This is a genomic window from Roseateles aquatilis (assembly GCF_002205645.1).
Classification (GTDB): Bacteria; Pseudomonadota; Gammaproteobacteria; order Burkholderiales; family Burkholderiaceae_C; genus Roseateles; species Roseateles aquatilis.
Genome location: NZ_NIOF01000002.1, coordinates 169,184 through 225,049 on the forward strand (window position 1 = coordinate 169,184; position 55,866 = coordinate 225,049).

General features: G+C 67.8%; 52 protein-coding genes and 2 tRNA genes (2 of these 54 only partly in view). 32 read left to right on the forward strand and 22 right to left on the reverse strand.

The features are described 5' to 3' along the window. The 7 genes from uvrC to CDN99_RS06255 form a co-directional block, all read left to right on the forward strand. Positions 1–1,894, forward strand: partial view of an excinuclease ABC subunit UvrC gene (gene uvrC / locus CDN99_RS06225; protein ID WP_238139421.1) — the 3' portion only. 35 nt of this gene lie to the left of the window's left edge; 1,894 of the gene's 1,929 nt are visible here — the last part of the coding sequence; the start codon falls outside the window, past its left edge; the stop codon is at positions 1,892–1,894. Positions 1,895–2,165: 271 nt separating this feature from the next. Beyond that, entirely contained in the window at positions 2,166–2,552 is a 387-nt protein-coding gene (locus tag CDN99_RS06230) for a hypothetical protein (RefSeq protein ID WP_238139399.1), read from the forward strand. Between the two features lie 39 nt (positions 2,553–2,591). After that, positions 2,592–3,158, forward strand: a complete 567-nt coding sequence (gene pgsA, locus CDN99_RS06235) for a CDP-diacylglycerol--glycerol-3-phosphate 3-phosphatidyltransferase (protein ID WP_088383731.1) — start codon at positions 2,592–2,594, stop codon at positions 3,156–3,158. A 292-nt stretch (positions 3,159–3,450) separates the two neighbouring features. Further along, positions 3,451–3,723: an HU family DNA-binding protein gene (locus CDN99_RS06240; protein ID WP_067270581.1), complete on the forward strand. Its 273-nt coding sequence runs from the start codon at positions 3,451–3,453 to the stop codon at positions 3,721–3,723. A gap of 67 nt (positions 3,724–3,790) precedes the next feature. Beyond that, a tRNA-Val gene (locus CDN99_RS06245) sits at positions 3,791–3,866 on the forward strand. Between the two features lie 149 nt (positions 3,867–4,015). Further along, positions 4,016–5,929, forward strand: coding sequence for a peptidylprolyl isomerase (locus CDN99_RS06250; protein WP_088383733.1), 1,914 nt, complete (start codon positions 4,016–4,018; stop codon positions 5,927–5,929). Between the two features lie 105 nt (positions 5,930–6,034). Next, positions 6,035–6,110: transfer RNA gene (locus CDN99_RS06255), tRNA-His, on the forward strand. 229 nt (positions 6,111–6,339) lie between these two features. Here the strand turns inward: CDN99_RS06255 and CDN99_RS06260 are convergent. Beyond that, the gene (locus CDN99_RS06260) at positions 6,340–7,089 is read right to left on the reverse strand and encodes a LuxR C-terminal-related transcriptional regulator (RefSeq protein WP_088383735.1); all 750 of its coding nucleotides are present in this window, start codon (positions 7,087–7,089) and stop codon (positions 6,340–6,342) included. A 127-nt stretch (positions 7,090–7,216) separates the two neighbouring features. After that, positions 7,217–8,194, reverse strand: a complete 978-nt coding sequence (locus tag CDN99_RS06265; RefSeq protein ID WP_088383737.1) for an NADPH:quinone oxidoreductase family protein — start codon at positions 8,192–8,194, stop codon at positions 7,217–7,219. Between the two features lie 182 nt (positions 8,195–8,376). Between CDN99_RS06265 and surE the strand changes: the two genes are divergently transcribed. From surE to rlmD, 5 genes are read left to right on the forward strand one after another with little or no spacing between them, the layout of a single operon-like run. Further along, positions 8,377–9,132, forward strand: coding sequence for a 5'/3'-nucleotidase SurE (gene surE / locus CDN99_RS06270; RefSeq protein WP_088383739.1), 756 nt, complete (start codon positions 8,377–8,379; stop codon positions 9,130–9,132). After that, entirely contained in the window at positions 9,129–9,974 is an 846-nt protein-coding gene (locus tag CDN99_RS06275) for a protein-L-isoaspartate(D-aspartate) O-methyltransferase (RefSeq protein ID WP_088383741.1), read from the forward strand. The genes surE and CDN99_RS06275 overlap by 4 nt, the downstream gene beginning before the upstream one ends. 55 nt (positions 9,975–10,029) lie before the next feature. Next, positions 10,030–10,905 carry a peptidoglycan DD-metalloendopeptidase family protein gene (locus CDN99_RS06280; RefSeq protein ID WP_088383743.1) on the forward strand — a complete coding sequence of 292 codons (876 nt, stop codon included), beginning with the start codon at positions 10,030–10,032 and terminating at the stop codon, positions 10,903–10,905. 25 nt (positions 10,906–10,930) lie between these two features. Beyond that, positions 10,931–12,031 carry an RNA polymerase sigma factor RpoS gene (rpoS, locus tag CDN99_RS06285; RefSeq protein WP_238139400.1) on the forward strand — a complete coding sequence of 367 codons (1,101 nt, stop codon included), beginning with the start codon at positions 10,931–10,933 and terminating at the stop codon, positions 12,029–12,031. 53 nt (positions 12,032–12,084) lie between these two features. Continuing rightward, positions 12,085–13,449, forward strand: coding sequence for a 23S rRNA (uracil(1939)-C(5))-methyltransferase RlmD (rlmD, locus tag CDN99_RS06290; protein WP_088383745.1), 1,365 nt, complete (start codon positions 12,085–12,087; stop codon positions 13,447–13,449). A gap of 125 nt (positions 13,450–13,574) precedes the next feature. On the opposite strand, the gene CDN99_RS06295 is transcribed toward rlmD, so the two are convergent. Beyond that, positions 13,575–14,276: a Bax inhibitor-1/YccA family protein gene (locus CDN99_RS06295; protein WP_088384406.1), complete on the reverse strand. Its 702-nt coding sequence runs from the start codon at positions 14,274–14,276 to the stop codon at positions 13,575–13,577. A gap of 107 nt (positions 14,277–14,383) precedes the next feature. On the opposite strand from CDN99_RS06295, the gene CDN99_RS06300 reads away from it, so the two are divergent. From CDN99_RS06300 to CDN99_RS06320, 5 genes are all read left to right on the forward strand, one after another. Beyond that, positions 14,384–14,785 carry a GlcG/HbpS family heme-binding protein gene (locus CDN99_RS06300; RefSeq protein WP_088383747.1) on the forward strand — a complete coding sequence of 134 codons (402 nt, stop codon included), beginning with the start codon at positions 14,384–14,386 and terminating at the stop codon, positions 14,783–14,785. A gap of 285 nt (positions 14,786–15,070) precedes the next feature. Then, complete coding sequence (gene carA / locus CDN99_RS06305; RefSeq protein ID WP_088383749.1) at positions 15,071–16,231, forward strand: glutamine-hydrolyzing carbamoyl-phosphate synthase small subunit; 1,161 nt, start codon at positions 15,071–15,073, stop codon at positions 16,229–16,231. An 18-nt stretch (positions 16,232–16,249) separates the two neighbouring features. Next, positions 16,250–19,516, forward strand: a complete 3,267-nt coding sequence (gene carB / locus CDN99_RS06310; protein WP_088383751.1) for a carbamoyl-phosphate synthase large subunit — start codon at positions 16,250–16,252, stop codon at positions 19,514–19,516. 85 nt (positions 19,517–19,601) lie between these two features. Next, positions 19,602–20,078, forward strand: coding sequence for a transcription elongation factor GreA (greA, locus tag CDN99_RS06315; protein ID WP_088383753.1), 477 nt, complete (start codon positions 19,602–19,604; stop codon positions 20,076–20,078). A gap of 17 nt (positions 20,079–20,095) precedes the next feature. Further along, positions 20,096–20,542, forward strand: a complete 447-nt coding sequence (locus CDN99_RS06320; RefSeq protein WP_088383755.1) for a DUF4149 domain-containing protein — start codon at positions 20,096–20,098, stop codon at positions 20,540–20,542. Between the two features lie 119 nt (positions 20,543–20,661). Here the strand turns inward: CDN99_RS06320 and CDN99_RS06325 are convergent, their stop codons facing one another. After that, positions 20,662–21,141 (reverse strand): YhbY family RNA-binding protein, encoded by a 480-nt coding sequence (locus CDN99_RS06325; RefSeq protein WP_088383757.1) that lies wholly within the window; start codon positions 21,139–21,141, stop codon positions 20,662–20,664. Positions 21,142–21,159: 18 nt separating this feature from the next. Here CDN99_RS06325 and CDN99_RS06330 point away from each other — a divergent pair, with 18 nt between their 5' ends. The 11 genes from CDN99_RS06330 (at position 21,160) to phoR (ending at position 33,648) form a co-directional block, all read left to right on the forward strand. Further along, positions 21,160–21,834, forward strand: coding sequence for an RlmE family RNA methyltransferase (locus CDN99_RS06330; protein WP_088383759.1), 675 nt, complete (start codon positions 21,160–21,162; stop codon positions 21,832–21,834). 220 nt (positions 21,835–22,054) lie between these two features. Continuing rightward, positions 22,055–23,959 (forward strand): ATP-dependent zinc metalloprotease FtsH, encoded by a 1,905-nt coding sequence (gene ftsH, locus CDN99_RS06335; RefSeq protein WP_088383761.1) that lies wholly within the window; start codon positions 22,055–22,057, stop codon positions 23,957–23,959. 208 nt (positions 23,960–24,167) lie between these two features. Further along, on the forward strand, positions 24,168–25,019 hold the full coding sequence (folP, locus tag CDN99_RS06340; RefSeq protein WP_088383763.1) for a dihydropteroate synthase: 852 nt from the start codon (positions 24,168–24,170) through the stop codon (positions 25,017–25,019). 120 nt (positions 25,020–25,139) lie between these two features. Beyond that, on the forward strand, positions 25,140–26,474 hold the full coding sequence (glmM, locus tag CDN99_RS06345; protein ID WP_088383765.1) for a phosphoglucosamine mutase: 1,335 nt from the start codon (positions 25,140–25,142) through the stop codon (positions 26,472–26,474). A gap of 422 nt (positions 26,475–26,896) precedes the next feature. Beyond that, on the forward strand, positions 26,897–27,931 hold the full coding sequence (pstS, locus tag CDN99_RS06350) for a phosphate ABC transporter substrate-binding protein PstS (RefSeq protein ID WP_088384408.1): 1,035 nt from the start codon (positions 26,897–26,899) through the stop codon (positions 27,929–27,931). 206 nt (positions 27,932–28,137) lie between these two features. After that, on the forward strand, positions 28,138–29,070 hold the full coding sequence (pstC, locus tag CDN99_RS06355) for a phosphate ABC transporter permease PstC (RefSeq protein ID WP_238139423.1): 933 nt from the start codon (positions 28,138–28,140) through the stop codon (positions 29,068–29,070). Next, positions 29,067–29,927: a phosphate ABC transporter permease PstA gene (gene pstA, locus CDN99_RS06360; protein WP_088383767.1), complete on the forward strand. Its 861-nt coding sequence runs from the start codon at positions 29,067–29,069 to the stop codon at positions 29,925–29,927. Before pstC ends, pstA begins: the two co-directional genes overlap by 4 nt. 79 nt (positions 29,928–30,006) lie before the next feature. After that, entirely contained in the window at positions 30,007–30,792 is a 786-nt protein-coding gene (gene pstB / locus CDN99_RS06365; RefSeq protein ID WP_088383769.1) for a phosphate ABC transporter ATP-binding protein PstB, read from the forward strand. A gap of 19 nt (positions 30,793–30,811) precedes the next feature. After that, entirely contained in the window at positions 30,812–31,519 is a 708-nt protein-coding gene (phoU, locus tag CDN99_RS06370; protein WP_088383771.1) for a phosphate signaling complex protein PhoU, read from the forward strand. Positions 31,520–31,559: 40 nt separating this feature from the next. Beyond that, positions 31,560–32,261 carry a phosphate regulon transcriptional regulator PhoB gene (gene phoB, locus CDN99_RS06375; protein ID WP_067064279.1) on the forward strand — a complete coding sequence of 234 codons (702 nt, stop codon included), beginning with the start codon at positions 31,560–31,562 and terminating at the stop codon, positions 32,259–32,261. A gap of 7 nt (positions 32,262–32,268) precedes the next feature. Next, positions 32,269–33,648, forward strand: coding sequence for a phosphate regulon sensor histidine kinase PhoR (gene phoR / locus CDN99_RS06380; protein ID WP_088383773.1), 1,380 nt, complete (start codon positions 32,269–32,271; stop codon positions 33,646–33,648). Between the two features lie 60 nt (positions 33,649–33,708). On the opposite strand, the gene CDN99_RS06385 is transcribed toward phoR, so the two are convergent. The 4 genes from CDN99_RS06385 to trxA form a co-directional block, all read right to left on the reverse strand. Then, on the reverse strand, positions 33,709–35,358 hold the full coding sequence (locus tag CDN99_RS06385; RefSeq protein WP_088383775.1) for a hypothetical protein: 1,650 nt from the start codon (positions 35,356–35,358) through the stop codon (positions 33,709–33,711). Positions 35,359–35,640: 282 nt separating this feature from the next. Then, positions 35,641–35,907, reverse strand: coding sequence for a type B 50S ribosomal protein L31 (locus CDN99_RS06390; protein ID WP_088383777.1), 267 nt, complete (start codon positions 35,905–35,907; stop codon positions 35,641–35,643). A gap of 139 nt (positions 35,908–36,046) precedes the next feature. Next, the gene (gene rho / locus CDN99_RS06395; RefSeq protein ID WP_088383779.1) at positions 36,047–37,309 is read right to left on the reverse strand and encodes a transcription termination factor Rho; all 1,263 of its coding nucleotides are present in this window, start codon (positions 37,307–37,309) and stop codon (positions 36,047–36,049) included. Positions 37,310–37,544: 235 nt separating this feature from the next. Next, positions 37,545–37,874, reverse strand: a complete 330-nt coding sequence (trxA, locus tag CDN99_RS06400) for a thioredoxin TrxA (RefSeq protein WP_088383781.1) — start codon at positions 37,872–37,874, stop codon at positions 37,545–37,547. Positions 37,875–38,093: 219 nt separating this feature from the next. On the opposite strand from trxA, the gene CDN99_RS06405 reads away from it, so the two are divergent. After that, a complete protein-coding gene (locus CDN99_RS06405; protein ID WP_088383783.1) occupies positions 38,094–40,910 on the forward strand; it encodes a PD-(D/E)XK nuclease family protein in 2,817 nt (938 codons plus the stop codon). After that, a complete protein-coding gene (locus CDN99_RS28860) occupies positions 40,907–44,743 on the forward strand; it encodes a UvrD-helicase domain-containing protein (RefSeq protein WP_162296486.1) in 3,837 nt (1,278 codons plus the stop codon). The genes CDN99_RS06405 and CDN99_RS28860 overlap by 4 nt, the downstream gene beginning before the upstream one ends. 22 nt (positions 44,744–44,765) lie before the next feature. On the opposite strand, the gene CDN99_RS06425 is transcribed toward CDN99_RS28860, so the two are convergent. Continuing rightward, complete coding sequence (locus CDN99_RS06425; RefSeq protein WP_088383787.1) at positions 44,766–45,512, reverse strand: hypothetical protein; 747 nt, start codon at positions 45,510–45,512, stop codon at positions 44,766–44,768. An 85-nt stretch (positions 45,513–45,597) separates the two neighbouring features. On the opposite strand from CDN99_RS06425, the gene CDN99_RS06430 reads away from it, so the two are divergent. Beyond that, the gene (locus CDN99_RS06430; RefSeq protein WP_088383789.1) at positions 45,598–46,290 is read left to right on the forward strand and encodes a glutathione S-transferase N-terminal domain-containing protein; all 693 of its coding nucleotides are present in this window, start codon (positions 45,598–45,600) and stop codon (positions 46,288–46,290) included. A 50-nt stretch (positions 46,291–46,340) separates the two neighbouring features. On the opposite strand, the gene CDN99_RS06435 is transcribed toward CDN99_RS06430, so the two are convergent. Together CDN99_RS06435 and CDN99_RS06440 are read right to left on the reverse strand one after the other, a co-directional pair. Further along, complete coding sequence (locus CDN99_RS06435) at positions 46,341–46,571, reverse strand: hypothetical protein (protein ID WP_088383791.1); 231 nt, start codon at positions 46,569–46,571, stop codon at positions 46,341–46,343. A gap of 154 nt (positions 46,572–46,725) precedes the next feature. Further along, the gene (locus CDN99_RS06440; protein WP_088383793.1) at positions 46,726–47,535 is read right to left on the reverse strand and encodes a PEP-CTERM sorting domain-containing protein; all 810 of its coding nucleotides are present in this window, start codon (positions 47,533–47,535) and stop codon (positions 46,726–46,728) included. Positions 47,536–47,857: 322 nt separating this feature from the next. Between CDN99_RS06440 and CDN99_RS06445 the strand changes: the two genes are divergently transcribed. Next, a complete protein-coding gene (locus tag CDN99_RS06445) occupies positions 47,858–48,112 on the forward strand; it encodes a hypothetical protein (protein WP_088383795.1) in 255 nt (84 codons plus the stop codon). 60 nt (positions 48,113–48,172) lie between these two features. On the opposite strand, the gene CDN99_RS06450 is transcribed toward CDN99_RS06445, so the two are convergent. From CDN99_RS06450 to CDN99_RS06500, 11 genes are all read right to left on the reverse strand, one after another. Beyond that, positions 48,173–48,544, reverse strand: a complete 372-nt coding sequence (locus CDN99_RS06450) for a hypothetical protein (RefSeq protein WP_088383797.1) — start codon at positions 48,542–48,544, stop codon at positions 48,173–48,175. A 273-nt stretch (positions 48,545–48,817) separates the two neighbouring features. Then, positions 48,818–49,801, reverse strand: a complete 984-nt coding sequence (locus CDN99_RS06460) for a tyrosine-type recombinase/integrase (RefSeq protein ID WP_088383799.1) — start codon at positions 49,799–49,801, stop codon at positions 48,818–48,820. Next, entirely contained in the window at positions 49,798–50,031 is a 234-nt protein-coding gene (locus CDN99_RS06465) for a DUF4224 domain-containing protein (RefSeq protein ID WP_088383801.1), read from the reverse strand. The genes CDN99_RS06460 and CDN99_RS06465 overlap by 4 nt, the downstream gene beginning before the upstream one ends. Positions 50,032–50,035: 4 nt before the next feature. Beyond that, positions 50,036–50,308 carry an RNA-binding protein gene (locus CDN99_RS06470; protein ID WP_088383803.1) on the reverse strand — a complete coding sequence of 91 codons (273 nt, stop codon included), beginning with the start codon at positions 50,306–50,308 and terminating at the stop codon, positions 50,036–50,038. Further along, positions 50,308–50,469, reverse strand: coding sequence for a hypothetical protein (locus CDN99_RS28595; protein WP_158218767.1), 162 nt, complete (start codon positions 50,467–50,469; stop codon positions 50,308–50,310). The genes CDN99_RS06470 and CDN99_RS28595 overlap by 1 nt, the downstream gene beginning before the upstream one ends. Beyond that, on the reverse strand, positions 50,466–51,224 hold the full coding sequence (locus CDN99_RS06475; protein ID WP_088383805.1) for a hypothetical protein: 759 nt from the start codon (positions 51,222–51,224) through the stop codon (positions 50,466–50,468). The genes CDN99_RS28595 and CDN99_RS06475 overlap by 4 nt, the downstream gene beginning before the upstream one ends. Positions 51,225–51,385: 161 nt before the next feature. After that, the gene (locus tag CDN99_RS06480) at positions 51,386–51,799 is read right to left on the reverse strand and encodes a Gp49 family protein (protein ID WP_088383807.1); all 414 of its coding nucleotides are present in this window, start codon (positions 51,797–51,799) and stop codon (positions 51,386–51,388) included. Positions 51,800–51,919: 120 nt separating this feature from the next. Continuing rightward, complete coding sequence (locus CDN99_RS06485) at positions 51,920–52,555, reverse strand: 3'-5' exonuclease (RefSeq protein ID WP_088383809.1); 636 nt, start codon at positions 52,553–52,555, stop codon at positions 51,920–51,922. Positions 52,556–52,660: 105 nt separating this feature from the next. Beyond that, positions 52,661–54,490 (reverse strand): recombinase RecF, encoded by a 1,830-nt coding sequence (locus CDN99_RS06490; RefSeq protein ID WP_088383811.1) that lies wholly within the window; start codon positions 54,488–54,490, stop codon positions 52,661–52,663. Between the two features lie 100 nt (positions 54,491–54,590). Continuing rightward, positions 54,591–55,469, reverse strand: coding sequence for a hypothetical protein (locus tag CDN99_RS28965; RefSeq protein WP_193531692.1), 879 nt, complete (start codon positions 55,467–55,469; stop codon positions 54,591–54,593). 17 nt (positions 55,470–55,486) lie between these two features. Continuing rightward, positions 55,487–55,866: the 3' portion of a RecB family exonuclease gene (locus CDN99_RS06500; RefSeq protein ID WP_088383813.1), read on the reverse strand. Its footprint extends 466 nt past the window's final position; 380 of the gene's 846 nt are visible here — the last part of the coding sequence; its start codon lies off the right edge, out of view — the gene reads right to left on this strand; the stop codon is at positions 55,487–55,489.

Consider the following 55,866-nt stretch of genomic DNA (forward strand, 5'->3'; position numbering starts at 1 on the left):
GCTGGCCGAGGTGCTGGCGCTGCCGGCGCTGCCTGGGGTCTATCGCTACTTCGACGCGCAGGATCAGGTGCTCTACGTCGGCAAGGCGAAGAACCTGAAGCGGCGTGTTTCGAGCTACTTCCAGAAGGACCACGGCGGCACGCGCATCGGCATGATGATCGCGCGCATCGCGCGGCTGGAGACGACGGTGGTGCGCACCGAAGCCGAGGCGCTGCTGCTTGAGAACAACCTGATCAAGGCGCTCAACCCGCGGTTCAACATCCTGTTCCGCGACGACAAGAGCTACCCCTACCTGCGCCTGTCCGGCCACGCGTGGCCGCGCATCAGCTACTACCGCGGCGCGGTCGATCGACGCCATCGCTACTTCGGCCCGTTCCCGAGCGCCTGGGCGGTGAAGGAGTCGATCCAGCTGATCCAGAAGGTCTTCCGGCTGCGCACCTGCGAGGACACTGTCTTCAATAACCGCAGCCGCCCCTGCCTGCTGTACCAGATCCATCGTTGCACCGGGCCCTGCGTGCCCGAGGGGCAGACCGAGGAGTACCGCCGCAACGTCAGCAACGCGGAGCGTTTCCTGCTCGGCGAGACACAGGAGGTGATGGACGGCCTGCAGGCGCAGATGATGCAGCACGCCGAGCGCTTCGAGTACGAGCTCGCGGCCGAGCTGCGCAACCAGATCACCGCGCTGTCCAAGGTGCTGCAGCAGCAGGCCGTCGACGAGAACAGCGCGACCGGCCGCGACCGCGATGTCGACATCCTGGCGGTGAAGCTGCAGGGCGGCCGGGCCTGTGTGAACCTGGCGATGGTGCGCGGCGGCCGGCATCTGGGCGATCGCGCCTACTTCCCGAAGCACGTCGACGACGCGACCGCGGTGCGCCTGCTCGACGACGAGGACCTGACGCCGGCCGAAGGCGACACGAGCGTCGAGCCGCCCAGCCCGGAGCGTCTGGTGCTGGAGGCCTTCATCGCGCAGCACTACCTGGAGATGTCGGTGCCGTCGCTGCTGGTGCTGTCGCACCCGGTCGACGGCGCGCTGGCCGAGGCGCTCAGCCTGCAGGCCGGCTATCGCGTCACGACGCAGGCGCAGCCGCGCGGCCAGCGCCGCATCTGGCAGGAGATGTGCGCGAAGGGCGCGGAGCTGGCCCTGGCCCGGCTGCTGTCGGAGGAAGGCTCGCAGCAGGCCCGCACGCGCGCGCTGGTCGATGCGCTGGACCTCAGCGTCGTCGAGCTGGACAAGTTCCGGATCGAGTGCTTCGACATCAGCCACACCGCCGGCGAGGCGACGCAGGCGTCCTGCGTGGTCTTCGAGGGCCATCAGATGCAGAGCAGCCAGTACCGCCGCTTCAACATCGAGGGCATCACCGGCGGCGACGATTACGCCGCGATGCGGCAAGTGCTGACACGCCGTTACAGCAAGATGGCCGAGGCCGCTCAGAATGGCACCGGCCGTCTGCCCGACCTGGTGCTGGTGGACGGCGGCAAGGGCCAGGTGTCGATGGCGCGCGAGGTCTTCGAGGAGCTCGGGCTGGACCTGGGGCTGATCGTCGGTGTCGAGAAGGGCGAGGGCCGCAAGGTCGGTCTGGAGGAGCTGGTCTTCGCGGATGGGCGCGAGAAGGTCTACCTCGGTCGCGACTCGGCGGCGCTGATGCTGGTCGCGCAGATCCGGGACGAGGCGCACCGCTTCGCCATCACCGGCATGCGGGCCAAGCGCGCGTCGATCCGCACCGGCGGCTCGCGGCTGGAGGACGTGCCCGGCGTCGGGCCCAAGAAGCGCGCGCAGTTGCTGCAGCGCTTCGGCGGCGTGCGCGGCGTGGCCGGTGCGAGCGTCGAGGAGCTGGCGAACGTGAAGGGCATCTCGCGCGAGTTGGCTGAAGAGATCTATCGCGCGCTGCATTGACGGCGCCGCGAGGCGGGCGTCCCCGGTCCGTGGAACGGTGGCGGGCGTGATGATGTTGTTGGGATCGAGCATGAACGAGATGAATGGAAGCACCGGCCTGTCCGGCAAAGCGGTGACACGTGGGGCAGGGCCGCATCGCAGTTGGCGTCGAGGCTCGCATTGGGCGGCGAAGCTCGCCGTCGCGTTGGTGCTGGCGGGCTGTGGTAGTCCGACGCCGCGAGCGCCCTCGGCGCCTGCGCCCGAACCGGCGCGATCCGTGCCGGTGGCGCCCGTGGCGACGCCCGCCGCGGCCGGGCCGCAGCGCGGCCTGCCGCTGGCCGCGCCGCATGCGGTGTCCAGCCATGAGGACTTGCGCCGGCAGGCCGCCGAGCGCATGGTCGCCGCCAATCCCGACGGCACCTACATGGGCGAGGTGCCGGCGGTGCTGCTGGCGATCCCGGTGCTGGAGGTCGAGCTCAACCGCGACGGCAGCGTGAAGGCCATCCGCGTGCTGCGTCGTCCGAGCCAGGCCGAGGACACCATCGAGCTGGCGATCGCCGCCGTCCGCAAGGCCGCGCCGTATGGCGACGTGAGCCGCCTGCCGCATCCGTGGAAGTTCAACGAGGTGTTCCTCTTCGACGACGACCGCCGCTTCAAGCCGCGCACCCTCGACGATTAAGAGGCGCCGGCGCGTGAAACGTGGGCACAATGCCGCACCATGTTCCTGACGCTGCCTACCCTGCTGACCTGGGCCCGCATCGTGGCCATCCCGCTGATCGTCGGGGTGTTCCATCTGCAGATGGCCCCTGCCCATCAGAACCTGCTGGCCACCGTTCTTTTCATCACGGTGGCGTTGACCGACTGGGCGGACGGCTACCTCGCGCGCAAGCTGAACCAGACCTCGTCCTTCGGCGCGTTCCTGGATCCGGTGGCGGACAAGTTCCTCGTCTGCGCGGCGCTGCTCGTGCTGCTGGAGCAACAGCGCGTCGACGCGCTGGTGGCGCTGGTGATCGTGGGGCGGGAGATCGCGATCTCCGCGCTGCGCGAGTGGATGGCGCAGATCGGCGCGTCGCGCTCGGTCGCGGTGCACGTGCTGGGCAAGGTCAAGACGACGGTGCAGATGGTTGCCATCCCGTTCCTGCTGTACGACGGCCTGCTGTTCGGCATGATCAACACGCGGCTGTGGGGCACCTGGCTGATCTATCTGGCGGCGGTGCTGACCATCTGGTCGATGGTCTATTACCTGCAGAAGGCGCTGCCCGAGATCCGCGCCAAGGCGCGCTGAGGGCCGGCCACGTGACGGTCCGCGGCCGGCATGGAGCGCATCCGGCGGCATCGCGCCATCCCCTGGGCGACAAGCGGGCGCGCCCTTTGTATCGGGACTTCTCCCTGATCGGTCGCGCGCCGCAATGCGTCTAGAATCCGCTTCCCGCGCTGCTCCGGGCGGTCATCGAGATGCAGTTCAACGCGTGCATCCGTCCTGGAGTCCGCGACCGGATCGGCGTCCGGCGATGTTTGTCCAGAGGGCCTGCGGGCCGGACGCGTCGCCGCGGTGAAACCAAAGAGGGGGTACCTTCGTGAACAAGTCCGAATTGATCGAGCACATCGCCAAGCAGGCGGACATCTCCAAGGCCGCCGCGGGGCGTGCGCTGGAAGCGGTGATCGGTGGTGTGAAGACGACGCTCAAGAAGAACGGGACCGTGTCGCTGGTGGGGTTCGGTACCTTCAGCGTCACCAAGCGCGCCGCGCGCACCGGCCGCAACCCGCGTACCAACGAAGCGATCAAGATCAAGTCGGCGAAGGTCCCCAAGTTCCGTCCGGGCAAGGCCCTGAAGGACGCGGTGAACTGAACGGTCGATGCCGGACCTGCCGTCGCGCGAGCGGCGGCGCGGGCCGGTGGCGACAGCAAGAATCCTCGGGCGCTTAGCTCAGTTGGTAGAGCGGCTCCTTTACACGGAGTAGGTCGGCGGTTCGAGACCGTCAGCGCCCACCATTCCCGAGGCTAGAATGCCGCGGCGCAAAGGCGAACCCAGGTTCGCCTTTGTCGTATGTGACGCCGCCCGTCCGGGCGGCGGCAGCGCGTGGCCGGATGTCGCCGATGTCCGGACGTGTTGTCTCTCTCGCGATGACCTGAGGTTGTTGATGTTTGATTTCGTACGCAAGCACACCCGGCTGTTTCAGTTCGTGCTGCTCATCCTGATCCTGCCGTCCTTCGTGCTGCTGGGTGTGGAGGGCTACAGCCGCTTCCTGGATGGCAGCAACGCCGCCATCGCGACCGTCGACGGCGCCAAGATCACGCAGGCCGAATGGGATGCCGCGCAGCGCCAGCAGGTCGAGCGCATGCGCGCGCAGATGCCCACCGCTGACCCCAAGCTGCTCGACTCGCCCGAGCTGCGCAAGAACGTGCTGGAGAACCTGGTGCGCGAACGCGTGCTGGCGGCCGTCGTGCGCAATGAGCATCGCAGCATCAGCGACAAGCAGCTCGAAGACATCATCCGCACCGACCCGCAACTGGCCGCGCTGCGCGGCCCCGAGGCCAAGGCCATCCTGGCCGCCCAGGGCATGACCGTCGACAGCTTCCTGGTGCGTCTGCGCCAGGAGCTGGAGATGAACTCGGTGCTGGCCCCGGTGGCGCAGAGCTCGCTGCCGACGCAGGCCAGCGCCGGTCTCGCCTTCGACGCGCTGCTGCAGCAGCGCGAGTTGCAGTTCCAGGGCTTCGCCGCCAAGGACTTCGCCGCGACGCTGAAGCCGACGGATGCCGACCTGGAGACCTATTACAAGGATCCGAAGGTGTCGGTGAAGTTCCAGTTGCCGGAGAGCGCCGACATCGAATACGTCGCGCTGGACCAGTCCGCGCTGCAGGCCGGTGTCACGGTCAATCCGGACGACGTGCAGAAGTTCTACAAGGAAAACTCTGCCCGCTTCACGCTCGCCGAGGAGCGTCGCGCGAGCCACATCCTGGTGAAGGCCGGCGCCGACATGTCCGCCGCGGACAAGGCCAAGGCGAAGGCCAAGGCCGAGCAACTGCTGGCCGACGCCCGCAAGAACCCGGCCGGCTTCGCCGACCTGGCGCGCAAGAACTCCGACGACCCGGGCTCCGCCGAGCGTGGTGGCGATCTGGATTACTTCGGCAAGGGCGCGATGGTCAAGCCGTTTGAGGACGCCGTCTACGCGCTGAAGAAGGGCGAGATCAGCAACGTGGTGCAGTCTGATTTCGGTTATCACATCATCATGTTGACCGACGTGCGTGGCGGCGAGCTGCGCCCGTTCGACTCGGTCAAGGCCGAGATCGAAGCCGACCTGCGCAAGCAGCTGGCGCAAAAGCGTTACACCGAGCTGGCCGAGGACTTCGGCAACACGGTCTACGAGCAGAGCGACAGCCTCAAGCCGGCGGCCGACAAGTTCAAGCTGACGATCCAGAAGGCGACCGTGCAACGCAAGCCGGCGCCGGGTGCGACCGGTCCGCTGGCCTCGCAGAAGCTGCTGGACGCGGTGTTCACCGGTGACTCGCTGAACAACAAGCGCAACACCGAAGCGATCGAGGCCGGCGGCAACCAGTTGGTGTCGGCGCGCGTCGTCAAGCACAACGCGGCCCGCCTGCCGGCGCTGGCCGACGTGAAGGCGGCGGTGGCCGCCGCGTGGGTCGGTGACCATGCCGCGCAGGCCGCCGTGAAGGCCGGCCAGGCGCGCCTGGCCGAGCTGCAGAAGGGCGGCGGCGATGCCAAGGGCCTGAGCGAGCCGCTGACGGTGTCTCGTGCCAAGCCGGGTCCGCTGCCGCAGAAGGCGCTGGACCAGGTGATGCGTGCCGACGCTGGCAAGCTGCCGGCGTACGTGGGCGTTGATGCCGGCGAGGGCAACTTCCTGGTCGTGCGCATCGCCAAGGTGCTGCCGCGCGACCCGGCGCTGATCGACGCCACGCGCGCCGCCAGCCAGTACGCGCAGGCGTGGGGCGCTGCCGAAATGCAGAGCTACTACAACGTGCTGAAGGCCGAATACAAGGCCACGATCAAGCCGGCGGCGTTGAAGGCGACCGCGGCCTCCGCACCGGTCAACTGACCGGCGCGAGGGAAGCGCTGGACGGGTCTCTGAAGAATATTCAAAAGATCCCCAGAAAGTGCTTCCCACAGAGGAGAATTTCAGCCATAATCTAAGGCTTCTCCGGTGGCTATAGCTCAGTTGGTAGAGTCCCAGATTGTGATTCTGGTTGTCGTGGGTTCGAGTCCCATTAGCCACCCCACCGAATAAGAAACGCCGACAGGATTCAGGTCCTGTCGGCGTTTTGTTTTGTGCGTCGATTTGCGCGACAGAACGGGAGCGTCGGGAGATGTCACGCGGCGCGGCAAGGCGCGCCTCTCGCAGTTCGTCGAGTGGCGTTGATTGCCTTGGGATGGGGTGCGGTCAATGGCTGCGATTCAGCAGCTGGTAGCAGCCCGGGTTGCGCGGCGGCGCGTCACGCGCGCCAGGCGTCAGACCAGGCCCTGCTTGCTCGCCAGCACGGCCGCTTCCGCGCGGCTGGAGACGTTGAGCTTCTTGTAGATCGACTTGATGTGGTCGTTCACCGTGAACCACTTGATGCCCATCAGGTTCGCGATCTCTTTGATCGTGAAGCCCTTGCTGAGGTAGGTCAGCACCTCGTTCTCACGCGGGGTTAGGCGTTCCCATTCCGGCGCGGGATCGAGCGTCACGCCACGGCCGCTGGGAACTGCGCTGGAGGTCAGCGTGCCGAAGCCGGAGTTCAATCCCATCGGTCCCGAATCGCCGCTCGAGCCCGGACGGAAGTGCGACAGCAGCCGGCGCGCGATCGCCGGCGACAGCGGGGGCTGGCCGCGCACGATGCGCTGCAGTTCCTCGACCAGCACCTCGAAGCGGTCTTCCTTCAGCAGGTAGCCGTCGGCACCGCGTTGCAGGGCGGGGAAGAGATGGTCGTCGTCGGAATAAAGCGTGGTGACGATCTTGACGGCCGGCTTGCCGGCCAGCTCGCCGAGGAACTCCATGCCGTTGCCATCGGGCAGTTCCAGGTCGATCAGGATCAGCTTGAAGCCGTTGCCGTTGGTCGCGCCCGCATCGGCCTCGACCTTCGCGAGCTGGCGGCGGGCGCCTTCCAGGTCGCCGGCTTCGGTGATCTCCATGCCGTCGCTGAAGCTCTCGCGGACAACCCGGCACAGGAAGCTGCGGGCAACGGGGTTGTCTTCGACGATGAGTACTTTGACGGCCATGGTGTGGATAGCAGAAGCTACCTGGCATCCTAGCAGGGGCCCCCCCGCTTGCATGCCCCGTGAAGAAGGGTGGGGCGGCCCGATGGCCGCCCGGTTCAGGGGGGTGGCGAGCGCCGGTGGGTGACCTTCAGCCGTTGACGACCACCAGCTTGCCGACGACCTGCCGCGTGCTCATGCGTGCGAAGGCCTGCGGCAGTTGTGCCATCGGCAGCACCTGATCGATGACCGGACGGATCTTGCCTGCCGCATACCACTGGGCCAGCGTCATCATCATCGCCGCGTTGTGCTGTGGCTCCCGCTTGGCGAACTCGCCCCAGAACACGCCCACCAGCGAGGCGCCCTTGAGCAGCGCGAGGTTCAGCGGCAGCGCCGGGATGGTGCCTTGCGCGAAGCCGACCACCAGGTGGCGCCCGCGCCAGGCGATCGAGCGGAAGGCCGCTTCGGCCAGATCGCCGCCGACCGGGTCGTAGACGATGTCCGGGCCCTTGCCGTCGGTCAGCGCCTTGATCTCGTCGCGCAGCGAGCCGGAGACGTAGTTGATGGTGGCGTCGGCGCCGATCTCACGGCAGCGGGCGCATTTCTCGTCGGACGAGGCTGCCGCGATCACGCGCGCGCCGGCCGCCTTGGCGATCTGGATCGCCGCCGTACCGACGCCGCCGGCCGCGCCCAGGATCAGCACCGTCTCGCCCGCCTTCAGCGCGCCGCGGTCGATCAGCGCGTGATGGCTGGTGGCATAGGTGCAGATGAAGGCGGCGGCGTCCTCGAACGGGAAGCCCTTGGGCAGCGGCAGCGCCAGCGCGGCGGGCACGAGCGCCTCGGTGCCGAAGCCGCCGGTGCCGGTGAACGCGGCCACCGCGTCGCCGGGCTTGAAGCCGGTCACGCCGTCACCGACCGCCTCGACGACGCCCGCGAATTCGGTGCCCGGGACGAAGGGCAGCGGCGGCTTCATCTGGTACTTGTTCTGGATGATCAGCAGATCGGGGAAGTTCAGGCTGGCGGCCTTGATCGCCACCTTGAGCTGTCCCGGGCCGGGTTGCGGCGACGGCAGGTCCTTCCATTGCAGCGCCTCGACGCCGACGGGGTTCTCGCACAGCCATGCCTTCATGGGGGTCTCCTGGTTCGCCGGCCCGGCCGCGCGGGGCGGCGGGGTCGATCTGGGTTCGGGAACGCGTTCGCCGCGGGTCCGCGCGGGTGGTGTCGCAGGGGCCCGCGGGGGCCGGGCGGATGATAGGCAGCGAGGGTGTGCCCCGGCGTCGCTGAGGTGACGGCCTGCCTACAATGCCGCCCATGCGCATCCTCATCGCCAACGACGACGGCTATCTGGCCCCCGGCCTGCACGCCCTGGTCCGCGCGTGCGAAGGGCTCGGGCAGATCGAAGTGATCGCGCCCGAGCAGAACGCCAGCGGCACGTCCAACTCCCTGACCCTCAGCCGCCCGCTGTCGGTCTATACCGCCGCCAACGGCTTCCGCTACGTCAATGGCACGCCGTCCGACTGCGTCCACCTGGCGCTGACCGGCCTGCTGGACTATCGCCCGGATCTGGTCCTGTCCGGCATCAACAATGGCGCCAACATGGGCGATGACACGCTCTATTCCGGCACCGTCGCCGCGGCCACCGAAGGGTATCTGTTCGGCATCCCGTCGATCGCGTTCTCACAGGTCGAGAAGGGCTGGGGGCACCTGGACGCCGCCGCCGCGGTGGTGCGGCAACTGGTGCAGGACGTGATTGCCGGCGGTTTGGCGCAGCCCTTCCTGCTGAGCGTGAACATCCCCAATCGCGCCGATGCCGCGGCCTTGCCGCGTCGCGTGACGCGCCTGGGCCGCCGCCATGCCAGCGAGGCGACCATCCAGCAACGCAGCCCGCGCGGCGAGATGATCTACTGGATCGGCCCGGCGGGCGATGCGCGCGAGGCGGGCGAGGGCACCGACTTCCACGCGACCGCCAACGGCGCCGTGTCGGTCACGCCGCTGCAGGTCGACCTCACCGAACACGCGACGCTCGGCGCCTGGAGCCAGCGGCTGCGCAGCGACGGACGTCCATGACCTCGCTGCCTCCGCGGCCCAAGCGGTTCCCGCTGTCGCTGAACCAGCTTGGCACACCGCGTGCCGGCGCCTCCGCCGCCGCCGCGGCGGCAGAGGCGCGCGAGCCATTGAAGCCGCAAGGCCATTGGCAGCAAGCCGCCGCGATCAAGGCGCGGCAGACGCCGCCGAGCGGGCTCGGGCTCGATTCGGCCGGCGTGCGCCACGGCATGGTGCAGCGCCTGCGGCGCGAGGGCCTGGGCGACGAGCGTGTGCTGCAGGCGCTGACCTCGGTGCGGCGGCATGAGTTCGTCGACTCCGCGCTGGCCACGCAGGCTTACGAGGACACCAGCCTGCCGATCGGCCATGGGCAGACCATCTCCAAGCCCTCCGTCGTCGGCCGCATGATGGCGTTGATGCTGGCCGCGCCCGGCGCGCAGCAGCGCGGGCATCTGGGCAAGGTGCTGGAGATCGGCACCGGCTGCGGCTACCAGGCCGCGCTGCTGATGCAACTGTCGAAACAGGTCGTGTCGATCGAGCGTCTGCGGCCGCTGCATGACAAGGCCCGCGCCAACCTCGTCGGCCAGCCCCACATCCGCCTGATCTACGGCGACGGCATGCTCGGGCATCCGCCTGCCGCGCCCTACGACAGCATCATTGCCGCCGCCGGTGGCGACGACATCCCACAAGCGTGGCTGGACCAGCTCGCACCGGGCGGCCGGCTCGTCGCGCCGATGACCGCGCCCAGCGGTCGCGGCCAGGTGCTGGTGCTGATCGACCATGTCCGCGACGCCGCGGGTTCGCGCTTTGTTCGCAGCCTGCATGAGGCTGTGCTCTTCGTGCCCCTAAAATCCGGCGTCATGTAGCGCGAGGACCGGGATGGTCCGGCGCTTGGCTCCCCGAAACGACAAACACGTGCGCATGCAACAACTTCTTCGTCTTCCGCTGCTTTGGGTCTCCGTGGTGTTGCTGACGCTCGCGGGTTGCACCTCGACACCGCATCGCGCGCCGGTCGAGGACCGCAGCGTCGGCAAGTCGTCGAGCGCGCAGCCTTCCGCCGCCGGCACGGCGATCACGCCGGCGCCCGAATCCAAGCCGCTGCCCGGCGCCGAGAACGCCGGCAAGCCCGGCTACTACACCGTCAAGCCGGGTGACACGCTGATCCGCATCGCGATGGACAACGGCCAGGGTTGGCGCGACGTCGCCCGCTGGAACGGCATGGACAACCCCAACCTGATCGAAGTGGGTCAGGTCTTGCGCGTGGTGCCGCCCGGCGTCGACGCCGGCGCGGTGACGACGCGTCCGCTGGCGTCGTCCAAGGTCGAGACCCGGCCGCTGGACGGCAAGACCCCGGCCCCGTCGGCGACGACGGCCGCCTCGGCGCCCGCCACCGCGGCGCCGACGCCGACGCTGGCCGCCAAGGACGACGACGACATCACCTGGGGCTGGCCGTCGTCGGGCCAGGTGACGGCCGGCTTCGACGAAGTCCGCAACAAGGGGATGGCGTTCTCCGGCAAGGCCGGCGACCCTGTCTTCGCCGCCGCCGATGGCCGTGTGATGTATGCGGGCGCGGGCTTGCGCGGATACGGCAACATGATCATCATCAAGCACAGCACGAACTATCTGACGGCCTACGCGCATAACCAGACGCTGCTGGTGAAGGAAGACCAGGTGGTGCGCAAGGGCCAGAAGATCGCCGAGATGGGTTCCAGCGACGCGGATCAGGTCAAGCTGCACTTCGAGGTGCGCAAGCAGGGCAAGCCGATCGACCCTGCCAAGCTGCTGCCCGCGCGCTAGGAGGCGCTGAAGGAGGCGCCGCGACATGAGCTTTCAACGCGACGCCTCGATGGATGGGCAACTGCTGCCCGACGGCCGGGAACATCCCGGCCGTTTTCCGCTGCCCGCCGCCCTTGCCCTGCCACAGGGCATCGACGCGGTGATGGACGGGCGCGAGGCGCCGGCCGCCGATGTCGACGATGACGAGGCGAAGGCGCTGCGCGGCGAGGAGCCCGCCGAGACGCGCGGGCCCGCGGCGAAAGCCGGCAAGGGCGACCTCGGTCCCGCCGACGGCGACGCGACCAACGCGCTGCAGGCCTATCTGCGCGACATTCGGCGCACGCCGCTGCTGACCCCCCAGGAAGAGTTCGACACCGCCGTGAAGGCGCGTGCCGGCGACTTCAAGGCGCGTCAGGCGATGATCGAGCACAACCTGCGGCTGGTCGTCAGCATCGCCAAGAACTACCTGGGTCGCGGCCTGCCGATGAGCGATCTCATCGAGGAAGGCAACCTCGGCCTGATGCATGCGATCGGCAAGTTCGAGCCGGAGCGCGGCTTCCGGTTCTCGACCTACGCCAGCTGGTGGATCCGTCAGGCGGTCGAGCGCGCGTTGATGCATCAGGCGCGACTGGTCCGCCTGCCCGTGCACATCGTGCGGGAATTGAATCAGGTGCTGAAGGCGCGACGCGCGCTGGAAGCGGTGGCGGCCGAGCGCGGCGGCGAGGGCTCGGTGCGTGCCGAGGACGTGGCCCAGGCGCTCGGGCGTCCGGTCGACGAGGTGGCGGAGCTGCTGGCCTACGCGGAGTTGCCCAGCTCGCTCGACTCGCCCGTCGATCGCAATGGCGAGGGCGGGGAGTCGATGCTCGATCTGGTCGCCGACGATCAGGCGGTCGACCCCGTGGGGCATCGGCTGAATCATGAGCTCGAGGACCTGTTGAAGAACGGCCTGGCCTCGCTCAGCGATCGGGAGCGGGAGGTCCTCGCGGGGCGGTACGGCCTGGCGGATCGCGAGCCGGAAACGCTCGACATCCTTGCCGTGAGGCTGGGCCTGACGCGGGAGCGCATCCGGCAAATCCAGATCGAGGCGCTGGCCAAGCTCAAGCGCAACATGATGCGCCAGGGCATCAATCGCGATTCGATCTTCTGATTCGGCTGGCCGACCTCGCACTGTCCTTGGGGGCGCTGGGATAATGCCCGCCCATGACTGATGTATCGGAATGGCTGAAGGTCGAATCGCTGGACCTTGAAGCGCAGGGCGTGGCCCACAACAGCGAAGGCAAGGTCGTGTTCATCGAGGGCGCGCTGCCCGGCGAGGAAGTGCAGGTCAGCGTCGGACGGAAGAAGAACAACTGGGAGCAGGCCGCGCTGGTGGCCATGCGCCGCGAGAGTTCTCAGCGGGTGCGGCCTGTCTGCCCGCACTTCGGCCTGCATGCCGGCGCGTGCGGCGGCTGCAAGATGCAGCATCTGCACCCGGCCGCCCAGGTGGCCGTCAAGCAGCGGGTGCTGGAGGACAACCTCTGGCACCTCGGCAAGGTGAAGGCCGAGCAACTGCTGCGCCCCATCGAAGGTCCTGCCACGGGCTATCGCTATCGCGCCCGGTTGTCGGTGCGGTATGTGCCGAAGAAGGGCCATGTGCTGGTCGGCTTCCATGAGCGCAAGAGCCGCTACATCGCCGACATGCAGGTCTGCAAGGTGCTGCCGGAGAAGGTCAGCGCCATGCTGATGCCGCTACGGGAACTGATCGGTGCGATGGAAGCTCGGGACCGTCTGCCGCAGATCGAGCTGGCCATCGGCAATGTCGACGGCACCGAGGTGATCGCGCTGGTGCTTCGCCATCTGGAGCCGCTCAGCGCCGGCGATGCCGACAAGCTACGCGCATTCGGTGCCGAACACGGCGTGCAATGGTGGCTGCAGCCCAAGGGTCCTGAGACTGTCCATCTGCTGGATCACGGGGGGGCCGAGCTCGCCTACACGCTGCCCGAGTTCGGCATTGTCATGCCTTTCAAGCCGACCGACTTCACGCAGGTCAACCACCACATCAACACGGTGCTGGTGGGGCGCGCGCTGCGTTTGCTCGCGGTCGAGGAGGGCGATCGCGTGATCGACTGGTTCTGCGGCCTGGGCAACTTCACGCTACCGCTGGCGACGCGCGCGCGCGAGGTGCTCGGCATCGAAGGCAGCGAGGCGCTGGTGCAGCGGTCGCGCGAGAACGCGGTGCGCAACGGGCTCGACCACAAGGCGTCGTTCGTGGCGCGCAACCTGTTCGAGATGACGCCGCAGTTGCTGGTCGCCGATGGGGAGTCCGACCGCTGGCTGGTCGATCCGCCGCGCGAAGGCGCCTTCGCGCTGGTCAAGGCGTTGGCCGACATCGAGCAGGACCCGTCGCTGGCGCCGGGCTGGACGCCGCCGAAGCGGATCGTCTATGTGTCGTGCAATCCCGCGACGCTGGCGCGTGACGCCGGGTTGCTGGTCAACGTGGCGGGCTATCGCTGCACGAATGCGGGCGCGGTCAACATGTTCCCGCACACGGCGCACGTGGAGTCGATCGCGGTGTTCGAGCGCTGAGGCGGCACCATCGAAGAGGCGTCAGGCCTCCTGTGCATCAAAAATGAAAAAAGGGCCCGTCGTCTGTCGTCGGGCCCTTTTGCTCGTCCGCGCCAATGTGCGCGGACGGTGGTCGGCGAAGCGTATCAGTCTCTGTCGCCGCCGAAGATGCCCAGCAGCTGCAGCAGCGCGGTGAACACGTTGTACAGGTCCAGGTAGATGGCCAGCGTGGCGCTGATGTAGTTGGTCTCGCCGCCGTCGACCACGCGCTTGACGTCCACCAGCATGAAGGCCGAGAAGATGCCCAGCACCGCCACCAGCAGCGCCAGGTGCACACCGGTCGACTGCAGGAAGATGTTGGCCACGCCAGCGATCATCGCGATCACGGCGCCGACGAACAGGAACTTGGTCAGGCCGGACAGGTCGCGCTTGACGACGGTGGCCAGCGTGGCCATCGCGAAGAAGATGCCGGCGGTGCCGCCGAAGGCCGTCATGATCAGCGTGCCGCCGTTCTTGAAGCCCAGGATCGAGGCCAGCAGGCGCGACAGCATCAGGCCCATGAAGAACGTGAAGCCCAGCAGCGCGTAGACGCCGGTGGACGAGTTCTTGGTCTTTTCGACCACGAACATCAGGCCGAAGGCGCCGACGAAGAACAGGATGGCGCTGGCGCCGGCTCCCATCGTGGCCAGCAGGCCGGTCGAGACGCCGACCCAGGCGCCCAGCACCGTCGGAATCAGGGACAGCGCCAGCAGCGCGTAGGTGTTGCGCAGGACGCGCTGACGGTCGGCGGCCAGCGAGGAGCCGTAGCCGAAATCGCCGGATTGCGGACGAAGACTTTGGTCGTTCATGTGCGTGCGCCCCATGGAAAAAGTGTTGCGCTCATTGTAGGCCTCCACCTTAAGGCTTCGTTAAAGTTGGCGGTTCATCCACGCACAACCCATCCGACGAGGCCCCCATGAAGCAGAAGCCCTACCTGAGCCTGGACGACGTCAAGCGCATCGCCGCCGCCGCCGAAGCCGAGGCGCTCAAGAACAACTGGCCGGTGACGATCGCGATCGTCGACGACGGCGGTCACCTGCTGTGGCTGCAGCGCGGCGACAACGCGGCCGCCACGTCCGCCGTGATCGCGCCCGCGAAGGCGAAGACCGCCGCGCTGGGTCGTCGCGACTCCAAGGTCTACGAGGACATCGTCAACAACGGCCGCACCGCCTTCCTGAGCGTGCCGCTGGAGGGCATGCTCGAAGGTGGCGTGCCCGTGATGGTGGACGGCTTTTGCGTCGGCGCGGTCGGCGTCAGCGGCGTGAAGTCCAACGAGGACGCGCAGATCGCGAAGGCCGGCATCGCTGCATTGGGCTGAGTCCAACGCATCGGCCTGGGTCCTGGGCCGGAACCCATGTCTTTCTGATGACCCGTTTGCGCAAATCCGCTCGGTAGATACCCTGGCGGGTTATACTTTGCAGGTTTACCCGCAACCTACCGCGTCCCGCCAACTCCACCCCCGATCGCATCGGATCCATACACGGATCGACTCCTTCACAGGAGACCCGAGCGCACCCGCACGCCCGTTGTCCACGGCAGTGCCGGACGGCGCGCCGGGGACCCTGGAGCAGAGCTGGGCGCGCGCACAACAACGGAGTTACCCGTGCTGCCCGATCTGCTTTCCGCTCCCCCCGCGATCCTCGCCTTGGCAGACGGCACGGTCTTCAAGGGTTCCGCGCTCGGCGCCGCCGGCCGGACCGTCGGTGAAGTGGTGTTCAACACCTCGCTCACCGGCTACCAAGAAATCCTCACCGACCCCAGCTACTGCCGCCAGATCGTCACGCTGACGTATCCGCACATCGGCAACTATGGCGTCAACGACGAGGACGTCGAGGCTTCGAAGATCCATGCCGCTGGCCTGATCATCAAGGAGGCGCCGGTTCTGGACTCCAACTTCCGCAAGAACCGCTCGCTGCGCCAATACCTGCGGGACGAGGGCACCGTCGCCATCGCCGACATCGATACCCGCCGCCTGACCCGCGTGCTGCGCGAGAAGGGCGCCCAGAACGGCTGCATCCTGGCGCTGGGCGCCGGCGAGCAGATCACGCAGGCCCATGTCGACGAGGCGATCGCGTTGGCGCAGGGCGCGCCCAGCATGGCGGGCCTGGACCTGGCCAAGGTCGTCAGCCGCGCAGGGCGCGAAGTCTGGACCGAGACCGAATGGACCCTGGGCGAGGGTTACGGTCAGCAGACCGCGCCGCGCTTCCACGTCGTGGCCTACGACTTCGGCGTCAAGAGCAACATTCTGCGTATGCTCGCCTCGCGCGGTTGCCGCATCACGGTAGTGCCGGCGCAGACCCCGGCCTCCGAGGTCTTCGACCTGGAGCCCGACGGCGTCTTCCTGTCCAACGGCCCCGGCGATCCGGAGCCCTGCGACTACGCGATCAAGGCGACCGCCCAACTGATCGAGGCCGGCATCCCGACCTTCGGCATCTGCCTGGGCCACCAGATCCTGGCACTGGCCTCCGGCGCGAAGACCTTCAAGATGAAGTTCGGCCACCACGGCGCGAATCATCCGGTCAAGGACCTCGACAACGGCCGCGTCAGCATCACCAGCCAGAACCACGGTTTCGCGGTCGACCCCGAGACGCTGCCCGCCAACCTGCGCCCCACGCACGTGAGCCTGTTCGACGGCACGCTGCAGGGCCTGGCCCGCACCGACAAGCCGGCCTTCTGCTTCCAGGGTCACCCGGAAGCGAGCCCCGGCCCGCACGACATTTCGTACCTGTTCGACCGCTTCATCGGTCTGATGTCCAAGGCCTGATGAAGACGGAGACAAGTTATGCCCAAGCGTTCTGACATTCAAAGCATCCTCATCATCGGCGCCGGCCCGATCATCATCGGCCAGGCTTGCGAGTTCGACTACTCCGGCGCGCAAGCCTGCAAGGCGCTGCGCGAGGAGGGCTACAAGGTCATCCTCGTCAACAGCAATCCGGCCACGATCATGACGGACCCGGACACCGCGGACGTCACCTACATCGAGCCCATCACCTGGCAGGTGGTCGAGAAGATCATCGCCAAGGAGCGCCCCGACGCGATCCTGCCGACCATGGGCGGTCAGACCGCGCTGAACTGCGCGCTCGACCTGCACAAGCACGGTGTGCTGGAGAAGTACGACGTCGAGATGATCGGCGCTAACGAGAAGGCGATCGAGAAGGCGGAGGACCGCCTCAAGTTCAAGGACGCGATGACCAAGATCGGTCTCGATTCCGCGAAGTCGGGCATCGCCCATTCGCTGGAAGAAGCGTGGGCCGTGCAGAAGCGCATTCATGCCGAGATCGGTGGCGACGGCTTCCCGATGGTGATCCGCCCCAGCTTCACGCTGGGCGGCAGCGGCGGCGGCATCGCCTACAACCCCGAGGAGTTCGAGGAAATCTGCAAGCGCGGCCTCGACCTGTCCCCGACCAGCGAGCTGCTGATCGAGGAATCGCTGATCGGCTGGAAGGAATACGAGATGGAAGTGGTTCGCGACAAGGCGGACAACTGCATCATCGTGTGCTCGATCGAGAACCTGGATCCGATGGGCATCCACACCGGCGACTCGATCACGGTGGCTCCGGCGCAGACGCTAACCGACAAGGAATACCAGCTGCTGCGCAATGCCTCGATCGCGATCCTGCGCGAGATCGGCGTCGACACCGGCGGCTCCAACGTGCAGTTCTCGATCAACCCGGACAACGGCCGGATGATCGTCATCGAGATGAATCCGCGCGTGTCGCGGTCGTCCGCCCTGGCCTCGAAGGCGACCGGCTTCCCGATTGCCAAGATCGCCGCCAAGCTGGCCGTCGGCTACACGCTGGACGAGCTGCGCAACGACATCACCGGCGGCATCACGCCGGCCTCGTTCGAGCCCAGCATCGACTACGTCGTGACGAAGATCCCGCGCTTCGCCTTCGAGAAGTTCCCGATGGCGGACTCGCGCCTGACGACGCAGATGAAGTCGGTCGGCGAAGTGATGGCCATGGGCCGCTGCTTCCAGGAGTCGTTCCAGAAGGCGCTGCGCGGCCTGGAGACCGGCATCGACGGCCTGTCCGAGGTCAGCGTCGACCGCGAGGAGATCGTCCAGGAGATCGGCGAGCCCGGCCCTGACCGCATCCTGTACCTCGGCGACGCGTTCCGCATCGGCATGACGTTGGAAGAGATCTTCGAGGAGACCAAGGTCGACCCGTGGTTCCTGGCCCAGATCGAGCAACTGATCAAGATCGAGCAGAGCCTGAAGGGTCGTGCGCTGGCATCGCTGAGCGCCGACGAACTGCGCCTGCTGAAGAAGAAGGGCTTCTCCGACAAGCGCCTGGCCAGGCTGCTGGGCACCAACCAGCACGAGGTGCGCAACACGCGCCACGCGCTGAACGTGCGCCCGGTCTACAAGCGCGTCGACACCTGCGCCGCTGAATTCGCGACGCAGACGGCCTACATGTACTCCACGTACGACGAGGAGTGCGAAGCCAATCCGACCGACAAGAAAAAGATCATGGTGCTGGGAGGCGGACCCAACCGCATCGGCCAGGGCATCGAGTTCGACTATTGCTGCGTCCACGCCGCCCTCGCCATGCGCGAGGACGGCTACGAGACCATCATGGTCAACTGCAATCCGGAGACCGTCTCCACCGACTACGACACGTCCGATCGCCTCTATTTCGAGCCGGTGACGCTGGAGGACGTGCTGGAGATCGTCGCCAAGGAGAAGCCGGTCGGCGTGATCGTTCAGTACGGCGGTCAGACGCCGCTGAAGCTGGCGCTGGACCTGGAGGCCAATGGCGTGCCCATCATCGGCACGACACCCGATTCCATCGACGTCGCCGAGGACCGCGAGCGCTTCCAGAAGCTGCTGCACGAGCTGGGCCTGAAGCAGCCGCCCAACCGCACCGCGCGCAACGAGGACCAGGCGGTCGCGCTGGCCAACGAGATCGGCTATCCGTTGGTCGTGCGCCCGAGCTACGTCCTGGGCGGCCGCGCGATGGAGATCGTGCACGGCGACAAGGACCTGGAGCGCTACATGCGCGAAGCGGTGCGCGTCTCCGAGAAGTCGCCGGTGCTGCTGGATCGTTTCCTGGAGGACGCCGTCGAGGTCGACGTCGACTGCATCTGCGACGGCACCGACACGATGATCGGCGGCATCATGGAGCACGTCGAGGCGGCCGGCATTCACTCGGGCGACTCGGCCTGCTCGCTGCCGCCGTACACGTTGTCCAAGGAGTTGCAGGACGAGCTGCGCCGCCAGACCGCGGCGATGGCCAAGGCGCTGAAGGTCGTCGGCCTGATGAACGTGCAGTTCGCGATCCAGGGCGACGTCACCAAGGGCCTGGCGGAGAACACCGTCTACGTGCTTGAAGTGAACCCGCGCGCCTCGCGCACCGTCCCGTTCGTGTCGAAGGCGACCAGCCAGCCGCTGGCCAAGATCGCCGCGCGCTGCATGGCCGGCGTCAAGTTGAAGGACCAGAAGGGCGCGGGCGGCAAGATGCCGGTCGAGATTCAGCCGCCGTACTTCAGCGTCAAGGAAGCGGTCTTCCCGTTCAACAAGTTCCCGGGCGTGGACCCGATCCTGAGCCCGGAAATGCGGTCGACGGGTGAGGTCATGGGCGCGGGCCGGACCTTCGGCGAGGCGATGCTCAAGAGCCAGCTCGGCGCTGGCTCGCGCCTGCCGCGCCAGGGCAATGTGCTGATCACCGTCAAGAACGGCGACAAGGACCGTGCCGTGGCGCTGGCGCGCGACCTGGTCGAGCTGGGCTTCGGCGTCGTGGCGACCAAGGGCACGGCCGCGGCGATCGGCGAGGCCGGCATTCCGGTGCGCGTCGTCAACAAGGTCAAGGACGGCCGCCCGCACATCGTCGACATGATCAAGGGCGGGGACATCCAGTTGGTGTTCACCACCGTGGACGAGAGCCGTTCCGCGATCGCCGACAGCCGCCACATCCGCCAGGCCGCGTTGGCCAACCGCGTGACCTACTACACCACCATGGCCGGCTGCGAAGCCGCCGTGGAGGGCATGAAGCACAAGGACGGTCTACTGGTGCAATCGCTGCAGGAACTGCACGCCGAACTGCATTAAACTGGCCCATCTCCATTCCGCCGCCGCTGCTCAGCGACCCTGAGCGGCAGCGGCGGTTTGTTTTGTTTTTCAAGGTTCTAGAGACATGGCCACGATCCCATTGACCAAGCGCGGTGCTGAGAAGCTCAAGGAAGAACTGCATCGACTCAAGACGGTCGAGCGTCATGCCGTGATCAACGCCATTTCGGAAGCCCGCGCACAGGGCGATCTCTCCGAGAACGCCGAGTACGAGGCCGCCAAGGACAAGCAGGGCTTCATCGAGGGCCGCATCCTGGAAATCGAGGGCAAGCTGGCCGCGGCGCAGGTCATCGATCCGGCATCGGTCGATGCCGGCGGCAAGGTGGTGTTCGGCACCACCGTGGACCTCGAGGAAGAAGCGTCCGGCAACGAGGTGACTTACCAGATCGTCGGCGACGATGAGGCTGACCTGAAGCAGGGCCTGATCTCGATCAGCTCGCCGATCGCGCGCGCGCTGATCGGCAAGGAAGCCGGCGACGTCGCCGAGGTGCAAGCCCCGGGCGGCATCAAGCGTTACGAGATCGTCGACGTCCGCTACGTCTGAGGACGGCAAGGCCTCCGATGTTGACGAAGATCCGCGCGCTGCTGGCGGCCCTGTGGGCCGGCGAGTTGCTGGCCGTGGCGCTGCTCGCGGCGCCGAACGCGTTCGCGACGCTGGAGCGCGCGATGGCCAGCCAGTATGTCGGCCGGTTGTTCGAGATGGATGCGCGCTTCGCCCTGGCCGCTGGCGTTCTGCTGGTGCTGATGGAGCGTCGCTTGCATCGCGACGGCGAGGTGGGCGGATCGGCGATGAACTGGGGTTTCCTGCTGCCGCTGATCGCGATCGGATGCACCGTCGCCGGTTATTACGCGCTGCAGCCGATGATGGAGGCCGCGAAGCAAGGGCAGGGGCGTTGGACCTTCCTGCAGTTGCACGCGGTGTCGCTGGTGTTCTTCGGTTTGCGGACGATCGCGGTGCTGGCCCTGGCGTGGCGGGTGATGCCGCGCGGGCCGATGGCGGGGCGCTGAGCTCGTCGACGACGCGAGGGGCAGCCGTCGCCCTGCGACCGTCGGATGCGGAACTGAAAAGACGGCCCGCGGGCCGTCTTGTCGTTGATGCCGGGCGGTGGGGCACCGGCGCCTGGTGATCAGTTCGCGCCGGATTTCTTGACGCTGGTCTGGCGGGGTTTCTTGGCGCGCTTGACTTCGCCGCCCTGCGTGACACGCTGGTTGCCCAGGACGGTGACCTTCTTGATCTGCGGGCGGTTGTTGCCGCTCTTGGAGAACTTGACGATCTTGACCATCTTGGGGGCGGCCGAGCGGGACTCCTCCTTGACGGCCTTCTCCTTCTCGGGCATCGGGCGCCAGAGCACCAGCAGCTTGCCGATGTGCTGGATCGGGGCGGCGTCGAGTTGGTCGGACAGTTGAACGAGGATGTCTTCGCGACCCTTGCGGTCGTCGGACATCACCCGGACCTTGATCAGGCCGTGGGCGTTGAGCGCCGAGTCGACTTCCTTGGTCACCGCGGCGGTCAGGCCATCGGCGCCGATCATCACCACCGGATCGAGATGGTGGGCATCGGCGCGTTTTTCCTTGCGCTGGGCAGGGGTCAATTGAATAGCAGGCATCTGCTTATTATCCGTGCAATGAAAGTCGACACCAAAAGCAAGAAGCTGAACAAGGCGTGGCTCAACAACCACGTCAATGATCCGTACGTGAAATTGGCTCAGAAAGAGGGCTATCGCTCGCGTGCGGCCTACAAGCTCAAGGAGATCGACGAGGAGTTCCAGTTGATCCGTCCGGGTCAGGTGGTCGTCGACTTGGGCGCGTCCCCCGGCGCCTGGAGCCAGTACCTGCGGCGCCGTTTCGCGCCCAAGGAGGCGGGTGTCGGCGGCGCGGCCGTCGGGCAACTGAACGGTCGGATCATCGCACTGGACCTCCTGGAGTGCGAGCCCATCGAGGGGGTCGAGTTCATCCGCGGTGATTTCCGCGAGGATGAAGTGCTGGCGATGCTCGAGGCCACGCTGGGCGGCGCGAAGGTGGACCTTGTGGTTTCGGACATGGCACCCAACCTGTCCGGCATCGAGAGCACCGACGCCGCCCGCATGGAGAACCTGATCGAGCTGGCGCTGGACTTCTCTCAGCAGCATCTGAAGCCGGAAGGCGCGCTGGTTGCCAAGGTCTTTCATGGCAGCGGTTACGACCAACTGGTGCATGCCTTCCGCGCGCAGTTCAAGAAGGTGAAGACTGCCAAGCCCAAGGCATCGCGCGAAAGGTCGGCGGAGAATTTCCTGGTGGGGATCGGGCTGAAGAAGGCCTGAAGCCGGCCAGGGTCGGGGGCTGAAGCCCGGATCAGACGCCGTCGCCGGGGTCGCTTCTTCCGGTCAGGATGGGCGCGGCGTGGCAATATCTATCGAGGTGTGTGGAAATGCCAATCAGGGCGTCGTACTTGACTGTCCTAGAATCGGGCCCATATGCCGTGAAATGCCGCCAGCGTGTTTGTACTGACGGTGGCGGTGACGGAATGACAAAGGAGTCGCGGTGAACAATCAGTGGTTCTCGAAAGTGGCTGTGTGGATGGTGATCGCCTTGGTGCTGTTCACTGTCTTCAAGCAGTTTGATCGCAGCGCAACCCAGGGGAATCCGATCGTCTATTCCGACTTCCTCGAGGAAGTCCGAGCCAAGCGCATCAAGCAGGTGACCCTGCAGGAAACCCCCGCGGGCACCGAGATCGTCGCCCAGACGAGCGACGGCAACAAGCTCCGCACGACCGCGCCGTACATGGATCGCGGCCTCGTCGGCGATCTGATCAACTACGGCGTCAAGTTCGACGCCAAGCCCCGCGAGGAGCCGTCGGTCCTGATGAGCATCCTGCTCAGCTGGGGCCCGATGCTGCTGCTGATCGCCGTGTGGGTGTACTTCATGCGGCAGATGCAGGGCGGCGGCAAGGGCGGCGCCTTCAGCTTCGGCAAGTCCAAGGCGCGCATGCTGGACGAGGCCAACAACTCCACGACCTTCGCCGACGTCGCCGGCTGCGACGAGGCCAAGGAAGAGGTCAAGGAGCTGGTCGACTTCCTGAAGGACCCGCAGAAGTTCCAGAAGCTCGGTGGACGCATCCCCCGCGGCGTGCTGCTGGTCGGCCCTCCGGGCACCGGCAAGACGCTGCTGGCCAAGGCCATCGCCGGCGAGGCGAAGGTGCCGTTCTTCACCATCTCGGGCTCCGACTTCGTCGAGATGTTCGTCGGCGTCGGCGCGGCCCGTGTGCGCGACATGTTCGAGCAGGCCAAGAAGAGCGCCCCGTGCATCATCTTCGTTGACGAAATCGACGCGGTCGGCCGCCATCGCGGTGCCGGCCTGGGCGGTGGCAACGACGAGCGCGAGCAGACCCTCAACCAGATGCTGGTCGAGATGGACGGCTTCGACACGAATCTCGGCGTCATCGTGATGGCCGCGACCAACCGTCCCGACATCCTCGATCCCGCCCTGCTGCGACCGGGTCGTTTCGACCGCCAGGTTTACGTCACGCTGCCGGATGTCCGTGGCCGCGAGCAGATCCTGAACGTGCACATGCGCAAGGTGCCGGTCGGTCAGGACGTCCGCGCTGACATCCTGGCGCGAGGCACGCCGGGCTTCTCCGGCGCCGATCTGGCCAACCTGGTCAACGAGGCCGCGCTGTTCGCCGCCCGCCGAAACGGCCGGGTCGTCGACATGCAGGACTTCGAGAAGGCCAAGGACAAGATCATGATGGGCCCCGAGCGGAAGTCCATGGTCATGCCCGAGGAAGAGCGCAAGAACACCGCCTATCACGAGGCCGGTCACGCGCTGGTGGCGCGCCTGCTGCCCAAGACCGATCCGGTGCACAAGGTGACGGTGATCCCGCGCGGTCGCGCGCTGGGTGTCACGATGCAGTTGCCGGAAGGTGACCGCTACAGCATGGACAAGGAGCGCATGCTGTCGACGATCTCGGTGCTCTTCGGCGGTCGCATCGCCGAGGAAGTGTTCATGAATCAGATGACCACCGGCGCCAGCAACGACTTCGAGCGCGCCACCGCGATCGCTCGTGACATGGTCACCCGCTACGGCATGACCGACGAGCTCGGCCCGATGGTCTATGCCGACAACGAAGGCGAAGTGTTCCTGGGACGTTCGGTCACGAAGACGACCAACATGTCCGAGGACACGATGCGCAAGGTGGATCAGGAGATCCGCAAGATCATCGACGAGCAGTACACGACCGCGCGCACGCTGATCGAGGACAACAAGGACAAGATGCACGCGATGGCGACGGCCTTGCTCGAGTGGGAAACCATCGACGCCGAGCAGATCGACGACATCATGGACGGCCGTCCGCCGCGTCCGCCCAAGGATTGGACGCCTCCTGCGAACAAGGCCGACAGTGGCGGCACGCCGGCTGTCAGCACGGGAGGCGCCCCGGCGGCGGCCTGATTCTGAACGGGAGCGCCTTCGGCGCTCGTGTCAGCGAACACTGCATCGACACCCCAGGCGAAGGCCGGTCCCAGGACCGGCCTTTGTTTTTTGAGCGTTCATGGGGGTTGCCGAGCAGGCCTTCGCGAGGCCGGGCCGCGATACGTCATACTGCCGTCTTTGTCGCGGCGGTCGAGCGCATCGCCACGAGCTCGACACTCATCCGCCCATGACTTCCCCACAGATCTGGAAAACCACCCGCTTCGATCTTGATCTTGCGGAGCGGCCGCTTGTCATGGGCGCCGTCAATGTGACGCCCGACTCCTTCTCGGATGGGGGTCTGCACAATGAAGCCTCCAAGGCGATCAACTTCTGCGAGCGCCTGCTCGGAGAAGGTGTCGACATCCTGGATCTGGGTGGCGAATCCACGCGGCCGGGCGCGCCTCGACTCGATGCGGACGAGGAGTGGCGCCGGATCGAGCCCGTGCTGCGGGCTGCGCTCAACTTCGGCGTGCCGGTCTCGGTGGATACCTGCAAGACCGAGGTGATGCGCCGCTCGCTCGACCTCGGCGTGGACATCATCAACGATGTGCAGGCGCTGCGCGACGAGGGCGCGGACAGGCTGCTGGCCTCGCATCCGGGCGCCGGGATCTGCCTGATGCACATGCGTGGCCAACCGGCCGGCATGCAGCAGTTGACGGACTACGAGGATGTGGTCACCGAAGTCGCCGATTTCCTTCGCGATCGCCTCCAGCATCTGATGGCGCTCGGTATCGCGGACGACCGTGTCGTGCTGGATCCCGGCTATGGCTTCGCGAAGACTGTCGAGCAGAACCTTGAGTTGCAGCGACGGCAGCGAGAGCTGCTTGCGCTGGGTCGGCCGTTGTTGATCGGCTGGTCGCGCAAGTCGACGCTGGGTGTCATCACCGGCAAGGCGGTCGACGAGCGCATGCCGGCGAGCGTCGGCGCGGCGCTCGCGGCGGTGACGCTGGGCGCGCGCGTCGTGCGTGTCCACGATGTCGCGCCGACCGTGGACGCGCTGAAAGTCTGGCAGGCGTTCGGCGCTCCGCAGCAGGCCTGACGCGGCCCGCGTCGCGATCCCTTCGATCGCGGGGCGGCCGGATCGGGGTGAATGGGAGGCCTCTGGCTTCGGCGACAATCCGCGAGTTCAAGCATCGCGCAGTCGCAGGAGAACGCCTCAATGACCCGGAAGTTTTTCGGTACCGATGGAATCCGCGGGACCGTCGGGCAGACGCCCATCACGCCAGATTTCATGCTGCGTCTCGGCCATGCGGTCGGTCGCGTGCTCAAGCGCAGCTACAGCAAGCCCAGCGTCCTGATCGGCAAGGACACCCGTATCTCCGGCTACATGCTCGAATCGGCGTTGGAGGCCGGTTTCGCCTCAGCAGGTGTCAACGTGCTGCTGACCGGCCCGTTGCCCACGCCTGGCGTTGCCTACCTGACCCGGGCGCTGCGTCAGCACCTCGGCGTGGTGATCTCCGCCTCCCACAACCCGTTCGCGGACAACGGCATCAAGTTCTTCTCGTCCAAGGGCGAGAAGCTGCCGGACGCCTGGGAGCTGGACGTCGAGGCGGTGCTGGACGAGCCGCCCGTGTGGGTGGACTCGGCCAGCCTCGGCCGCGCCCGCCGCCTGGACGATGCCCAAGGCCGCTACATCGAGTTCTGCAAGGCCAGCTTCAGTAGCGACCTCAGCCTGCGCGGCATGAAGCTTGTCGTCGACGCGGCGCATGGCGCGGCATATCAGGTGGCGCCGTCGGTGTTCCACGAGCTCGGCGCCGAGGTCATCCCGATCGGCACCAAGCCCGACGGCTACAACATCAACGACAAGGTCGGCGCCACTGCGCCGGCCGCCGTGGTGGCGGCCGTCAAGGAGCACAACGCCGACTACGGCATCGCGCTGGACGGCGATGCCGACCGGCTGCAGATGGTCGACGGCGAGGGTCGGCTCTACAACGGCGATGAGCTGTTGTACGTGATGGTCGCGGACCGCCTCGCGCGCGGTGAACGCGTCCCGGGCGCGGTTGGCACGTTGATGACGAACATGGCGGTCGAACTGGCGCTGCGTCAGCGCGATGTCGAGTTCGTCCGAGCCAAGGTCGGCGACCGTTACGTGCTGGAGGAGCTCGCGGCGCGCGGCTGGCAGTTGGGCGGGGAGGGCTCCGGCCACTTGTTGGCGCTGGATCGCCACACGACCGGTGACGGAATCGTCAGCAGCCTGCTGGTGCTGGAGGCGGTATGCCGGAGCGGCCGCCGGTTGTCCGATCTGCTGGACGGCGTGGTGCTGTTCCCGCAGACGCTGATCAACGTCCGTCTGCAGGCCGATCAGCAGGACTGGAAAAGCAATGCGGCACTGGCCCGCGTCGAGGCCGAGGTCATGGCCGAGTTGGGCGACCGGGGTCGCGTTTTGATCCGTAAGTCCGGCACGGAGCCGCTGCTGCGGGTGATGGTCGAAGCCAGCGACGCGACGCTCGCCCAGCACTGCGCCGAACGTCTGGCGGCCGCGATCCGGGGCTGAGCCAGGGCTGATCGGCGGCTGATCGGTCCAGCACCGGTCGCCGCCGCCTCGATCTCAAGACTCTCGAAAAAAAGCCGCCGGCGCGGGAGCGACGGCGGCTGAATGGCATTGGTTGTGGCCGCTCGGGCGCGACTCTTCGGAGCTGAGCGAGGAGGTCCCACGTCCCTGATCGCGCGCCCCGGTTTTTCGTCGTGGCACGCGTCAGGCGGGGTTTTCCCGCACGGTTGCGAGGCTAGGCAGGGAAAATGACAATGGGGTGAATCGAATATGACAACTCGTCTCGCACCCCTGTTTTCCTCTCTGGGGCGCAATGCGTAACGAGATTTGTCCGGGTGTCTGGGCGCGTCACGGATGTGTCACATTGAGGTCATAGCATCCGTTCCGTTCGCCAATCAACCCCCTCGCGATAGGACTGAATGACCATGAATCAACTCCGTGCTGGCCTGCTGTTCGCCGCTTGCGCCTCGCTGTTCTCGGTGGCGCATGCACAAGAGGTGACCGGTGCGGGTGCCTCGTTCCCGGCGCCCGTCTACACCAAGTGGGCCGATGCCTACAACAAGGCCACTGGCGTTCGCATCAACTACCAGTCGGTCGGTTCCGGCGCCGGCATCAAGCAGATCCAGGCCAAGACCGTCGACTTCGGCGCTTCCGACGCCCCCCTGAAGGACGACCAACTGGCCAAGGACGGCCTGGTCCAGTTCCCGACCGTCATCGGCGGCGTGGTCCCCGTTGTCAACATCAAGGGTGTGAACCCCGGCCAGCTGAAGCTGAACGGTCAGGTCCTGGGTGACATCTACCTGGGCAAGATCGCGAAGTGGAACGACGCCGCCATCGCCGCCCTGAACCCGGGCGTGTCGCTGCCGGACGCCGCCATCGCCGTGGTTCGCCGTGCCGACGGTTCGGGCACCAGCTTCCTGTTCACCAACTACCTGTCGAAGGTGAACGCCGAGTGGAAGTCCAAGGTCGGTGAAGGCACCGCCGTGAACTGGCCTACCGGCGCGGGCGGCAAGGGCAACGAGGGCGTCTCCTCGTACGTGACCCGTCTGCCGAATTCGATCGGCTATGTCGAGTACGCCTACGCCAAGCAGAACAAGATGAGCTACGTCCTGATGAAGAACGCCAACGGCGCCTTCGTCAGCCCCAGCGACGACGCCTTCAAGGCCGCCGCCGCCGGCGCCAAGTGGAACGAAACGTTCTATCAGATCCTGACCGAGCAGCCTGGCAAGGACAGCTGGCCCATCACCGGCGCCACCTTCATCCTGCTGCACATGCAGCAAGACAAGCCGGCCCAGGCCAGCGCCACGATGAAGTTCTTCGACTGGGCCTACACCCAGGGCGACAAGATGGCCGACGAGCTGGACTACGTGCCGCTGCCCGCGTCCGTCAAGGACCTGGTCCGCAAGCAGTGGGCCGACCATGTGAAGGACACCGCTGGCAAGGCCGTCAGCTTCAAGTGATCCTCGACCGCTGAGAACAGCCCGGTGCTCCTGATCCAGGGACACCGGGCTTTCGCACAAGACACGTCCGACGTCGTCCAGCCTGCCTGAATACCAAAACACCAAGCGGAGGCCACGTGGCCGCAATACTTCCAGCCAATTCGATCGACCGACAGCGCGGCCAGGAGCGCAGCCAGCCCCAGGGACGCCCTCCGGCGCGCCGCCGCGTGGCCCCCTGGGCGGACACGGTGTTCTCCTTGCTCACCCACGGCGCGGCCTGGCTGACGCTGGCCCTGCTGGCCGGCATCATCGGCTCGCTGCTGGTCGGCGCCGCGCCGGCGATCAAGCACTTCGGCCTGGGCTTCCTGGTCAGCACGGATTGGGATCCGGTGCAGGAGAAGTTCGGCGGCCTGGTGATGATCTACGGCACGCTGATGACGTCGCTGATCGCCTTGCTGATCGCCGTCCCGGTGAGCTTCGGCATCGCGCTGTTCCTGACTGAACTCGCCCCGGGCTGGCTGCGCCGTCCGCTGGGCATCGCGATCGAACTGCTGGCGGCCGTGCCCTCCATCGTCTACGGCATGTGGGGCCTGCTGGTGTTCGGCCCCATCCTCGCCACCTACGTCCAGCAGCCGCTGCAATCGCTGCTGAACGGCGTGCCGTATCTCGGCGCGCTGGTGTCCGGGCCGCCGGTGGGCATCGGCATCCTGTCGGCCGGCATCATCCTGGCGATCATGATCATCCCCTTCATCGCCTCGGTGATGCGCGACGTGTTCGAGGTCACGCCGGCGATGCTCAAGGAATCCGCCTACGGTCTGGGCTCCACGACCTGGGAAGTGGTCTGGAAGGTCGTGCTGCCGTACACCAAGACCGGCGTGGTCGGCGGCATCATGCTGGGCCTGGGCCGCGCGCTGGGCGAGACCATGGCCGTCACCTTCGTGATCGGCAACATGAACCAGCTGAATTCCCTGTCGGTGTTCGAGGCCGCCAACAGCATCACGTCGGCCCTGGCGAACGAGTTCGCCGAAGCCGGCGCCGGCCTGCATCAGGCCTCGCTGATCTACCTGGGCCTGGTCCTGTTCTTCATCACCTTCGTGGTGCTGGCTTGCTCCAAGGTCCTGCTCAACAAGCTCAAGAAGAACGAGGGAGCCCGCACATGAGCGCGACCAACGCAAAGCGCCTGGCGATGTACAACAAGCGTCGGCGCATCAACACGCTGGCCCTGACGCTGTCGCTGGCGGCCATGTCCTTCGGCCTGATCTGGCTGGTCTGGATCCTGTTCGAGACGCTGGTGCAGGGCATCGGCGGCCTCACGCTGGCCACCTTCACCCAGATGACGCCGCCGCCGCAGGCGGAAGACGGCGGCCTGGCCAACGCGATCTACGGCTCGCTGGTGATGGTCGGCCTGGCGACCTGCCTGGGCACCCCGATCGGCGTGCTGGCCGGTGTCTACCTGGCCGAGTACGGCCAGAAGACCTGGCTGGGCTCGGTGGTGCGCTTCATCAACGACATCCTGCTGTCGGCGCCGTCCATCGTAGTCGGCCTGTTCATCTACACGGTGGTCGTGACGCGGATGAAGTCGTTCTCGGCGATGGCCGGCATTCTGGCGCTGGCACTGATCGTGATTCCGGTGGTGATCCGCACGACCGAGAACATGCTGAGCCTGATCCCCAACGCGCTGCGCGAAGCCGCCTACGCACTGGGCACGCCGAAGTGGAAGGTCATCATGACCGTCACGCTGAAGGCGGCCCGCGCCGGCGTGATCACCGGCGTGCTGCTGGCGCTGGCGCGCATCTCCGGCGAGACCGCGCCGCTGCTGTTCACCGCGCTGTCCAACCAGTTCTGGACGAGCTCGCTCGGCAGCCCGATGGCCAGCCTGCCGGTGACGATCTTCAAGTTCGCCATGAGCCCCTACGAGAACTGGCAGAAGCTTGCCTGGGCCGGCGTCTTCATCATCACGATCGGCGTGTTGCTGCTGAACATCGCGGCCCGCGTGCTGTTCAAGGAAAAGCATTGACCGGCTCCGGCCCGGCCACGGCCGGGCCGATGTCGCAGCCCTGCGTTCAACGAATTCAACGAATCCAAGAGAACCCACCATGGACGTCAAAGTCGATATGCCGGTGACCGAGCGCGCGAAGCTTTCGGTGAAGAACCTGAATTTCTATTACGGCAGCTTCCACGCGCTGAAGAACATCAACCTGGACATTCCCGAGAACAAGGTGACCGCGTTCATCGGTCCGTCGGGTTGCGGCAAGTCCACGCTGCTGCGCACGCTGAACCGCATGTTCGAGCTCTACCCCGAACAGCGCGCCGAAGGGCAGATCCTGCTGGACGGCGAGGACATCCTCACCAGCAAGGAAGACGTCTCGCTGGTCCGTGCCAAGGTCGGCATGGTCTTCCAGAAGCCGACGCCGTTCCCGATGTCGATCTACGACAACATCGCCTTCGGCGTGCGCCTGTTCGAGACGCTGTCGCGCGTCGAGATGGACGAGCGGGTCGAATGGGCCCTGAAGAAGGCGGCGCTGTGGAACGAGGTCAAGGACAAGCTGAACCAGAGCGGTTCCGGCCTGTCCGGCGGTCAGCAGCAGCGCCTGTGCATCGCCCGCGGCATCGCGATCAAGCCCGAGGTGCTGCTGCTGGACGAGCCGTGCTCCGCACTGGACCCGATCTCGACCGGCAAGATCGAGGAGCTGATCCACGAACTGAAGCACGAGTACACCGTCGCGATCGTGACCCACAACATGCAGCAGGCCGCGCGCTGCTCGGACTACACCGCCTACATGTACCTGGGGGACTTGATCGAATTCGGGCCGACCGCCGAGCTCTTCATGAAGCCCAAGCGCAAGGACACCGAGGACTACATCACCGGACGGTTCGGCTGATCAACGGGGAGCAAAAACCATGACCGATAAACACCTCTCTACCCAATTCGATGCCGAGCTGAGCGGCATCTCCACGCGCGTCCTGGAAATGGGCGGCCTGGTCGAATCGCAGGTGGCGCAGGCCGTCGAGGCGCTGGGCACCTTCAGCGGCGAGATCGCCAGCCACGTGCTCAAGCAGGAAGAGATCGTCAACACGATGGAGATCGAGATCGATCGCGACCTGTCGACGATCATCGCCCGCCGCCAGCCGACGGCCCGCGACCTGCGCCTGCTGATCGCCGTCTCCAAGACGATCGCCAACCTGGAGCGTGTCGGCGACGAGGCCGCGCGCATCGCCCGCACGGTGCAGCGCCTGATCAACACCGGCGTGTCGAGCCGTCTGCGCCTGCCGATGTCGGACCTGTCGTACGAGGCTGAGCTGGCGACCGCGCAACTGCGCAAGGCGCTGGATGCCTTCGCCCGGCTGGACGTCGACCGCGCGCTGGAAGTCCTGAAGGCGGACGACCAGATCGACAAGGAATTCGACGGCCTGATGCGCAAGCTGATCACCTACATGATGGAAGACCCGCGCACGATCTCGTCGAGCATCGACCTGGTCTTCGTCGCCAAGGCGATCGAGCGCGTCGGTGACCACGCCAAGAACCTGGCCGAGGTCATCATCTATGTCGTCAAGGGCACCGACGTGCGCCACAACCCGCCGGATGCGGTCGAGAACATGGTCCGTTGAACGGCCCATGATCGACTAGCCGTACAAAGGAGTTCCCCGAATGAGTCGAATCCTGGTCGTCGAAGACGAATCCGCGATTGCCGAACTGATCTCCATCAATCTGCGTCACGCCGGCTTCGAGGTCACGCTGGCCGGCAATGCCGAGCAGGCCCAACTCGAGGTGGACCGGGTGCTGCCCGACCTCGTCGTGCTGGACTGGATGCTGCCCGGTCAGACCGGCCTGGCGCTGGCCCGCCAGTGGCGCGGCGCGACCCGCACCCGCGAGCTGCCGATCATCATGCTGACGGCGCGCGCGGAAGAGGTCGACAAGGTGTCCGGCCTCGATGCCGGCGCGGACGACTACCTGACCAAGCCGTTCTCGACCAACGAGCTGCTGGCCCGCATCCGCGCGGTGCTGCGCCGCAAGGCGCCCGAGGCGCTGGACTCGGCGGTCGACGTGGGCGGTCTGGTGCTCGATCCGGGCACCCGCCGCGTCAGCCGCGAAGGCGTCGAGGTCAAGCTCGGCCCGACCGAATTCCGCCTGCTGCATTTCTTCATGACGCACCCGGAACGCGTGCACAGCCGTTCGCAGCTGCTGGACCGCGTCTGGGGCGACCACGTGTTCATCGAGGAGCGCACCGTCGACGTCCACGTCAAGCGCTTGCGCGAGGCGCTGGAGAAGGTGAACTGCCAGCGCATGATCGAAACGGTGCGCGGCGCCGGCTATCGACTGACCCAGCAAAGCAGCGCCCTGTCGGCCTGAATACGCGATGGCCTGGATGTTGTCGCGGGTGCTGATGCTGGTGCTGTGCACCGGCGTCGCGGGCGGGCTGGGATGGTGGTTGGGCGAATGGATACGGATGCCGCATCTGGCGGCGGCGCTGGCCGCCGGCGTGGCCGTCGTGATGATGGCCTTGTGGGACGCGGCGCGCGCGCACCGGTTGATCGTCTGGTTGCGCGGTGATCAGCACGACGACGCGCCCCGGCTGAGCGGCCTGTGGGGCGAACTGGCCTACCGCGTCGAGCGCGGCATGCGCGATCGCGAGCGCCGCTACGAGCGCGAGCGGCAGCAGCTGGAGCAGTTCCTGCTCGCGATCGAGGCCTCGCCCAACGGCGTGATCCTGCTCGACGGGCTGGATCACATCCAGTGGTGCAACACGGTCGCGGCGGACCACTTCTCGCTCGACCCACAGCGCGACAAGCTGCAGCGGATCACCAACCTGGTCCGTTATCCCGCCTTCGTGTCCTACCTGCAGTCGGGCCAGTATCAGCAACCGCTGACGCTGAACAACGCGCGCGGCAAGGCGACGCTGCAGGTCCTGGTGCGCGATTACGGCGTGGCCGGCGAGTCCCGCCGGTTGGTGCTGTCGTTGGACGTGACCGACCGCGAGCGCTCGGAGGCGATGCGCCGCGACTTCGTCGCCAACGTGTCGCATGAGATCCGTACGCCGCTGACGGTGCTGGCCGGCTTCATCGAGACGATGGCCAGCCTGCAACTGACCGAGACCGAGCGCAAGCGCGTGCTGCACCTGATGCAGCAGCAGACCACGCGGATGCAGACGCTGGTGGGCGACCTGCTGACCCTGGCGCAGTTGGAAGGCAGCCCGAGGCCCGGAGCGGACAACTGGCTTGCGCTGGACTCGCTGCTGGGGCGCGTCGCCGCCGATGCGCGGGCACTGTCGGCCGGCCGTCATGAGCTGGTCTGCGAGCATCAGACCGGCTTCGAACTGGCGGGCGTGGAGACCGAGGTGCTGAGCGCCGTGGCCAACCTCGTCAGCAACGCGGTGCGCTACACGCCGGAAGGCGGTCGCATCGAGCTGCAATGGCGCTGGCTGCCGGACCATGGCGGAGAGATCGCCGTCATCGACAACGGTCCGGGCATCGCGCGCGAACATCTACCGCGCCTGACCGAGCGCTTCTACCGTGTCGACGGCAGCCGCTCGCGGGACACCGGCGGCACGGGCCTGGGGCTGTCGATCGTCAAGCACGTCGTCCAGCGCCATGGCGGTGAACTGCGCATCGAGAGCGAGCCCGGCAAGGGCTCCAAGTTCAAGCTGCAGTTCCCGGCCGCGCGGCTTCGCCTGGCCGACGCGACGGCGATGGGCGACGAATCGGCGCCCGCCGCGCTGGCCGGCGGCGACGACCGCTGAAAAGGGGTCGCTGAGGACGGACCGCGGCGCGGCCCGCCCATCAACGACGATCGGCGTGGATCAACGGTCGCGCTGCATGACCAGATAGGTGCCGAAGCGGTCGGTGGGGCGCCTCACGACGCCCAGCACGCGCCACCCCGTCGGCGGCGCCGGGGTGTTTTCCGCCTGCACCGCCATGCCGTACGAGCAGCGCGCCTGCGACAGCTCCCGGGTGGCGTCGACACTCCAGTTGCCCTGGAACTCCAACGCCGCCAGCACGTGCAGCGGCAAGCCCGGTGCCGCGATGCAATCGATCCCGGGCGGCAGTTGCGCCGCGACGCGATCCACCAGCGGCTTGTTGCTGCGGGCGTAGTTCAGCGGATGCAGGCCCAGCGTCATCGACAGCATCCAGGCCAGCGCGACGCCGCCTGCGGGCAGGGCCAGGCTCTTCCAGATCGCATGACGGTGGCGCGCCGTGCGCCACCGCACCAGCCAGATCCAGGCCAGCGTGCCCAGGATCGCCAGGATGAAGGTGAGCAGGCCGAATTCGGGCTCGTACCCTTGCGCCAGCCGGCGGACGTTGGCCAGGAACTTCGGCGGCCAACCGAGCTGCAGCGCGCTGTAGTACAGCCACAGGAAGATCGCCCCCGCGCTGAAGAAGAACACCGAGAACCAGTCGAGCAGGGCGCTCGCGCTGCGCTGGAAGGTCGGTAGCGCGAAGCTCGCCAGCACCGCCAGCGGCGGCAGCGCGAGCAGCAGCGCGCGGTCGTCCGCGCCCATCAGCAGGCTGCACAGCAGCGGCACGACGGAGGCCAGCAACGGCACCGCGATGTGTCGCCGCATCAGGTGCGAGCGCCAGCGCCATGCCGACCAGAGCGCCAATGGCCAGGCCGGCCAGCAGAACCAGCCCACCAGCCGCGCCCAGTCGAGCAGGCTGCGCCCGCTGGCGCGGACACGCCAGGCCCAGCCATGCATTGGCCAGGCGACCAGTGCCGCCAAGGCCATCGCGGCCAGGATCCAGGGCAGGAATTTGCGAGCGTCCTCATAGGTCGAGCGATAGCTCAGCCAGGCCGCGCCGACCGCCAGCGCCAAGGCCACCGCGGGCGCGCCGCTGGTGGCCAGCACCGGCAGCGCGACCAGCATCGCCGCGCGTGATTTCCATCGTCGGAACGGCACCGCCGCGAGGCTGTAGACGAACAGCGTGATGCCGAGCAGCTGGAGGATCTCCGGTGTCGTCTCATGGCCCAGCCGCAACAGGCCGATGCAGGCGATCAGCGCCAGCAGGCAGCCGTCGGCCATGGCGCGGGCGTAGTCGACCGCGTGGGCCTCGCCGCCGAACGCGAACGCGACCGGCTGGGCCGCCTCGGTGCGGGCCAGATGCAGGCAGCTGTACCAGGCCAGCGCCAGCACGGCGGCCAGCATCAGGCCGAACGGGATACGCGCCGCCAGGGATGGTTCAAGGAACGGCAGCAGCTTGATGCCGAGCGTGCCCACCCAATAGGGCAGCAGGCCGCCATCCGCAGGCAGGCCGGCGATCGCGGGCTGCAACCAGGAGGCGTGGCCTTGCGCGATGCTGGCGATGTAGCCGAAGGCGGTGAGGTCGGCATTGCGCCAGGGGTCGCGGCCGAACAGTCCGGGCAGCACATAGGCGCCGCACAACAGCAGGAGCGCCCAGCGCGGGATCGGGTGGGTGCTGCGCTCGGCCACGACGGCCGGGGTAGGCAGATTCATGCGCGTCTGTCTCGTTCTCGTTTTGGATGCCGGTGCGCATCATGCCGCAGCTTGGGTGAGGGGCGAGGGAAGTCGCCGGACGCCGTGCGGTAAAGACCTGGGTCGCGTCGACGCCACGGCATGCCTGTGAACACGATCACCCGTGTCGCCGCCGTCGCCCTCATCGGCGGGGAGGATGGCGGGCCGGGCGTCGATCGTTTCGACCATGAAAAAAGGCAGCCGATGAGGGCTGCCTTTCGATCGTCGGGTGGCTGACCGTGGGGTCGACCACCGAGGCCTGGATCAGGCCTTCTTCGGGACGATGCCGGCGAACTTGTTGCGGAACTTCTCGACGCGGCCACCCAGGCTGTCGATGCTCTTCTGCGTGCCCGTGTAGAACGGGTGCGATTCGCTGGAAGTTTCCAGCTTGACCAGCGGCAGCTCGCGGCCGTCGTCCAGCTTGATCGATTCCTTGGTCGTCACGGTCGAGCGGATGACGAACTGGGAACCGTTGGACTGGTCCAGGAAGACCACGTCGCGGTAGTTAGGGTGAATGCCTTCTTTAGCCATCTTGAGCGCCTCGCTGTTGTGCCGCCAGCCACACCGCACCGCGCAGTGCACTTGTCGACAGCGGAAAAACGTCGAGTATAGCTGAAATGCAAGAAGCCGCCCAGGGGCGGCTTCCGTGAAGACCTCGTGTCGAGAGAACTCAACCGCCTCGACGCATCATGTCGAAGAAATCGATGTTGTTCTTGGAGGCCTTCATCTTGTCGAGGATGAACTCCATCGCCTCGATTTCGTCCATCGGGTAGAGCAGTTTGCGCAGGATCCAGGTCTTCTGCAGGATCTCGGCCTTGAGCAGCAGTTCCTCGCGGCGCGTGCCCGACTTGTTCAGCAGGATGGACGGATAGACGCGCTTCTCGGCCATGCGGCGATCCAGGTGGATCTCGCAGTTGCCGGTGCCCTTGAACTCTTCGTAGATCACCTCGTCCATCTTGGAGCCGGTGTCCACCAGCGCGGTGCCGATGATGGTCAGCGAGCCGCCTTCCTCGATGTTGCGCGCGGCGCCGAAGAAGCGCTTCGGGCGCTGCAGCGCGTTGGCGTCCACGCCGCCGGTCAGCACCTTGCCGGAGCTGGGCAGCACGTTGTTGTAGGCCCGGGCCAGGCGCGTGATCGAGTCCAGCAGGATGATCACGTCCTTGCGCAGTTCGACCAGGCGCTTGGCGCGCTCGATCACCATCTCGGCGACCTGCACGTGGCGAGCCGCCGGCTCGTCGAAGGTGGAGCTGATGACCTCGCCGCGCACGGTGCGCTGCATCTCGGTCACTTCCTCGGGGCGCTCGTCCACCAGCAGCACCATCAGGTGGGCGTCGGGATAGTTGGCCGCGATCGAGTGCGCCAGGTGCTGCATCATGACCGTCTTGCCGCTCTTGGGCGGGGCCACCAGCAGCGCGCGCTGGCCTTTGCCCAGCGGAGCGATCAGGTCGATGATGCGGCTGGTGATGTTGTCCTCGCCGCGGATGTCGCGCTCGAGCCTGAACTGTTCCTTGGGGAACAGCGGGGTCAGGTTCTCGAACATGATCTTGTGCTTGGACTCTTCGGGCGTCAGGCCGTTGACGCGGTCCACCTTGACCAGCGCGAAGTAGCGCTCGCCGTCCTTGGGCACCCGCACTTCGCCTTCGACCATGTCGCCGGTGTGCAGGTTGAAGCGGCGGATCTGGCTCGGCGACAGGTAGATGTCGTCGGTCGAGGCCATGTAGCTGGCTTCTGGCGAGCGCAGGAAGCCGAAGCCGTCCGGCAGCACTTCCAGCACGCCGTCGCCGAAGACCTGCTCACCGGCTTTCGCGCGCTTTTTCATGATCGAGAACATCAGCTCCTGCTTGCGCAAGCGAGCGACGTTGTCGATCTCCAGTTCTTCGCCCATGGTGATCAGGGCGGAGACGTGAAGCGCCTTCAGTTCAGAAAGATGCATGGGGGGATGACCCGGTCGGTCGTCCAGGGCCTGCCAAGACCAGGGACATAAACAACGGCGAGCCCAAGGGACGCGCGTGCCGCATGACAGCGGACAAGAAAGATGCGGGAGCTTGGGCGCCGAGTCCACGCGCTCACCCGGAAACATCGACGGCGTCCTGAGACGCCGTTTGCCCCGGGAGGGCGTGTTGGCAAGTTGTCCGTCGAGGCCGCGCGGGCCCCGACGAATTCGATGATTATAGGTGAGCGTCCAGGAAGGACGTCAACTGGGCCTTGGACAGGGCGCCGACCTTGGTGGCGGCGAGCTGGCCGCCCTTGAACAGCATCAGTGTCGGGATGCCGCGGATGCCGAACTTGGCCGGCACTTCGCGGTTGTCATCGACATTGAGCTTGGCGATCTGCAGGCGGTCGCCGTAGTCCTTGGCCACCTCGTCGAGGATGGGGGCGATCATCTTGCAGGGGCCGCACCACTCGGCCCAGTAGTCGACCAGCACCGGTTTGTCGGACTGGATCACGTCGCTGTCGAAGGACGCATCGGAAATGTGTTTGATCTGTTCGCTGCTCATGGGTGGAGTCCTTGCTTGAAGTCCCTGCCGGGCGGGTGCCTCGGGTGGGGTCGTCTGCCCGGCGACAATCCTGTCGCCCGGAGGCCTCAGGGATCCAGGCACAATGAATTCTTACACAAGCCCAGAGCCCCCGGTCCGAGTAGGCACTCGCCGCAGATGCGGGTACGGACCGCGGATCTCAAGGCCTGTCGATCCCCGCGGCGCCTTCGATGCCTCTCGATGCCCGCCAACGCCTTGCAGAGCCCCCCGACCTCGATGACCTGGATGACGCCGCCGCCCCCGTCCGCCACGACGTCCCCGACCGTGCCGCCTGCTCCGGCCGCTCCGATCGCTCCCATCGACTTTCCGCTGGACGCCGCCCATGGCGGCGGCGCCCTCTGGGACCGCGTCGCCGGCCGCGCCGCCGACTGGCTGGAGTCCCGCCACCTGCCCGCCCGCGACGCCGTCCTGCTGCTGCCGTTCGCGCAGCATCTGGCCCCGGCGCGGCGGGCGTGGATGGCGCTCTCGCGCTGGCAGCCGCGCATCGAGACGACCCACAGCCTGGCTTCCGCGCTCGGGCCGAGCGCGCTCGCGCAGGCGCAGCAACTGACTGGCGACGCCGCGATCGACGCGCTCGCCGCCCGCGCGCTGCTGCGCGGGCAGAGCTGGGCGCGGCAGTTGCTCGACGACGACCCCCGCACCCATGACGCCGCCGTGCAACGGCTGGTCGAGGCGGCCCATGCGCTGGCCCGCGCCGCGGCGCTGCGTGATCCGGCGCGGCGGTCCGAGTTCTGGGACCAAGGCCGCCAGATCCTCGCCGGCCAGAGCGGCGTCGGCCACCTGGAACGGGCGCTGCTGGCCGTGGCGCTGGAATGGGCCGCGGCCGATCCGCGCGCGCCGGCCACCGACGGACTCTTCTCCCTGCGTCCCAGCGCCTGGATCCACCTGCGCTGCGGAGGTCCCGATCCATTGGCCGACGCCTTGCTCGACAGCGCCGAGGCCGCCGGCATTCCCTGCCTGCGCCTGAGCGCGGACCTGCCGCTCGACCACGTCTTCGACGGCGGTGGCGGGCTGACGGGCCGGGTCGAGCAGGCCGTCTGCGACGACTTCGAGGACCTCGCTCAATGCAGCGCGGCATCGGTGCTGGATCACTTGCTGGCGGGCCGCGCACCGGTCGCGTTGATCGCCCAGGACCGGGTGCTGCTGCGGCGCGTGCGCGCGCTGCTGGAGCGGCAGGGCCTGGGTATCCAGGACGAGACCGGCTGGACGCTCGCCACCACCGCCCCCGCGGCGCAACTGATGGCCTTGCTGCGGGCCACGCGACGCGACGCGACGGTCGACGACTGCCTGGCCTGGATGAAGACGCCGCTGGCCGCGTCGCTGCGCGATCGCGGCGGCAGTGCCGCGTTGTCCGCGCTGGAGGCCCGCTGCCGCCAGCGCGGCTGGTCGGCGCCGCAGGCGGTCCGTGTCGACAAGCTGCTCCCCGGTAGCGCGCGGCTGTGGGAAGCCGCCCAGGAGGCGTTGGCGCCGCTGCGGGACGCGCGCGGCGCGCAAGCGCTCGAAGCCTGGCTGACCTTGCTGCGCGACATGCTGAAGCAGCTCGGCGCGGACGACCAGCTCGACCGCCAGCCCGCCGGCGGCCCGCAGGTGCTGGACGCGCTGTGGCTGCGGCGCTCGCCGTGGCCCGGCTCGGCGCATGAGGCGGTGCTGAAGGAGGCGCAACTGACCGCCTCCGAGTTCGTCGCCTGGGTGTCCGACACGCTGGAGGCGGCGCAGTACGTGCCGCCGCTGCAAGGCGGCCTGCAGATCATGATCACGCCGCTCGCGCGGACGATGCTGCGGCCCTTCGGCGCGATCGTGCTGCCGGGCGCGGACGCGGCGACGCTGGGCCCCGTGCCCCCGGGGCCGGTGCTGATCGGCGACAGCCTGGCGCGTCAACTGGGCCTGCCCACGGTCGAGGACAAGCGTCTGGCGCTGTCCTGGCAGTTCGCGCAACTGCTGCGCGCGCCCGCGGTGACCTTGCTGCGCCGCGGCCACCTCGGCAGCGAGCCGCTGGCCGCGAGTCCGTTGCTGGACCGGCTCGATCTGGCGATGCAGGCGGCGGGCCAGGGCGCGTTGCCGCACTGGACGGACCCGCGCCTGACGCAGGCCGTGCCCGCCGCGCACACCCGCCGGGCCAGCGCGCATGCCCCAGGCCGCTTGCCCGCGACCTTGAGCGCCAGCGCGGTCGAGTCGCTGCGGCAGTGCCCCTATCAATTCTTCGCCCGCGTGGTGCTGGGCCTGCGGGAGTCCAACGAGCTCGAAGTCCAGGCTGACAAGCGCGACTACGGCACCTGGCTGCACGCGGTGCTGCACCAGTTTCACCAGGAGCGCGCGGGGGCGGCCGGCTCATCGCTGGACGATGAAGCGCGGTTGCAGCGCGCGGCGCAGGACCAGATGCGAGAGCTCGGTCTGTCGCCCGCGGAGTTCCTGCCGTACTCGGCCAGCTTCGCGCGTTTCGCGCCGGCCTACCTGGACTGGCTGGCCGGGCGCGAAGCCGAAGGCCAGCGCTACGACCGGGGCGAGCTGGAGCGCCGTGTCCAACCGTGGGCCGGCATCGAGCCGGCGCTGGAGGATCTGGCGCTGCTGGGGCGCATCGACCGCGTCGACGAAGGGATGGATGGGCATCTGCTGATCGACTACAAGACCGGCAGCGTGAAAGGCTTGAAGGACAAGGTCGCCGAGCCGCTGGAGGATACGCAGCTCACGGTGTATGCCGTGCTGATGGGGGCGGGCGAGGGGCAGGGGGGCGGTTCGGCCGCTGGCGGCGCGGGGGGCGGCGAGGCGCGCCGGCTGCGCGCGCAGTACCTCGCGCTGGACGACGCGAAGGGGCCGACCGAGATCGAGCACGACCATGTCGAGGACACCGCCGCGACGATGCTCGACGGCCTGCGTGCCGATCTGATGGCGATCCACGGCGGCGATGCGTTGCCGGCGCTGGGTGAAGGCGTCGCCTGCGAGTACTGCGAGATGCGGGGGCTGTGCCGCCGCGACGACTGGGAAGGAGCCGCGCCTTGACCGCGCCGATGAATCCGCCGACGGACGCGACCACGCCCAGCGCGTCGCCATCGCCATCGCCATCGCCATCGCTGGCGACCACGGCCGCGACCCCCAGTGCCGCGACCGGTGCCGGTGCCAGTGCCGCCCCCGCGGTCTCCGGCGTCGCGGCCTACACGCTCGACAGCGCGCCGGTCGCGCGCGAGCGCTTCTATCAACTGGCCTGCGACCCGGCGCGCAGCGTCGTCGTCGAGGCTTGCGCGGGCGCGGGCAAGACCTGGATGCTGGTGTCGCGCATCCTGCGCGCGCTGCTGGACGGGGCGCGCCCGCAGGACATCGTCGCCATCACCTTCACGCGCAAGGCGGCCGGTGAAATGCGCGCCCGCCTGAACGAGTGGCTGCACGAATTCGCCCATTGCGACGACGCGGGGCGGGTGCTCGCGTTGCTCCAGCGCGGCCTGCCGCCGGACCGGGCGGCGGCGTTGGCGCCGCAGCTCGCGACCCTGCAGGAGCGGCTGCTGCAAGCGGCGCGCTCGGTGGAGATCCGCACCTTCCACGCCTGGTTCTCGCAGTTGCTGCGCGCCGCGCCGCTGGAGCTGCTGCGCGCGCAGGGCCTGTCGCCCGAGCTGCAGTTGCTGGAGGACGAGAGCGACCTGATGCCCGAGCTCTGGCAGCGTTTCCACACCGCGGTGCTGGCGGACGAGACCTTGCTCGAGGCCTACCGCGAGTTGAGCCTGATCCATGGCCGCAACAAGCTGCAGGGATGGCTGACCTCGGCCTTCGAGAAACGCGTCGAGCTGCGGCTGGCGCATCAGCACGGCCGGCTGCTGGACAGCATGCCCGAGGCGGCCGAGGTCGTGCCCGAGCTGGCCGCCTGGGCGACCCCGCTGGAGGCCTTCGCCACGATGCGGGGCGACCTTCAGGCCCTGGCCGTGGAACTCGGCCAATCGACCAAGGTCACGCCGAAGAAATGCGCCACCTCGATCGAGCAGGCGCTGCATGGGGTCGACGCCGATGCGTTCGCGGGCGTGCGACAGGCCCTGTTCACGGCCGAGGGCACGCCGCGCAAGAACCTGGGGGATTCGCCCGCGCTGTCGGCGCTGCTGGACCGCCTGCAACGACTGGCGCTGGCGATCGACCAGCATCAGGCGCGCCACTGGCACCGGCAGATGTGCGCGCTGGCGCTGGTGCTGCTCGATGAATTCGAGCGGCTCAAGCGCGAGCGCGGCCTCGTCGACATGAACGACCTGGAGCGCGGCGCGCTGGCGCTGCTGGGTGATCCGGCGCTGTCCGGCTGGGTGCAGGAGCGGCTGGACAGCCAGGTCCGTCATCTGCTGATCGACGAGTTCCAGGACACCAGCCCGCTGCAATGGCACGCGCTGTACGCATGGCTGTCGAGCTACGTCGGCGCTGGTGGCGGCGCGAGCGGACAGCGGCCGCCGTCGGTGTTCATCGTCGGCGATCCCAAGCAGAGCATCTATCGCTTCCGCCGCGCCGAGCCGCGCGTCTTCGCCGCGGCACGGGACTTCGTCCGAGAAGGTCTGGACGGCGTGCTGCTGGCCTGCGACCACACGCGGCGCAATTCGCCGCCGGTGCTGCGCGCGGTCAACGCGGTGTTCGAGTCGGCCAGCCTCGCGCAGCAGTACAGCGGCTTCCGGCCGCACACGACGGAGTCGGGCGAGGGAGATCCGCTGGACGGCGTCCTGTTCATCGCGGGGGATGAGGACGACGCGTCGGGATCGTCCGGCTCGTCGCGTGAGGAGGGCGTCTGGCGACCCAGCCTGACCGAGCCGCGCCGCGAGCCGGAGCTGCATCGCCGCGAGGCCGAGGCTTGCCGCATCGCCGCCTGCATCGCGGATCTGCTGTCGCGCGGCGAGGCCCTGCCGGGCGAGATCTTCGTGCTGGCCCGCAAGCGGGATGGCCTGCGGGTCCTGGCGCAGGTGCTGAAAGCACGCGGCATCGCGCATGCGGCGCCGGAAGACATGGCGCTGCTGGACGCGCCCGATGTCCGGGACCTGCTGGCGTTGCTCGACGCCCTGGCATCGAGCGGCCATCAGCTGTCGCTGGCGCACGCGCTGCGCAGTCCGCTGTTCGGCGCGAGCGAGGCCGATCTGTTGTGGCTCGCCGCCGAATCGCGCTCGGTGCGATGGCTGGGCCAGGAGGAAGCCGGCCCGACGCACCAGGCCCTCTCACCCCACGACCCCACGCACACAGCGAGTGCTGCCGGGCCGGAATGGGGAATGGGGGGGCAGGACGGATCCCTCATGCCCCGTGGAGGCCATGCGGAGCCGGAGCATGCGGACGGTGCAGCCAAGCAGCCCGCTCCCACGGAAGGGCGCGCGGAAGGAAATAGCCCTCTCGAAGCCGAAGCCGAAGCCGAAGCCGAAGCCGAAGCCGAAGCCGAAGCCGAAGCCGAAGCCGAAGCCGAAGCCGAAGCCGACGCGGACGCCGACGCGGACGCCGACGCGGACGCGGACGCGGAAGTTCCGCCCGATCCCGGCCCGGTCCTCCGCTCCTGGTGGGAGATCCTGCTCCAGGCGGACCCTGATCAACTGAGCGATCCGCTGCGACGCGCCCGGACGCTGCTGACGCGCTGGACCTCGATCGCCGCGCTGCGCAGCCCGCACGACCTGCTCGACGCGATCGTGCACGAGGGCGACCTGATGGCGCGCCTGGCGGCGGCCGTGCCGGCCAGCGAGCGTCGCGCGCGGCTGCATGCGGTCGAGGCGCTGCTGGCGCTCGCGCTGGAGCTTGACGGCGGCCGTTACTCCGGCCTGTACGGGTTCGTGCGTGCGCTCAAGAGTCGCGCGTTGAAGCTGGGCGCGCCCGCCGAGCCGGATGCCGTCCAACTGCTCACCGTCCACGGCGCGAAGGGGCTGGAGGCCAAGGTGGTGATCCTGATGGACGCCGAGGCGGGTCCGGCACGCTCGGAGAGCATGGCGCTGGCGATCTCCTGGCCGGTGCATGAGCCGGTGCCGCGCACGGTGGCGTTCATCGTGTCGGAGAGCCGGCCGCCGCCGTCGCTGCAGGCGCTGCTCGACGACGAGAAGGACCAGCGCCAGCGCGAGGAACTCAATGCGCTCTATGTCGCGATGACCCGCGCTCGCAGCCGGTTGCTGCTGAGTCGCACGCCGGCGAAACGGGCCAGCGCGTCCGCGAGCTGGTGGGCGCGTGTTCAGCCGCAGGCGGAGCCGCTGCCAGTGCCGGAGGCGGCATCGACCGGCATCGTGGCCGGCGATGAGGTCGCGCCGCTCAAAGTGTTGCCGGTGGTGGCACCGCTTCCGATGCCGGACGAGCCCGGCGCGGATGCCGAAGGCACGGCCGCCTCGATCGGACAGAGCCCCGAGGCGGTCGAGGACAGCGCCGCGCTGGGCGAGGCGCTGCATCGCGTCCTCGAATGGCACAGCGGCCCGCAGGGCGGCGCGCACGCGCTGGAGCGGCTGATGGACGCGGCGGCGCAGATGTACGGCCTCGACTCCCGGCGGGAAGAGCGCTTGCAGCGCAGCGTGCGGGCGATCCTGGGCAGCCGCGACTGCGGCCCGTTCTTCGATGCCGGGCAACTGGCGTGGCAGGGCAACGAGGTGCCGCTGAGCTGGCGCGACAGGGACATGCGGCTCGACCGCCTGGTCTGCCGGCACGACGCCAGCGGCGCGCCGACCTGGTGGGTGCTCGACTACAAGCTGCATCCGGCGCCGCAGCACAACCCGGACTACATCACGCAGCTCTGGCGCTATCGCGAGGCCGTGATGGCGCTGCAGCCCGGCGAGCCGGTGCGCTGCGCCTTCATCACCGGCCAGGGCAAGCTGATCGACTGCACCGAACGGGTGGCCGGCGCGGCGGACCTGTTCCTTTGATCCCTTTGACCCCTTGCCGGGATCAGGCCGACGCGTTGTAGTCGCCTTCCGACGGCCGGCTGTGCCAGGCCACCGAGGTGGTGGTCGGCCAGGGGCCGCCGTCACCGATGCGCTGATGCACGGCCTGCGCGCTCAGCGCGGCCGACTCCAGCACGCTGACCAGCGCCTGGACCTCGGCCAGCGTCGGATCGGCCATCGACGTGCGCAGGTAGACATTGCCGCGCAGGCTCAGCAGCACGAAGGGCCGGCCCTCGATGACCACGTCCTGCGTGGCCTGCGCCAGCCGGTCCGACAGGCTCTTGTCGAGCCACGCCATGATCAGCTCGCGGTTGATGCCGACCGCGCCGAAGCGTTGCCGCACCAGCTTCGATTCGATCTGCGTCTGCTTCGGGAACATCACCAGCCAGCGCATCTCCTCCGGCGTGTCGGTGTCGACGCGGGTGCGCAGCGTGTCGGTGTAGGCCTCGAAGACGCTGCTCTCCAGATGCTCCATCAGCTTGCGCTCGATGACCATCATCTGCATGTCCGCGTTGAGCTTGAGCTCGCAGCGCATGCGCAGCTCGAAGCCCTCGATGTAGCTGCGCTGCGAGGCGCCCCATTCGATGCGGGTCAGGCCGGGCAGGCTGCGCGGCAGATCGATGACGAAGCCGCGGCCGTCGCGCGCGTGGCGCAACTGGCCGCCCCGATCCGAGGCCCAGTCGCTCAGGGGGCGCCACCGGGCCGCGTTGGCGCGGGCCGTGAACCACTGTTTGATTTGTTTGATTACCATGAGGTGGGACGATGCGCGCGCGCCGTGGTGTCCGTGCATTGCCGTGCCGACAACCGGGGCGTCGCGCCCCAACGGAGAACGCTTGATGATCGAAGTGTATTCATGGCCTACGCCCAACGGCCACAAGGTGCACATCATGCTGGAGGAATGCGGCCTGCCTTACCGGGTGATTCCCGTGGACATCGGCGCCGGCGACCAGTTCGACGCGAAGTTCCTGGCCATCAGTCCCAACAACAAGATCCCCGCGATCGTTGATCCCGACGGGCCCGACGGCCAACCGATCGCGCTGTTCGAGTCCGGCGCGATCCTGCTCTACCTCGCCGGCAAGACCGGCCGCTTCCTGCCGGACGACACACGCGGCCGTTACGAGGCGCTGCAGTGGCTGATGTTCCAGATGGGCGGCGTGGGGCCGATGCTGGGGCAGGCGCATCACTTCCGCATCTACGCGCCCGAGAAGATCGCCTACGCCATCGACCGCTACACCAACGAGGCGCAGCGACTGTACGGCGTCATCGACAAGCGTCTGGCACAGAGCAAGTACATCGCCGGCCCGGCGTACGGCATCGCGGACATGGCGATCTTCCCGTGGCTGCGCAGTTGGAAGAACCAGGGCGTGGAGCTCTCCGAATACACGCACCTGAAGGGTTGGTTCGATGAGATCGCCGCGCGGCCGGCGGTCAGGCGCGGGGTGGAGGTGCTGGCCGACCGGCGCAAGCCGCTGGTCGACGACAAGGCGCGCGAGACGCTGTTCGGCGCGACGCAGTACCAGCGCCGCTGAAGCCGGCCCGCGGCTCTCGCCGCGACGCCCGCGGCCGAGGCCGCACGGGGTCAAATCTTGCCCAGCCGCGCGCGGTCGCCCAGTTCGGTGAGCCAGCGACGGCCGTCCTCGCGGATCGCCGTGGCCAGACCCTTGTCCTGCAGGCGCTGCTGCATGTCCTCGCTGACCGGCATGCCGCCGACCGCCTGCGGGAGGAAGTACAGCGCGGCGCGCTCTTCCGGCGTGATGACCAGGTCGGCGGGCGGCACGGGGAACTGTAGGAAGGACGGTGTCGTGGACATGCGGGTGCGGGCGTTCGTCGTCGGGTGAACCCGCCTCCAGCGTGCGGGCGGGGCGGCAGTATCCCTCGGTGCCAGGGGCGCGAGGCCGACGAACGGTCCCACGATGTGCGCCAGGCACCAGCCGATTCCCCGGATCCGACGTCGTGTCCCAGCCTCAGGCCCGACGGCGACGTGTCGCCGCGCCGGCCGCGAGGGCGGCGATGGCGATCAGCGCCAGCGAACCCGGCTCCGGCACGCCGTTGACGCGGGCCACGAAGGACAGCGCGTTGGCCATCAGCACGGCGCCGTCGGTGGTGACGTCCCACAGGCCGTTCACGGCATCGCCGGACACCGGGTACATGTTCAGGCCGATGACCGGTGCGTTGTGATCGAGGCGGTAGGCCAGCAGCGGCTGGTTGTTGGTCCAGCTCGCCACGAGCTGGGTGTTGGCCTTCAGCGTCACCTTGTTGCAGGTGCCGGCCGGGCCGCCGTCGAAGCTGTGCACGCCGACCATCAGCGCGCTGCCGGGCATCGACACGACGCCCAGGCTGCCGCAACTGGGCTGGTTGGTGGAGATGTTGAAGACGTCGTAGTTCTGCGAGACGAAGCGGCCGCTCAAGCCACGCAGCGGCGCGGAGAAGTGAGAGAACGCGGCCTCGACCACGCCGCCGCCGGCGTCGACATAGTTGGCCAGCACGTCGCCCAGCGTCACGGCGTTGGCGTACGGTGCATCGGAGAACACCATCACCGAGTCGTACGCGCGCAGCATCGCCAGCGTCGGCGTGCCGGAGCCGACGTTGAAGACGTCGACGGTGCCGCCGATCAGGCCGGTGGCCTCGATCTTCTGTTGAATGTCGGACAAGCCGGCGGCGCTTTGCGGCGCGCCGAGGATCAGCACCGAGGCCTGGGCGGCGACGCCGACGGCGCACAGCGCGGCGGCGAGCGTGGCGCGGATCCAGCTGATGGGGGAGGTCGGACGTGTCATCGTTCTTCTCGTTGTGGCGGGGAGGAAGACGAAGTCGGAAGCAACATCCGCGCCATTCCCCCGCAGGGGCGGCGGGTCAAGCACTTGCGCGCGTCGCCCCTTGAAACCGGGTCAGCGGGTGTAATGAAAACCGACACCCGAGGCCTGGAAGTTGCTTCGCCTATCGCCCGGGCGGGGCATTGTGAGGCGGCGGTAAAAGATCGTCCCCTTCCGTGGCACGGGATGACAGTTGGAGCGAAACTTGCCGTCGCCAAGGCAGCGGCGACCGACGTCGGGTCGGATCGAACGCCGCATGTCCGGCACAACCAGAAGGAGCGCCTCAATGACGAACAACACCGACAACACCGACACGGTCGGCGCAGTCGAGGGCCACAACGGACGCTGGTTCGTCCGCGAAGTCGTGGGGGAGGGGCCTTATCGAGCGCGGTTCAAGGTGATCGCCGCTCACCCGGTCGCCGGTGGCGAGCCGGTGCTCGACGGCTACTGGCACGAGCTGGAACGCGTCTTCGACTCCTGGAACTACGCGGCCGACGCGGCACTGGAAGCGGCGCAGCGGGCGATCGATTTCAGGAGTTGACGGCCAGGCCCGCACGGCCTCGCGTCGTTGCGGGCCTGACCCGGCACCTTGCCCCGTGCCTCAAGGCGCCGGCGTGAACCGGAAGCCTTCCAGGCGTTCGATGCTGCCGAACTCGGGCGGACAGACGTCGCGGCCTCGCGCGTGAATGGTCTGCTGCGTCGCATTGGCCGTCAGCAGCATGGCGTACATGTTCTTGTCGGCCGCGTCGTTCAGCGGCAGCACGAAGTCCCAGGCCGTGTTGATCTGGCAGGGCGGGAAGGACGCCTTGGGCTTGTCGAGCTTGATGAAGACGAGGTTGCCGGCGATGTCCTTGTCGATCGCCACGATCAGCAGCTTGCCGGTGATGCCGGTGGCGTCCACGCCGGTCGCGGCGCACAGCAGCGCGAGGGCCGCCAGCGTCGCCCGCGGCGCACGGAGGATGTTCCTGGTCATGTCCTTCTCCCTGAGCCGACTTCGCGGCCTGTTGTCAAACCGTTGATTCAAACCGTGAGACGAGTGTCGGCGGCCGTCTGACGCGGCCGTCCGAGCGTCGATGTTCTTGGCCTGCCCGGAGGGACTCGAACCCCCGACCTGCTGCTTAGAAGGCAGGGTAGAAATCCAGGATCTGCGCGGGCTGGCTCCAGATTCGTCTAACTCTGATCGGCTGGAGCTGGGCCCATTCTATGGGGCCTGTCGGGCGCCAGTTAGACGCCGATCACACCCTGACTAGCGCGCCGGGCGCGCCTTGCGCGGCGCCTTGCCGTCGACGTAGTGCTCGGTCATGCGGATCGACTTGTGGCCCAGCAGATCGCGCGCCGCCTCGAGGCCGTCGCCCTCCCGGGCGTCCATGCCGGCGCGGCCGCGCAGGTCGTGGATGTGCAGGTCTTCGATGCCGGCGCGCACGCACGCGCGCACCCAGGCGCTGCGAATTCCGGCGTAGCGGTAGCCCTTGCCGCTCTGCGTCTTGAGGACGTGGCCGATGCGGTCACCGCGGGCGCAGGCATCGATGGCGGCCCGCAGGGCAGGGCTCCACTGGATCAGCAGCCGCTCGCCGGTCTTGTCCTGCTCGACCAGCACGCCCGCGTCCGTGACGTCCTGCCACCGCAGCTTGATCAGGTCGCCGATCCGCTGGCCAGTCAGCAGCGCAAGGTCGATCATCTGCACCAGCGCCTCGCCGTTGCGGGACTGCAGCAGCGCCGCGGCCTTGAGTGCGCGGATCTCGTCGTCCGTGACCAGGCGCTTCCGGCCGGCCAGCGTCTTGGTCGGGACGTTGTCCACCGGGTTGAAGCCCTCGCGCAGGCCCTCCAGCGCGGCGAACGCCAGCACCTGGCGCAGCATGGTCCTGTGCATGTTGTAGGTGCGCGGCGTCGCTGCGAAGGCCTTCAGGTAGGAGGCGCAGACCGGCGTCGTCACCTGGGCCGGCGCGAAGTCGGCGAAGGCCTCGGCCATCAGCGCGGCCAGGCGCTCCTGGTCCTTCTTCGTCTTGGTGGACCACTCGGTGTCCTTGGACTCCACCCAACGCCCGATGACGGCCGGCATGCCGTCGCGCTCGTTGTCGGCCTTCAGGTGCTTGGCCAGCGCCGCGTACAGCGCCTGCGCGCCGTCGGCGATGCGGCACAGGCGGATCCACTTGCGCTCGATCGTGACGAAGTAATACGCCCCGTGCTTGGGATAGACACGGGGCGGAAGGCCGGAGGCTTTGCGGATCATGCGACGGCGCGCAGGCGCGGTTTGACGGGTCGGAGCGCGGGCGTAGCCTGGGTGGGTCGCTGGCCAGCGCAGACGGCATCGTAGTGCGCGCGCTCGAGCACCACGTGACCGGCAGCGTTGCGACGAGCGCGGTGGAAGCCTTGAGCCTTGAGCTCGGCGAGCTGCGCGCCGGGCTGCTTGTAGCCGGTGAGGGCCACGATCTCTTCGGCGGAGAGGAGGAGGCTGGTCATCGCTTCAGTTCGCTCGTATCGCAAAGACCTTGACCTGCTCCGGGCCGAAGTGCGGGTGGGTGATGGTGGTGACGCGGTAGCCGCGCCACGGGCGCACGAGGCGCCGCTCGTGGTCGTCGCGCGCCGGGTATCCCAGCGTGAAGACGATCATGTCGAAGGTCTGGCCCTCCAGCCGCTTGCGCCAGTACGGCGTGGCGCGGCGGTACTCCTCGGGCTTCCGGCCGTCGCGGATGTCCTCGAAGTACTGGCGCACGAGCGGCAGGTAGAGGATGCGCATCACGCCTCCTCGAGGTCTTCGATCACCGACTCGACGGCCTCGACCGGCAGGCAGTAGCTCGAGGCGACGCACTCCACCGCCTGGTCGGAGGTAGCGCCCTCCTCGAGGTGGCGGAAGATCTCGCGCTCGATCTCGACGCGGGGGACGATGGGGCCGGTCATTCGACGGGCGACTTCAGCGACGGGCGATTCGCGCTGGCGCGGCGCTGGCGCGGCTGCGGCACCTGGCTGGCGGGCTTGTTCTTGCCGGCCCCCTCGTTGGCAGCGAAGGCGTCGGCAGCGCTCTGCGCCGGGGTCTTCTTGTCCTGGTCCTTGGGGAAGGGCCAGGCCTCTTGCGGCGTCAGCTTCTTCGTCTTGGTAGCGTCGTCGTCCTCGACGTCCACCTGCGCGGACGCGGGCTGCACGAGCTGAATCTCCACCTCACGCGACTTGAACTTGGCCAGCTTGGCGAAGACCTTCTCCGACGCGTCGGGCGCCTCGACGATGAACTTGAGCTGGATCGTGCCGCCCTCCTGCGGCTGGATGCGGAAGGCGCGCGCCACGCCGTCGGTGATCTCCAGCTTCTGCGTCGCGAAGCCGATCGTCAGCGTGACGCCCGTGACCTCCTCGTTCCAGTTGAAGGCCTTGATCTTGGAGCCGATCGGCGACAGGTCGGGCAGGTCCGATATCGGATCGACGCCTTCCAGCCCGGCCGTCGCGTTGTCCTTCTTGCGCGTGGCGACGGGCTTCTCGACGCCGTTCTTCGTGAACAGGAATTCCTTGAGCGCGCCGTTGAGCGACGCCAGGGCGTGGTTGCTGAGCTTCACGCTCAGAGGCAATTGAATGCCCGGGTTCTCGTCGGCCTGGCGGTTCTTCTGCGACAGGACGCGGACGTCCTCCAGCTTTGCCTTGGTGGGTTTCTCGATGGCGAAGGTCATGGCGTCCTTTCGGTGGTTGCGATCAGGTCAGGGTTCTGCACATTCGCCGAGGGACCCTGGGCTGGCCTCGTAAAGTGCCCCGTGGTTCCAGCGTCCATGTCTTCCTGAGGGCAAAGGGGATGGCTGGCGGGACCCATGTGCAATGGGCTGCGGTTGGAGGGTCAGGCCGTACGGTCGGCCGGCGAATCGCTGGGCAGAGGCGAGACGCCAGTGGCGGTCGTGCCGTCGCTGTAGGTCTTCGTTTCGACCTCGGCGCGCAGCTCGGCCTGGTGAGCCAGCTTCGACTTCAGCTCATATCCCAGCAGCGGCCACGCCTCGTTGATCGAGTTGTCCGTGGCGATCTCCTTGCCCAGCTCGGCGTCGTCGTTCTCGGGCGAGACCGCGACCGACGGGCGGCCGACGACGGCATAGCCGTTCACCATGTTCAGCACCGCCCAGCGCAGGATCTGGCCCGATGCGGAGGTGTGGGTCACGAAGTCGATGGACGCGATGGCGTCCTCGATCTGGCTGCGCGTCACGCGCGGCGCGGTCAGGCCCTTGGCCTGGATTTCGTTCTCGATCTGCTGGTCGTTCACGGGGTCTCCTATCGGAGTGGTTGGGAAGAAAGCGGGCGCCGCTCGCGCGGGGCATCAGGGAGTTGGGATTGGCCAGGGAGGAAAGCCGTCAGTCCTGATGCCGAGTCGCCCGGAAACTGGTCAGGCCGCGGCCCGGTCGTCGAGGACGACGCGCTCGCGGATGCCGTCCTGGATCGCCCACCAGACGGCCATCAGCGCGCGCACGTCGACGATCGCGCTGTGGGCTCCGACGAGCTGGCGGCCGGTGAAGAACTCGTAGGCCTCGGACAGTTTGGGCGTCTTCGGGTGGTGGCGGCGCACGGCGATCATCTTGGCCGTGGGCGGCAACTTGCAGATGGACGTGGAGGCGGTCGCGGCACACAGCGCGGGCGCGGTCTTCCACGCGTCGGCTTGCTCCGGATCGCGGTAGCGCATCAGCGCGATGCGCAGGATGCGGCAGTCGAAGGCCTCGTTGAAGGCGATGCGGCCGGCGGCCTTGGCGTGCATGGCCATGAAGCGATCGACGGCCTCGGCTTCGGGGATACCTTCGGCCAGCGCGCGCTCGGTGGTGATGCCGGTCAGCGCCGCGGCTTCCTCGCCGATCTCCCAGCCGTCGGGCTTCACCAGCACGTCGAGCGTCTCCAGTTCCTCGCGGGTGTCCTCGTCGACGAGGATGGCGCCGATCTGCGTGAGGTGCGGCTGGTGAGGAGCCTCGCTGGGGGCCTTGAAGTCGGGCAGGCCCGTGGTCTCGGTGTCGAAAAAGATGATCAGGCTCATGGTGTGGTCTCGGTCAGGGTGGGAAGGGTGGGGGGCGCCCTTTGCCCGGCAGTGCTGCCCGGTGCGTCCAGGGCCTTCGCCGGCTACGTCGCGCCGCCCCGTTGATCAGGCGGCCTCGAACTCCTCGGCGATCTCGCCGTGCTCCAGCCAGAAGGGATCGAGGAAGGTGTCGGCGATCGGCGCGGCCTTGAGCGTCCCGAACACCAGCGCGGTGTCGAGCTCGTTCAGATCGCTCAACGTCTTGAGCCACAGCAGCGCGTTGGAGCGGCCATCCAGGTCCAGCACGTCGAAGCGATCGAGCATCAGGAACTTCAGGCCGGAGAAGTGGCTGACGGCCTCGGCGAGCATCGCGTCGGCGCGCCACTTCTCGGACTCGCTCAGCAGCTTGTAGGGACGGACCTCCAGCTCGCCGTTGGTCTCGAAGCCGGCGTCGATCGTCATGTCGGCGTTGACGCTGACGCGGAACCAGTCGGCATCCACGGCGCTCTGCGCCAGGCGCTCGTTGAAGGGCTCCAGGCCCTCGGCCAGCATCTCGTTGGGGATGCCGGTGGGCGCGAGCGCGTCGGCGCAGGCGGTCCAGGCTTCGACGTCGGCGTGGTGCTCCGCGGCTTCGGCCGTCTTCTTGCCGGCGGCGTCGGCGGCGACCTTGAGCGCGTGGATCGCGGCGGACTGCCGTGTCAGCTCCGAGCGCTCGGTCTTGATGTTGGCGATCTTGGTCTCGGCCGCCTGCAGCGCCTTCGAGTCGAAGGGCTGGGCCAGCTCCTCCTTGATGGCCTTGATCTCGCCGGCGAGCTGGCGCAGCGCGGTCAGGTCGCGCTCGCCGTTGGACACGGCCTTGGTCATCAGGTCGACGGACTTCTCCAGCGCCGGGATCTTGGCCAGGGCATCGGGGTTGCCCTCCGCGCCGATCTGGCCGTGCTCGGCCTCGTACTGGTCCAGCACGCGCGCGGCTTCTTCGACGATCGCGCGGTCCTTGTCGTCGAGTTGGAAGTCGCCCTCCGGGTAGTGGTGCGAGAACATCGTCTCGAGCGACGCGGCCAGGTCGTGCACCAGCCCCTCACGCTTTCCGGTACCGGCCTCGGCGCGCGCGGCCTGCAGCTTCTGCTGGAAGTCCGCCAGGCTGGCCTTGTCCGTCTCCAGCTTCTTCTCGACCCGGTCGGTCATGTCGACCTTGGTCTTGAGCTCGGGCAGCTTGGTGTTCAGGTCGGCGCGGCGCGATCCCTGCGCGCGCAGCTCGCCGACGGCCAGCTGCTTCTCCTCGAGTTCGGCGTCGAGCTTGCTCAGCTTCTCGCCGATCGCGGCGGCCGCGACCGCGTCATGCTCCGGCACCTCGGCCGTCCAGGTCTTGCCCTTCTCGCTGCCGTAGTTCTCGCCGGTGACCTGGCGCCACGCGCCCTTGGCCAGCGTCGCCTTCTCCTTGGCCTCGGCGCACGCGGCGGGGAAGCCAGCCTTCAGCAGAGGTCCCACGCGCTCGGCCTTGGTCGCGTCGATGCCGCGCTTGACCAGGCGCTCGATCACCGCCTTCGGGCTCATCTTGATGCCCAGCAGCTCGAACAGCATCGTGCCGCGCGCCTTCTCGTCCAGCGCGGCGAAGCGCTCGGGCTCCATCACGTAGGGCAGCATCGCGTGCGGCGCATACTTCGTGGCCGGCACGGTCTTGCCGCTGGGCAGCTGGGCCCACGCGAGCGCGCCGCCGTCGATCTGCACCTCGGTCAGGCCGTCGGCCATGCCCTCGTGCACCAGCGCCTGCAGGTCCTTCTTCAGCTTCACGCCGCGCGCGGCCAGGTCACCGCTCAGCGCCATGCGCACGGCCTCGGCCAGCGAGGTCTTGCCGTTGCCGTTGTGCGCGGCGAAGAGCGCCACCGGCTTGGTGATGGTGATCGCAGCCGAGCGGATGCCCAGCACGCTGTTGACGTCGATGTTGGTGATCTTCATGTCGGTGTCCCTGTGGATGTGGGTGGGGCCAGCTCAGCGCTCCGGGATCGGAGCAGGAGGAGGGAGACGGACCGGAACGCCGGCCGGCCCCATTGATCGGTTACTCGAGGCCGGCGGGAGCCGTGGCGGCGGTGGAGCGGCGGCCGCGCGGGCCGGGCGCGGAGGATGCGGCGGGGGAGGGCGACGCAGCGGGCTCAGGCGCGGGCGCGGGGCTCGGTGCAGGCGCCGGATCCAGTTTCTGTTCCGCCGGCTGCCCATCGGGCTGGGCGTCTGCCGAAGGTTGGCCGTCGACGATCACGCCGTCGTTGTCGATGACGCCGATCTCCTTGCGCAGCGCTTCGGTGGTGACGGTGTAGGTGCCGTCGGCGTGCACGTCGATGACGTCCTGAAGCTCCTCCTGCGTCTGCAGGCCCATGCTGATCTCAGGCGCGTACGCGCGGGTCCAGAAGGCCGCGGCGCGGTACTGGAACATCACGTCCGGCATGGTCTTCCACTTGCTGCCGTTCTTGGAGTTCCAGCCTTCGGCCTTCACCATCTTCCAGTCGACCCAGATGCCTTCGAGGCGATCGCCGCTCAGCCGCTCTGTGGCCCAGGCGCGGCAGCCGTAGTCGTCATCGCCCGGCTTACCCTTCCACTCGTAGCGCATGTTGCTGAAGCGGCCGCAGGTGTTCACCGAGGCGATCAGGAACTTGCTCGACCAGCCGGGGTTGCCGTGGACGATGTACAGGTTCTGCATCACCATCAGCTCGTCGGCGCCCAGGCGCCTGGCCAGGTTGAGCGCGATCATGCAGTTGGCGACGTTGCCCTGGTACGCGACGGGCACGAGCGTGGAGGTCGCGAAGGCCTTGGCCACACGCTGGAGCAGCTCGAATCCTGCCAGGTCGAAGAAGCCAGCTCGGACCATCTGGCCGCCTTGCGGCACCGTGGCGATGGCTCCGCCCTGCTGTTGGACGGTCTGAAGGGGGACGGGTGCGTTCATGGGTCGAGGTCCTCGGGTTACTCGTGGAAGTGGCAGCGGCTCCAGCGCGCGCAGTAGCGCTCGCTGCACAGCACGCTCTGCGGGTTCGGGGGGAAGAGGCCGCTGCGGAACATCCCGGCGGCGATCTCGATGAGGCCGGGCTGGTCCGCCGTTCCGACCATCACGCGCTTGGCGTCGAAGATCCCGGAGATCGCGCCGGCGGGCTTGCCCTTCGTGGCCAGCGCCAGGATCTGGGCGCCGACCGTGGGCACGCGTTCGGTGTGCTCGTACATCAGCTGGTAGGTGCCCAGCTGCGCGCTGCGGCCCTTGGTCTGGGCGACGCCGTCGACGATCACGCGCGTGCCGGTCTTCACGTCGGGGATGACGACGCCCTCCAACTGATTGGCCACGCGCGAGC

Bases quoted from the DNA above. Each gene is read 5' to 3' on its own strand.
- CDN99_RS06405 (WP_088383783.1), top strand. From the start codon at position 38,094: ATGCCCGCCAACGCCTTGCAGAGCCCCCCGACCTCGATGACCTGGATG.
- glmM (WP_088383765.1), top strand. From the start codon at position 25,140: ATGACCCGGAAGTTTTTCGGTACCGATGGAATCCGCGGGACCGTCGGG.
- CDN99_RS06265 (WP_088383737.1), bottom strand. From the start codon at position 8,194: ATGAAGGCATGGCTGTGCGAGAACCCCGTCGGCGTCGAGGCGCTGCAA.
- CDN99_RS06445 (WP_088383795.1), top strand. From the start codon at position 47,858: ATGACGAACAACACCGACAACACCGACACGGTCGGCGCAGTCGAGGGC.
- CDN99_RS06425 (WP_088383787.1), bottom strand. From the start codon at position 45,512: ATGGTAATCAAACAAATCAAACAGTGGTTCACGGCCCGCGCCAACGCG.
- CDN99_RS06450 (WP_088383797.1), bottom strand. From the start codon at position 48,544: ATGACCAGGAACATCCTCCGTGCGCCGCGGGCGACGCTGGCGGCCCTC.
- phoB (WP_067064279.1), top strand. From the start codon at position 31,560: ATGAGTCGAATCCTGGTCGTCGAAGACGAATCCGCGATTGCCGAACTG.
- pstA (WP_088383767.1), top strand. From the start codon at position 29,067: ATGAGCGCGACCAACGCAAAGCGCCTGGCGATGTACAACAAGCGTCGG.
- CDN99_RS06465 (WP_088383801.1), bottom strand. From the start codon at position 50,031: ATGACCAGCCTCCTCCTCTCCGCCGAAGAGATCGTGGCCCTCACCGGC.
- CDN99_RS06320 (WP_088383755.1), top strand. From the start codon at position 20,096: ATGTTGACGAAGATCCGCGCGCTGCTGGCGGCCCTGTGGGCCGGCGAG.
- phoR (WP_088383773.1), top strand. From the start codon at position 32,269: ATGGCCTGGATGTTGTCGCGGGTGCTGATGCTGGTGCTGTGCACCGGC.
- carB (WP_088383751.1), top strand. From the start codon at position 16,250: ATGCCCAAGCGTTCTGACATTCAAAGCATCCTCATCATCGGCGCCGGC.
- CDN99_RS06250 (WP_088383733.1), top strand. From the start codon at position 4,016: ATGTTTGATTTCGTACGCAAGCACACCCGGCTGTTTCAGTTCGTGCTG.
- CDN99_RS06330 (WP_088383759.1), top strand. From the start codon at position 21,160: ATGAAAGTCGACACCAAAAGCAAGAAGCTGAACAAGGCGTGGCTCAAC.
- CDN99_RS06325 (WP_088383757.1), bottom strand. From the start codon at position 21,141: ATGCCTGCTATTCAATTGACCCCTGCCCAGCGCAAGGAAAAACGCGCC.
- pgsA (WP_088383731.1), top strand. From the start codon at position 2,592: ATGTTCCTGACGCTGCCTACCCTGCTGACCTGGGCCCGCATCGTGGCC.
- CDN99_RS06435 (WP_088383791.1), bottom strand. From the start codon at position 46,571: ATGTCCACGACACCGTCCTTCCTACAGTTCCCCGTGCCGCCCGCCGAC.
- trxA (WP_088383781.1), bottom strand. From the start codon at position 37,874: ATGAGCAGCGAACAGATCAAACACATTTCCGATGCGTCCTTCGACAGC.
- CDN99_RS06475 (WP_088383805.1), bottom strand. From the start codon at position 51,224: ATGACCTTCGCCATCGAGAAACCCACCAAGGCAAAGCTGGAGGACGTC.
- CDN99_RS06275 (WP_088383741.1), top strand. From the start codon at position 9,129: ATGACCTCGCTGCCTCCGCGGCCCAAGCGGTTCCCGCTGTCGCTGAAC.
- CDN99_RS06295 (WP_088384406.1), bottom strand. From the start codon at position 14,276: ATGAACGACCAAAGTCTTCGTCCGCAATCCGGCGATTTCGGCTACGGC.
- CDN99_RS06490 (WP_088383811.1), bottom strand. From the start codon at position 54,490: ATGAAGATCACCAACATCGACGTCAACAGCGTGCTGGGCATCCGCTCG.
- rho (WP_088383779.1), bottom strand. From the start codon at position 37,309: ATGCATCTTTCTGAACTGAAGGCGCTTCACGTCTCCGCCCTGATCACC.
- rlmD (WP_088383745.1), top strand. From the start codon at position 12,085: ATGACTGATGTATCGGAATGGCTGAAGGTCGAATCGCTGGACCTTGAA.
- CDN99_RS06300 (WP_088383747.1), top strand. From the start codon at position 14,384: ATGAAGCAGAAGCCCTACCTGAGCCTGGACGACGTCAAGCGCATCGCC.
- pstB (WP_088383769.1), top strand. From the start codon at position 30,007: ATGGACGTCAAAGTCGATATGCCGGTGACCGAGCGCGCGAAGCTTTCG.
- surE (WP_088383739.1), top strand. From the start codon at position 8,377: ATGCGCATCCTCATCGCCAACGACGACGGCTATCTGGCCCCCGGCCTG.
- CDN99_RS06260 (WP_088383735.1), bottom strand. From the start codon at position 7,089: ATGGCCGTCAAAGTACTCATCGTCGAAGACAACCCCGTTGCCCGCAGC.
- pstS (WP_088384408.1), top strand. From the start codon at position 26,897: ATGAATCAACTCCGTGCTGGCCTGCTGTTCGCCGCTTGCGCCTCGCTG.
- CDN99_RS06485 (WP_088383809.1), bottom strand. From the start codon at position 52,555: ATGAGCCTGATCATCTTTTTCGACACCGAGACCACGGGCCTGCCCGAC.
- phoU (WP_088383771.1), top strand. From the start codon at position 30,812: ATGACCGATAAACACCTCTCTACCCAATTCGATGCCGAGCTGAGCGGC.
- CDN99_RS06280 (WP_088383743.1), top strand. From the start codon at position 10,030: ATGCAACAACTTCTTCGTCTTCCGCTGCTTTGGGTCTCCGTGGTGTTG.
- CDN99_RS06390 (WP_088383777.1), bottom strand. From the start codon at position 35,907: ATGGCTAAAGAAGGCATTCACCCTAACTACCGCGACGTGGTCTTCCTG.
- CDN99_RS28595 (WP_158218767.1), bottom strand. From the start codon at position 50,469: ATGACCGGCCCCATCGTCCCCCGCGTCGAGATCGAGCGCGAGATCTTC.
- CDN99_RS06460 (WP_088383799.1), bottom strand. From the start codon at position 49,801: ATGATCCGCAAAGCCTCCGGCCTTCCGCCCCGTGTCTATCCCAAGCAC.
- greA (WP_088383753.1), top strand. From the start codon at position 19,602: ATGGCCACGATCCCATTGACCAAGCGCGGTGCTGAGAAGCTCAAGGAA.
- CDN99_RS06385 (WP_088383775.1), bottom strand. From the start codon at position 35,358: ATGAATCTGCCTACCCCGGCCGTCGTGGCCGAGCGCAGCACCCACCCG.
- CDN99_RS06470 (WP_088383803.1), bottom strand. From the start codon at position 50,308: ATGCGCATCCTCTACCTGCCGCTCGTGCGCCAGTACTTCGAGGACATC.
- CDN99_RS06440 (WP_088383793.1), bottom strand. From the start codon at position 47,535: ATGACACGTCCGACCTCCCCCATCAGCTGGATCCGCGCCACGCTCGCC.
- CDN99_RS28965 (WP_193531692.1), bottom strand. From the start codon at position 55,469: ATGAACGCACCCGTCCCCCTTCAGACCGTCCAACAGCAGGGCGGAGCC.
- rpoS (WP_238139400.1), top strand. From the start codon at position 10,931: ATGAGCTTTCAACGCGACGCCTCGATGGATGGGCAACTGCTGCCCGAC.
- CDN99_RS06430 (WP_088383789.1), top strand. From the start codon at position 45,598: ATGATCGAAGTGTATTCATGGCCTACGCCCAACGGCCACAAGGTGCAC.
- folP (WP_088383763.1), top strand. From the start codon at position 24,168: ATGACTTCCCCACAGATCTGGAAAACCACCCGCTTCGATCTTGATCTT.